The organism is Arthrobacter sp. NPDC058127, from assembly GCF_042884555.1.
In the GTDB taxonomy this organism is placed as follows: Bacteria; Actinomycetota; Actinomycetes; order Actinomycetales; family Micrococcaceae; genus Arthrobacter.
Window position 1 is genome coordinate 1 of the sequence record NZ_JBHVTT010000023.1, and the last position, 57671, is coordinate 57671.

The window sequence follows — 57671 nt, forward strand, 5'->3', positions numbered from 1 at the left end:
CTGCTCGACTCCCCGGCCACCCACACCAGGGTCGGCGAACAGCGCCGGGACCGCCGTGGATGCGACCATCCGGGCCTTCCTCGGCGTGGCTTCCAGGCCCAGATCGAACTCGTCCTGGCCTGCATCGAGAAGCATCCCGCGGGCCTGCTCCAGCAGGAGCCCAAGCTCGGCCTCCGTATGCGCTGACCCAAGATGAGCCACGATCCTCCGCCGCCCACCGACGTACTCCGCGATCTGCACAGCCGTCGCGCCAGAGGCAGTCCGCACCCGCCTCACCCACACCATGACCCGAGTCTAAGACACCAATTAGTGCCTCAAACGGGCCATTCCTCGAGGCATCGCCCCAGATCAGCGCCCCGAACCCCCTCAAACCGAGACAGGGTGACCAAAGTCAGGTTTGGCCATGCCGACTTCTCGGGTATGTGCGACGCCACGTCCGGACTGCCAGTCACTTTCGTTGGCTCCGGCGAATGAACGGTAAACGGTAGCGCCATCCACGTCACGGGGGGCGGCGGTTGTACCGTTGCTGCGATCTAGGCGGGGCCGACGGCGACGTCATCGTCGAGGTCAGGACGGCTCGCCCGCAATCCGCTTCTCGGCGCGGTGCACGATGCGAAGGAGCAGGTCCGCGAGCTGGATGACTTCGGCTGCTTCGACAGGGTCGTCGAACTCCACGGTCCGGTGGCTGGCAGGATTCTTGTAGAGGCCGATGGCTCCTGCGAAGAGGTCGGCGGTGGCCTGTCGTTCGCTCGGTTCAGCTTCGGGTTCGCGCAACACCCCGGTCTCCGGGTGCAACGCATTGCGCATGAGGTCCTTGCCGATGAGCCTGTTGGGGAGGCCCGCTGCCCGGCGTACCTCGACTTCGACTGCCTTCATGGCTGCGAAGGCGGCCGTTTCGTAGTCGCCGAGGGCGAAGTTGGTTTTGGCGGCGCCTAGGGCGGCGTCCAAGTTTCCGGCGAGCCGGTCGGCGGCCCACATCTTGCTGATCGCGTTCGGATCTTTAATGAGTTCCTCGCCCAGTTCGCTGATCCGCTGCCATCGTCCCGAGGTGTCCCTGTGGTCTGCGGCGAGGAGTGCGTGGGATTCGAGCCATGCCCACGCGTCGGCGACCCGCATCAGGAGCCGGTCGCTGTCGGGTTCGTCGCGGAAGCCGCCCTGCTCCATCCATCGCAGGAGGTTGTTTAGGTTGCGGTAGCCGCCCCATTCGGTCAAGACTTTCATCGCAAGGTCGGGCAGGGGAAGGTTACTGAGTTCGTCGGCGGTGGGTTGGGCCATGCGCTGATCCTACGGCCCCGTATGGCAAAAATTGCCCGCGCTGGGGCTGTTATTGGTGCCGCAGAGGAGAGGTGCTCACGATTCCAGGCTCACTCCGTCACCTCGTCGCGGCCGTTCAAGGTGTCCGTCTACGACGTCGCGCACTCCGTCGGCCGCCGACGGGCAGCGATCCTGCCGTCCGTCTGAAAGCCGTGCGGAAGGTCGAGTCGCCGTGCTGATTCCCGATGTTGACGCCCTGAACTTCTCCCTGGGCACCAGCAGTCGTGATGTGGTTCTGCCTGGAACTGGTCGGAGGCGATTCGCCAACCAAAGAACGACAGAGTTGGGCTCCACTGAGCTGTATTGGACGACGCCAATCGTAAGCCTGTCGTTCTGCCAGGACCACTACGTCTCCACTGCCCTTGCTACCCTGTTGTGACTCGCACGCGCGCTGGTCGAGCCGAACGGAACAACCTCTTCTTTTCACCGTGGTCCAGAACCTCGTACGTGATCGACGATGGCGGTACACCCAACTGTCGGCACGCGTCGGCAACGGCAGCGTCCACGGTGTCGCCCTCCACCACCACAGAGCGGGGTTGAGGCTTCGGCTGGGCTCGCGCGGGGGCAGGCTTACTCCCAAGCGACCCATTCTGCGCCGGCGCGCTGGGCGATTGGCGGAGCGAGAGTTGCACCTTTTTGCGTTGGTCGTCGAACCCGATGACGGCTGCCGTTAGCTGCTGGCCCTGGCTGAGCACGTCGGCCGGCTTGCCGACGCGGACTGACGAAAGCTGGGAGACGTGGATGCTGCCACCAACTCCACCAGGGAGCGCGACGTACGCAAAGTAGTCGTTGAAGGCGGTCACCACAGCAGTAACAGAGGTGCCGACCGGTGTTGTTGATCTAAATGCGGGGTACGGTTCCGGAAGGACTGCCTTGGCCGACAACTCCACTTGCAGCCGCTCGTCGTTGAACCCGATGATCTGTGCCGTCAGTTTCTCGCCAATCGAGACCGTGGTCGAAGCATTGTCCACGCCGCCGTGAACAAGGTTCTTCGAGAAGACCGCTCCGGTTGCGCCATTCGAATGAGCGACGTAGACGTGCGTGCGCGTCGCGCCGACGATTCGTCCCTCGACCTTGTCGCCCACACTGTGGCGGGCTTTGTACTCCCGATACAGCAGTGCGCCGACTGAAAGCTCGACCTGTTTTTTCGCATCGTTAAAGCTGATGATCTCCGCGACAATCTCCTCGCCGACGGAGGCCGCCCTCGAAGCGTCTGTGACATCGGAGTCACCCAGATTTCTGACGAAGATGACACCGGTGACACCGTTAGAGTGCGTGAGGTAGACGTGTGATTTGGTAGCCCCGTTGACGGTGCCTCGCACCTTGTCGCCAATCTTGTGACGGGCTTTGTACCCGTCGTATGGATGGGGGAGCGTCTCCTTGCGCGAGAGGTCTACCTTGCGGGCCTTGTCGTCGAAACCGACCACCTCTGCCTCAACTGCGGCGCCGAGCTCGGAGAAGTCTTCCGCGGTCGCCACGTGAAGGTGATCGAGTTGGGAGATGTGGATCGAGCCGTCCACGTCGTTCCCCAGATCGACAAAGACTGCATGGTGGATGCGTCCGCTGATTGTGCCAGAGACACGTGCTCCCGGCCGGAAACGATTCTTGAATGCCTCGAAAGGGTCAGGCTTGAGCAGCTTGACTGACAGGGTCGGCTTGGCTGGGAGCTCCGGTACTTCCAGGAGTACGGCCTGGAGGTAGTCTCCAACGGATACCATCTGGTCGGGATGTCTGAGGCGGTTTGCCCAGGATAGCTCTTGAGTCGAAATGAACCCCTCGATCTCCCCATCGAGCTCGACGAACACGCCTCGGTTGGACAGTGACTTCACGGTACATTCGACGACGCTGTGAACAGGGTGCTGGGCCGTGAATGCTGTGATTCGCGCTTGCTGTTGGGCGAGGGGCGTTGTCTCCTCGATGTGGACCGTTGCGCGGACCTCGGACGGCTCGGTGAGCGTGCCGGGGATAAACGGGGTGCGGTCATCGACCCGCAGGTGGTGAGTGCGTGCCCAGAACGACCAGACCTCGTTCGGCCAATCTGGCTCGTCACTCAGCGCAACGAGGGCCGCCGCCGCGGACCGCGAGAGCGGCTTCTCTGTCTTGGCGAACACAAAGGTTCCTGGCGGGGCGAGAGCGTCCTCATCGTCGTCATCCCGTGCTTGATTGCCGTTTGTGGCTGTCTGGGTACCCGGGCGGGATTGCTTTCTGCGAGGCCGCCCCGCAATAGCGGGGTTAAGCAGTGCCGAATCCTCATCGTTGGGAAGTCCGTCGATGGTGATCTGCCCAGCCTGATGAGACTCTATGCTGCGTAGATTCTCGACGCCGAGTCCGCTGACGTCCAGGCTCGTTCGATCACTTCGGAGTTTGACCATGATCGGGTCGCCGGCAGTGAGTTGCCATGCCTCGCTTGGGGTGCCTGTCTCGCTGAAAGGCTCAGGTTGGTCGGTGCTCTGCTCCTGCTTCGGCTTCACGTTGAAGGCGAATCGGTGCATGATCCCTAGCGCACTGTCTTGGTGAAGCAGACGGGCCGTTACGTAGCCGTTAGGATTCGGAGGCGATTCCACCAGAGCCGTGTGGACTCTCTCGTGGTACTGGTTTCGGCGCGACTTGTCGATGATTTCGTCACTCGCACCACGACCGACTTGTGCCTTGGACCAGTGTTGATGAAGCAGCTCAAGTAGCGTGATGGTTAAAGTACCCTCTGCGCGTGCGGGCACTGCGGTGGCTTTGACCACCGCGTCAGTAACCAGGTTCTCAAGCAGGAGGGTGCTGCCGCGGTCCAAGCTGACGGCGATTTCGCGTCGTCGGACCTGCTCGTCGTCGTAGCGGCCGCGGGCTTCTGCGAGTATGAACCGGCCCAGGCCGTCAAGGCGATCGAACGCGCGGAGCGAGCCACCGTGGTGCCTCAACGGTTGGCCGACGCGGACTTCGATTGGGTCGCCTGCCTTGAGGTCGGGGTGCTGACCGGCATTGCTCATCTGGCCGCGACGCCAGTCCGGGCGGACCTTGACGACGCAACCGTCTTCGCCGTGCCGGTAACCGGTGACCACGTACCACCCGTCGGAGTCGATCGGGTACTCGCGATCCACCTCGACTAGCGGGGTCGAGACGTCCGTCCCGGCCCTGGCTGTCTCGCGCCAGGCTGCAACCAAGTCTTCCCGCCGCCCGGGTTCGGACGGGGCGACTTGTCGATCGCAGTCTTCGGGCCGGTCGTCACGGCAGGGGAAGCACTGCCCGCATGCCTGTAGTGTGCCAGTCTCGCGATCGGCTTCCAGCAGTTCGGCCCGCCAGACGGCCTCATCGTCGTAACCACGGCGGGGGTCGAGCCGGATCTCAGTCTTTACGTCGTCCGAGGTGCCTGCCAGATCGACTTCTTCCGGCGCTAGTTTCCTTCGGGTGCGGGAGCGTGCCGTTCGGCGACGGCGGGGGTCCTCGCCACGCTCCTCGCGCGTCTTGGGCCGGGGGAACGGAGGCACTGGAGACGCCATGGTCCTGGCCCTTGCAATCGCGTCCATGCCCTCCAGTTCGAGCTTTACGCGTTGACCCACTGGCCAACTCTCGATGTACTGCAAGGCCGTGTTCTTGGCCGCTTCAGCAGGTGCGTATTTTGACGCGGCGATCAGCATGCGCATGGCGTCAACTGCGCTGGATGGCTGCTGCTCGTCCGGCTGGTTCATAGCCCATTGCTGAGCGATGACCATGGAGGAGATGCGGTTGTCGAGTTTGGATTCCCGGCGCCGTAGCGCCACAAGGTGCTCCGTGTGAGGCTTGAACAGCGAGTCTTCTTCCAACCTGAACACCCGAGGGGCTGTCGGGGCGGCTACTGGAGTTGTCGCGCTTGCAGGCTCGTTTGCGTCCGATTCGGTTGGAGTGGCCTCCCGTGATGACTGTTCGGCGGACGATGGGATCTTCGGTGTACCTGATGGCTGGTAGTAGCCGTCTGCGCTCGCGGTGAAGATGCTTGCGGCCATCGCGCGCGTCAAGACGCCGCGGGTGCGGTTGACGAGGGCTGGCTCGACGAACCGCTTGACTTCCTCCTTCATCGCTGGGGCCAGTGCAGCAAGCACTTCCTGTCGCTTCTTGGCGGCTTCAAGGAGTACAGAATGACTAACCCACCACATTCGTGCCCAGGCCTCGCGTGCAGCTGAGTCCTCCCACGGAGGCCGGCCTGGATCTGCCCTCTCCCAAGCTGCCGCGATGAGGAGAACCAGTTCTGCTTCGTCCTCACACAGTGACGCGAAACCTCGGTGTCGCTCGGCGGCCTCCAGCCTCCAGTCGTCTGGCCAGTCGAAGTCGTCGAGAAGCAGGCCGCGCTGACCAATGAGGCGAGTGTCTTCCAATAGGGCGATGACTGTGACGACTTCGGGGACGCAGGCGAGGCGGTCTGCGTACATGATCGCCAAGGCGCTCGCGGTCGATCCGAGCCCTTGAAAGCGCATCAGCTCCTTGCCGAACGAAGTTGGGTGGCCCTCGTTGTCCACGGCACCACCGGCGCGTAGCGCTCCGTCGGCTCGTTGAAGTTCCTTGACGAAGACCTCGCGCGCCTGGGTTGCCTTCTCATCAAGGGCGACCGTGGTGGGCTGGAACGCCGCGGGCCAGTTGAAACTGAGCACGTCGTCGATGCCGCCCATCTTGGTAGTCATGACGAGCGCTTCGAGGTTGTCTCGGGTTGAACCAGCAGGGGTGTCTTCGGCCAGTTCGAGGAATTGTGCCTTTGTGTAGAGCGGAAAGACCCAGCCCGGTGCTTTTCGCCCAACCCGTCCCCAGCGCTGCTTGATGCCGGCCTGACTGTGCGGCTTGGTCGGGATGGTGCCCTTGGCCAGTTCTGGATCCCACTCGGATTGGGCGATGATGCCGCTGTCGACGACAAATCGAACGCCTTCTACTGTCAGGGACGTTTCGGCCAGGTTCGTCGAGATGACGATCTTACGGGGGTCGCCCTTCCTCCGTTTGGCGAGTGCTTTCTTCTGCCCGTCCTTCGGCAGGCTGGAGATCAGAGGGAAGACCTGGCCCTTGTAGGCGCGGCCGAGCACCCTCTCGATCTCCTCGCAGACTGGTTCGATCGTTCGCCTTGTTGGCAAGAATCCGAGGATGTCGCCGAAGATCCCGGCCTCGTCCAAACCCCGGGCGAGCTTGATGACGAACTTCGCCATCTCGCCGGGCATACGCTCCTGCCACTCGTCGACTGGGATCTTGCCGCCGAAACGCAGGCCGGAGATGAGCCGAGTCGTCTTCCACACGTCCTCGATGTACCCATCGTCCGCCTTGTCGCTCACGTCGTCGGGGAAGCGAAGTGGTTCGGCGAACTGCGACTTCCAGTGCGTGCGGACGAAGTTCTGCTCATCACGCGGGATCTGCGAGGTGAGCGGCAGCGCCGTGTCGGCCCACCGTTCGAGAACGTCCTCCTCGCCGTCCTCGGGGGTGTCGAGATTGGGGAAGAACGGCATTCCGTATCCGAACGTCTTCTCCGGTGGGACGTCCATGACGTTCGCATTCGCTGGCCCACCAAAGTATTCGAGGTAGAAGTCCGTATTGAACGTCGCCGAAGTGATGATGACCCGCAGATGCGGATATCGGGGTAGTTCGCGCTTGAGGTATCCCATGATGAAATCGATGTTCGTGCTGCGCTCGTGCGCCTCGTCAACGATTACCGTTCCGATTCGGCTGAGGCGACCCTCACGAAGCCAGTTGATCATCGTACCGTCAGTGACGTAGATAAGTTCGCACGCTTCGTCATGGTTGCGGTCTCCCGACACCTGATAGCCGACCGGATAGCCCGGCCCAACGCCGCCGGCGGCGGACATCACGCCCCCGACGAACGAGGCCACTCCGACCGCGGCTTGAACGCGTGGCTCGGTGACAATGATTGGGCCAAGGTCCGTCAGTTTCGCGAAGGGCGCCCCGCTAGGCACGCTCGTCAAAGTAGACGGGGGCGGGTCCATCAGCCGGTAGGGGGCAAACGTAGACTTGCCCGTTCCCGTGCCCGCCTTGAGGATCAGGACCTGCTTCTCGCGGAGCTTCTCAATCATCTCTGCGACATGCTCGTCGGTCATGCCGACACGGACCTCTTGGAGGTCATATGAAGTACCTTCGACTTCCTCGTGGGAGGTTGGCAGTGGGCCGAGACCGCCAAGCGGACCAGTCGGGTTGTTGCGGTCGGCGACCTCGCCGACGGTCTTGAGGTCGACGTAGGCGACCGCCAGGCCTTGGATGTTGATTCGGTGCTTCTGCCGGTGTTCCTTGCACCGGTCAGAACGAGAACCGCCACGCTCGACCAGGCTTTTTGCCCAGTTCTCGTTGTATGTGGCCTTTTCCAACCGGGTGCGGAGCGTGGCATGCAGCCTTTTGAGCTGATTCTTGCCGGCGCCACTCGCCTCTTGAGTGGAGATCTCCTCTTGCAAACCTTCGATCTCGCGCTGGCAGTCCTTGCAGGTGAACGCTCGCATATGGGATGCGGACATTCCGCGCTTCGGGCCTTCATTGCTTATCAGGTCGACCACACCGACCCCTTTCGGAACATGCTGCTTTCAGTGATTACTTCTTTCGGCTCTGGAAGCGAAGAACGATGAGAGCTGTAATCGTTGCGGCCGTCGTAGCGCTGTCTTGTATGGGGCGGGTTGGACAGGCCGGACCTACCGACGCGTGACCTATTGTTGCCGTTCTGCTGTTGCCCAGTGTCCTTCCTCGGTCTGCGGGGCGCCACGAAGTACATGGGTTGCACCGAAACTGTTCCCGGGAACCTCAGCAGGTGAGTCGTCAGCGCACGGTAGAAGCCCATGACCGCTGTCTCCAGGCCGGTCTGGTACATGCTCAGGTGTACGTGCCGCTCGGTTCGGCAAAGTTCCTCGAGTTGTCGGAGGCTGACGTCATATACCAGATCGTCTGTCTGCGCGGCAGGACGGGGTCGCGAGATTTCAGCATTACGAAGCCACGCACCGTGCACCACGGCGTCCATCTCGGTGTGCCTGATGGACAACAACGCGAGCTTCAACTCCAACGACGCGGGAGGAAGTTCCGCGACTAGCGGCAGCGCGCGAAGCGGGAACGCGTGAGCGGACCTGGAACCGTCGCGGTACTCCACGGGGACGTCGACACGAACGGCGCCCGGCGCGGCGACGACGAACTCACGCAAAATTTCGGTGACGACGGTGTTGTTGACGCCGCTCGGCGATATGGGCACACGCCGAGCGGCCTCAGGGTTGAGTGCCTCGGCTATTTGGGCCCGGAACCGATGCTCGACGGCCCGGCTGCCGAACACACCGTCCTCAGCCGTCCATGTCTCCGCTGGGCTTTCCGCCGGCCCGATCACCTGAGCGGTCGTGATGCCATACACGTGCGGGTCGACGACCAAGACGGGGAGGAAGTTCATGGCAACGAACGATTTCGCGGCCTGCCGAGTATCGTCCGGTAGGCTTGCTGGCCACGCTTTTGGATCTGTTCCCAGAAGTATCGTCTCTCCATTTTGAGGGAGCGATATAGCCGTGCGCTGGGCGCCGGGGTGGCTCAAGGCAGCTTGTTCGAGCCGGGTTGCCAAGGCTTCGAATCGTGCGATGTCGTGCCTATCGCCCGGATCGGCCTTGCTCGCGCGGCTTGCAGCGGAGCGAACGTCATTGACCAGGTCAAGGTATGAAGCATGAAGGGGCAGTCCGATAACCCACGCAATCTCTGTGCTCATCAGCGGGAGATCCTCGACTTTAGGAGGCGGTCCTCGATGGACTTATCGATGTCGGCAAGCCGGTCCGGACAGCGCAACACGATGCCCGACAGCCGTTGAGGTGGCGTCGGGGCGTCTGCGGGGACCAGCAATACCTTGTGGCCGGGGAGGTCGGAGCTGTCGATCTCGGCTAGGGCTTCCGGGCTGATCGCAGTGCGCGGGAAGACGGTCAATGTTTCAACGCCCCTCACTCCAAAGGTCCAGGGAACGCTGTCGGTGGGATCTATCCCGACGAAAGACACCGCCGCCTCGTCGGGATGGATCGCCCATTCGATACCCTTTGTGCGGTCTTCAACCACGCGAACCACTGATTTGTCATCGGCAGCGTCGTCCGTTGAATTCAAGCGGCGGAACAGCATACCGATGGTGACGGCACTTCGGCAGATCTCTGACTCGGCCTGGCGCGCCAACCGACTGGTCCATTCAGCGCCACCGCTCAGGATTGATGGAGTACGGCTACTGGTGGCGAGCAAATAGTCCATTTCGATTTCGCGCCACACCTGGGAGAGGAGGAGGAAGCACATGCGTTCCGGCGGTATACCCTGATGCAGAACCGCATCGTCAACTCTTGACCGCAATGCAGCCGGCATTGGCGTGATGGCCAGAAACAGTTCACGGGCTTCGCTGGGGGAAATTGCAGCGCGGTCCTCGGTACCCAGCTCGACGCCAACGGTACGGCCGAACCGACGAAGACTGGCGGGAACGGCTTTTTCTGGGTGTCCCTCGTAGTCGAGGGGATGGTTTTTGTGGAGGATCCGCGCCTTGCGGTCGAAACGAATTTCCATCGTCCCGCCGCTTTGGAATGCGTCGCAAAGTGTCAGGGCTGCCAAAGCTCGGTTGGCCTCGTGGGTTGCGATGTGTGGTACTTCGCACGTCTGCCAGGCAGTTACCGAAAGACCGTCGAAACTGGAATCATGAGCGAACGCACCCAATGCGACAATCACATTCTGGCAGGCTATTCGGACGGGGCGGACGACGAAGTCACGGGGTCGTTTCTCCTTCTCAATGTGGCTGCGTTCGTACGCGGGCCCGATTTGATCCAGGACTCTTCGGAGGCCGGAGTGTCGGGCGCTGAGCTCTTCTTCGAGTGAGCTGACGTAAAGAAGGGGGTCTACGTCGACTTTCGCCCCTTGCACTTCAGAGGGCACGTTTGTTCTGAAATAACGTACGACGTCTCCGCGCCGGAGCCGATCACGGTCATTGAGCAAGACACATGCTACTGACGCTTCATCGATGACTGCCAGGGGTAATAAGTCAGCTGGCAGTTCATTTCCTGCGAGGACATTCAGGGCATCGACGTAGCTCTGTCGAGAGTCGGTTCCGGGAGGCCGGAGTAAGCTCGCCTCAACGTCAGCGCTCCAACGGCGCGCGTAGACTTCAGAGAGAGATGTGAACAACTCTTCAGTACTCGACAAGATGGCAACACCTGCCTTGACGACCTCGTGACCTATGCTGGACGGCTCTAATTGGACCGGTACTGACAGAGCCCACACCCAGGCACCTCGTCAACCTCGGTCCTCGAGTTCACTCACGTCCCAGACCTCTGCCGGATGGCCCCCCTCGCGCTGGCCGTCCGGGGTGATGTCCCAGAAGGACAGCGTTCCGCTAACGGCGTCGAACTGAACGAGCTGACGGGACACCTGATCGGTGCCCGGCCCCACGGCTTCAGGGCCGACGGATACGTGCCCGGTCTGGTTGAGATTCTTTGACGTCCACTGGGGATCGAGCTGATGGTCAATGACGTTCTGAGTCGTGTGCGGGGCGCGATGCTCTTTGGCACCTGTGGCTTTTACCTCCGTGACGACCACGCGACCGTCTGGGGCAAGAGTAATCACGTCCACTCCTTGTGGTCGTTCGCCGGGGGTGTGCTGATATACGAGGGCATGCTGCTGAACTTCGACAAGGAACTGGGCAACGAGCGCTTCCCCGCGATCTCCCAACTCCTGTCTGGAGGCCTTGGGAGCGCCCTTAGCCGCCTGCAGGAACGCGACCGCACTCGAAGCTGGCGCGACGGGCGAGGATGACAGGTAGCCCCTCGAGATGTGGTTATTGCCGCAGGCCATGATCCGCCTTTCTCCGCGGTCCCGCACTGGTTCGCTTACGACAGAGTTTGCCATACTGGCCTGCAACTGGTTCGGGGGCTCGCAGAAAGGTCTATCAACAAGGGCGGCCGCGTCATCAAGGTCCTGGAGCCCACTCGTTTATGCTCGAGGTAGTCGCCGACCGGCTAGCCGCTAGTGAGGTACTCGTCGCGACTGCCCAGACGTATTCCGAGGACCACGCAGGCAAGCTCGCGATTTTCCTCCCCGACCTGAAGGAGTACACCGGCCGTGAAGGCACACAGCTTCGATGAATGGTCTCCGCTGCGGGAGGTGATCGTCGGCACCTCAGCCGGTTATGAAGCGCATGATATGGAGCTCTCGTTCCGCTTGTTTTTCAATGACGTCGCGAACTCGTCCTTCTACTACCCGTCGCTCGAGGCGCGGCATCCGCTCGACGCCGCCGACTCCCGTCGGCCACTGAACGACCGCTATGTCAAGGAGCTCGGCGAAGATCTCGAGGATTTCGCGGAGACACTCGCTGCCCTGGGTGTCGTCGTCCACCGCCCCGACCCGCTCGAATCGCGTGGGACTTTCGCCACGCCGGACTGGGAAGCGACCATGATCCCGGCACTCAACGTCCGGGACCAAACGATTGTGTTCGGCGACGAAATCGTTGAGACCTCGTGTCAAGTCCGCGCGCGCTCCCATGAGAGCGACCTGCTCAAACCAATCTTCGCCCGATATTTCCGCGAAGGATCCAGGTGGACCTCCATGCCGCGGCCGCGTCTGCTCGACCATTCGTTTGATACGTCGTATGTCTCGGGACGAGCGACGCCGGCAATCGAGGATGTTGGCGAAGCCAGCGGGTCTGCCGCCGATTATGAAATTATGATTGACGGCGCACAGTGCATCCGACTCGGGCGCGACATCATCGTCAACGTCGCTACTGCAAACCACGCTCTCGGAGCTCGATGGTTAGCCAGGCATCTCGAGGGACGTTTCCGGGTACACGTGATGGACCGTTTCGCAGACAATCACATCGACAGTCTTGTGCTGCCACTCCGTCCCGGGCTCCTCTTACTGAGAAACCCCGGTGTCGCAGACCGCCTCCCTTCACCCCTGCAGCGCTGGGACAAGATCTATGCACCGGAGCCTCAGTCTCATAACTTTCCTTCGTACGACAATGATGACCTCATTGTCAGCAGCCCGTACATCGATATGAACGTCCTCTCGATCGACGAGAACACAGTCGTCGCAAACTCTCTCTTCCCCGAGCTCATCGCCACACTGGAAAGCCGCGGCGTAACAGTCATTCCGGTGCGTCACCGCCATCGTCGACTGTTCGGCGGTGGGTTTCATTGCTTCACCGTCGACGTCGTGCGCGAAGGCGGAGACGAGTATTACTTCGAAGAACGAGAGTGGGCAGACGCGTGACCTCCAAAAACGCCGAAGATCCTTCGACCCCAGAGTCCCGACGACTCGAACGCCCAGCGTTCGACGTCCTGGGACGGCTGGTCTTCGCCGCTGCGGCATTCCAGACCCTCCGCGCGGCTTGCGAAACCGGACTGCTCGAACAGCTCCTCGACGCAACCGACGGATTCGACCGTGATGAAATCGGCACGCGAGTCGGGCTGCGCGGCCGCTGGCTCGACACCCTCCTCACAGCCGCCGCAGCCACCGAATTGATCCGCCGCGATCACCGCGGCCGATATAGCGTGGCGGACGAGATCGCCCCTGCAGTCCGAAGTGCCGAATGGGGCCTGTTTACCGCAACTGTGGCATTCGAACACCACTTCAGTTACCGCGGGATCTCCAAGTTCACTGAGGCCCTTGTCCGGGAGACCAATGCCGGGATCGAGAACTTTCCCGGACGTCCTGGCGATTCGCTCTACGTGCGATACGGCGCCGACCCCGAGCTCAGACAAGTGTTTTACACTTACATGCGGGCATGGTCGCGCATCGGCGGACCGGTACTGTGGGACGCGCTCGTTGAGATTGCGCCAAGGCGAATGCTCGATATCGGGGGCGGTGACGGCGTGCATGCGATCGCTGCCACCAGTCGGCTGCCGGGGCTTGAGGTTACCGTCCTTGAACTGCCCGAGAACGCCGACGTAGCGCGGGCGCGCATCGCGGAGGAGGGGCTGGCCGATCGCGTCAGCGTTGTCGGCGGCGACATGTTCGCCACGCCATTTCCAGTAGGCCATGACCTCGTACTTTTCGCGCATCAGCTGGTGATTTGGACCGAGGAGGAGAATCTGGCTCTCCTGCGTCGCTCCAACGCCGCGTTGCCACTTGGGGGAACGGTTGTGATCTTCAGTTCGATGACCGACGACAGCGAGGACGGGCCGTTCATCGCGGCCATGGCAAGCCTCTACCACACGGCCATTCCAGTCGAGGGTGGGCGTATCTATCCTTGGGGCGCGTACGAGGGATGGCTCAGAGCGACAGGGTTCGGCGAGGTACAACGCATCCGGTCCGACACATGGACGCCGCATGGCGTGATCGTCGCGAAGAAGGTCGCTGAGGTTTAGCCCGTCTCGAGCGGGCTGATCGAAAACGTTGGGGCGGGCCGCGTGATGAGACTGAAAGCCGGGACGAGCCGGGTCGCGGGGCCAACCGGCTCGATGCGGTGTGATCGGACGAAGTTGCCGAGCACACGCGCCATCGCGCCCACCGAATAGCTGCGGGCGATGCACGAGCGGGCGCCGCGCCCGAACGGCATCCACGCACGCTTCCAGTCCTTGTTCTCGCCGAAACGCTCCGGACGGAAGACATCCGGGGCGGTCCAATACTCGGGGTGCCGGTGTACCCGCGGCACATGTACGATCACGCGTGTGCCAGCCGGGATACTCACGCCGGAGAGCTCGTCGTCACGAATCGCTCGACGCTGCACCCAATAGGTCGACGGGCACATCCGCAGGATCTCGCGGATTGTCCAGGTCACATAGCCTATGTCGTGCGACCCCGGTGCGAGAGCCGCACGCAGGCGGTCCTGTGCCTCGGGATGCCGGGCGAGGGTGTCGAGCCCCCACAGCATTGGGACGGCGAGCGTCCCGGCGCTGAGCAGCTGCGACAGCACCTCATCGCGTACCTGTACTTCGGTGAGTCCACCGAGATGGCGTGCTAAAGGCGAATCTGGAGTGTTGATTGCAGTTGACGCCCAGCCCTGCACGATCGATTCAAGGGCGGCCACCTCCCTTCGGGTTCGCCCAATGAGTACAGGATGCGGTCCTGGAATTTTGCCAATCCAGAACGTTCCGGTCAGACGGTGTAGACCGCGGGCGACGTCCTCGGCCTCGACTCGCTTCGGCCTGTGTGCGAGCAGTATGGTGGCGAGGTCGATTACGATCTCGCTCTCAAGAATCCCGCGCAACCGATCCACCGTCGTGCCCGTGAGCCCTTGCGACACATCGGGAAGCGAGGTGTCGGACCTGAACACGCGCGCCATACCATTGCGTCGTCGGCGCCACTCGGCATCCATCCCGTTCCAGGTTGACAGCCCACTTCCGAGGAACGGGATGGAACTTCGCCGGAAGCCGGTCGGGCCACCCTTGTCTGGGTAGATATCCGGTCGTTCCTCGAGCACCCGGACGGCATCGTCGGGATTCCCGGTGACGAGAACGTGTTCTGGGCCAAGGTCGAGCCCGAAGACGTCGCCCAGCTTGCTTGCGGCGTCGAGCAGGACATCGGTGCGCGCACGACGAAGATGGATGAGTGAGCCGATGAACGGCAGCCGTGGTGCGTAGGGCACGCCATGCAGTCGGGCTTTCATGACGCATCCTTCATGAGAGGAGCCTAACGGAGTGCCCGCCATCCACGCGCACGATCTGGCCAGTCATCGCCCGGGATTCCGGTCCTAGCAGGAACGCAACCACATCAGACAGTGCGATCGGATCGACGAGATTCCCGAGAGGAATCCGTGCTGCGAAATCTGAGCTTGAGAAGACCGGGTCTTCGGCCGTTCGGTGGCTTCGCACGACCCCAGGAGCTACTGCGTTGACGCGCATGGGCGCGAGCTCGGACGCTAGGGCACGGGTGAGGGCGTCAACAGCGCCTTTAGAGGTGGTGTAGGCAACTGAGCCGAGGTCTCCGAACTCGGAGCCGATCGATGAAAGCAGCACGACCGACGCGAGCGTTCCGCGAGCCGCCAGTGCACGTGCAATAGCGTACGCAGCCGTAACGTTTACCATGAGCACTTCCCCGAAACGAAATGGGTCTAAGTTCACGGTCGCGGTGTGATCGACTAGGGCGGCCGCATGAACGAACCCAGCGACCTGGAACTCCCGCACATCGAGTTCGGCGAGGAGTTGCTCGATCCCGCAGAGATCAGTCAAGTCCGCCGCGACGGTCTCCAGGCATCCGGGCGGAGCGCCGCTCCGGAGCGCCTGTGCTGTCGAGACAGAATGAGCGTAGGTTGCGACCACCCGTTGACCTCGGCGCAGGAGCTCGCGGGTTACTGCAGCACCGACAACACCCGTAGCGCCGCTCACCAATATGTAGCTTTCATCCGACATGATGTAATCGTTCCTCGATCTCACACAGGATGGAAATGGACACTCCCACTACTGATCATGACCTCCTCGACGAGGTAGAAGTCACCGACCACGCCGGCATGTCTGGTGCGCAGATCTCTCGTGCACGCCTACGCGACGGTACTCCAGTCATCGTGAAGCGGTCCTCCTCGGAGTCCGATCTGTTCCAACACCGGCTCGGCCACACTATAAGCCTGGATCATATCCTTTGGCAGGATGGAACACTTTGTCGGCTTCCCGCAGGCGTGAGTTCCGCGATACTCGGCACGTGGTTATCACGATCAGGCACAACGATCGTCATGGCGGACCTTAGCGACAATATGCTCGGAAGCGAGCACATCTTCTCAGCCGATGAGGCCCTGGCCATGCTCGAACGCGTCGAACGGTTGCATCGCGCCGGATTGAGACCTTCGGCCTCCACACCGCTCAAGCTGCTGATCTCCCTCTTTGATCACCAAGGACTCATTGACCGTGGCGCGAACGGACTCGCAGCGGATGTAAAACGTGGTTGGAAGACATTCCGGGATATCATGCCGTCGACAAGTGCGGACTCAGTCATTGAAATCGTGGATCGGCCTCATGCACTCGTCGATGCTTTGAAGTCACGACCGTCGACGTTCTGTCACGGCGACATCGCATCGGTCAACATGGCATGGGCTAAGGGTGATCTCGTGCTGGTCGACTGGGGACAGGCATTTGTAGGCCCCCCTGCCCTCGAGATTGCGCGCTTTCTACCGTCGGGCTTAGTGCGGTCGGAGCTCGATCCAGACTGGTTCTTAGCTGAATATCGGGCCCTCTCCGGAGATCGCTTTGATGCAAAGGCACTTTCGTTATCTCTTCTCGCCACGTTGGCTTGGTACGGATGGCGTAAGGCCCTCGATGCGGTCGAGTCGGCCGACCCGGCACACGGGGCCCAGGAGGTCGCATCTCTGTCCTGGTGGTGTGACGCGGCGGATCGAGGACTACGAACCTTGGCGGCGGCTCGGTAGCTTGGCGGGGCATCGAGGGGTAGCGCACTAAACCACAATTACTTCCGGCGCCGCCATGCCTGCGGGCCTGGAGCTAGCCCTGCCCACAATCCATCTTCGGACGCGCCACGCCACCTCGCCGCACTGTCAATAGTTCTCAAACCGGGTCCAGCGATGATTAGGTGCCCGTGGTGTGTCGTGACCAATTCCTCGCCCCGAGGTTCCTCCGCCATCCTTATGGCGCGGAAGATCTGCTCGCAGCGGTCGATCAGGCTCGGGCATCTGACGGGAAGTAGCCTCTGTGCTCCTCCGTTGCACTGCCCCAACTGCCACCAACGAGCGCCTACCTAACGAAGTAGTTCTAGTTGAATGTAATTGGAACAGTCACTACGTAGCACTAGCCAAACGTGAAGGGGAACTCCGCAACGTCTACGCACATACCAACCTTCCGAGGCGCTCAGCGGTCGGCGATCTTGAGTGGTTCGTCCGTCGGAATCCCGCTCAACGGCAGTCGCATCTCGGTCGTCCGGTTAGGTGACGGAGGACGGGACAGGCTGGTGCGCATGGCTACGCAGTCACCGCGCACCGACATCCGGCAGGCAAGTCCCTCGACGTCTGCACAGCTGCTTGAGCGTGCATGCCAGTAGTTCCGCGTTCGAGCCTCGCTATAGTTCAAAGCATGAGCAATGCAACCGGAGCCAAGGCCAGCCGTGAGGAAGAAATCGCCTTCCTCATCATGGAGAACGTCCTCGGGGTCGACATCCACCTTGCGGACGCAGGCGCGGGCAACAAGAAACCGGATGGCGCTTGGGCCAGTGCGGGCGCGAAGGGATGCCGCAGCATCGTCGAGATCACTTCACCTCCAGACAAAGAGCTTTTGAAGAAGTGGGCAGAAGCCAAGAGAGAAGGCGAACCACAGTCAGAAAGCGGTTCGATTCCACTGCGTTTGAACGAGCTCGATCAGGTCTGCACAGAATTGCTGGCGGAAGACTGGGCGCTGGAAAACATCGAGAAGCTCCGAGCTGAACCCGCCGAAGAGCGACATCTCTTCCTCTTTGGCCGGAGTCATCGGATTGAGTCCTACTTCTACCGGCTCTCGGACGAGTTCGACAACGGTCGGGCCGAGCCCGTTGGTGACCTAGCTCTCCCCGAAGGACTAGATTCTGTATGGTTCCGCGGCAAGGCAGTGCGCTGTCCCGAGTGGAGCATGCGAGTCTGGGTGGCGAGGTTCGAAACGGGGTCAGGATGGCACCGCCACGCAGTCGATATAGACGAACGACAATTGCCGTCGCCTAACCCAGGCATGGTCGATGACAAGGTGCCCTCAAAGCTTCGAACGCCGAAGGATCGATCTTCATGAGGAGAACCACGGATCAAACTAATTGGGATCGCCACCCTGGATTCCCCGGAGGGATGAATCGAGCTTGAGGAATCCAGCTGGGATGCGCTTGTCTCAGCGACAGCCGGCAGCGCCAACATGCGTAAGGCGTCACTCCCCAGTCCTGTACTCACCCCGGAAGACCAAGCAGTTGTCGATGACTGTCCTTCGTGGATATAGCTCTTGAGTTGTATAGCCTGTGGGTTGTATCATGGCTCTGATGTGGATTGTTGACTTGGAGCTGGTGGAGCCGTGGCTGCTCGCACTCGATCAGGGCTCGTACGAGCAGGTGATCGCCGCGTTGGAGCTTCTTGCCGAGCGTGGGCCGCAGCTTGGCCGTCCGCTGGTAGACACGGTGGTTCGTTCGCGACATATGAACATGAAGGAACTGCGACCCGGATCAAGCGGCCGGTCGGAGTTGCGGATCCTGTTCGCCTTCGATCCGGAGCGGCATGCGATCTTGCTCGTTGCAGGCGACAAAGCAGGCAACTGGAGCAAGTGGTACAAGACGAACATTCCGATTGCGGATGAGCTGTTCGATGATCATCTGAGGATTCTGAAAGGAGGATCGTGATGGCGAAGACTATTGAAGAGATGCTGGCGAAGCGCCCTGTCGACCGCGAAGCGGTGGAAGCCCACAAGAAGCAGCTGCTCGATGAGGTCCGGGCCTACCGGCTTCGGGAGCTCCGCGAGGCGTCGGACCTAACGCAGGTCGAGCTGGCTGCGCGTCTGCACGTCAGCCAGAACAGGGTGTCCCGGATTGAGCACGGCGATATTGACCGCGCCCAGGTTGATACATTGCGGAAATACGTCGAAGCTGTCGGTGGGCGGCTTCGTGTCGAGGTTGAACTCGGCGACGAACGGATCCAGATCGCTTGACCCGGCACCCCGTTCCATTACTCTCGCACCCCTTGGTCGTGGCCGGGCAACGGGTCTCAAGCTGACGGCTGTGGCTCTTGGTGTGAGGTCGTTCAGGGATTCTCAGGGTCAAAAATCGGGTGTGCACAATGTGCACACTCTTGCCGTCGGACTGGGCCGTACCGGGGCCGGATTGGGCCGTACTCGGCATGTTTTCGGGACTTCCCTGTGTTTCCGGGGCCTGGAAGCCGGTTCGAGTCCCACCTCGGGCACAGCATTCCCCCTCGTCAGAGGGGTTTTTGCTTTAACGTGTGTACAAAGCTTGTAGTGGCGTCCCTCTGACGCTAGGTTGGCGGGCTTTGGCCTGGCCGCCGCGGTGGCCTATTCAGGTGTGTGGGTGGCGGGTTCAACGCCCTGGCTGGCGGGCCCTCCGCTTGCTCTGGCGTGGGGTTATGCAGTTCCTCGTTCCGGTTTGGTCTGGTTGGTCGTGGATGGCCAACACCAGTTCATGGTTCGGGGTTCCGCTTACGACATGATGAAACCGAGTTTGGCGCTGAAGCCTATTTCGAGGGCTACTCACGGTGGCAAGGGGGCGGCGCCTGTCCGCTTTGTCCTGCCAAAGGGGGTGTGGACAGTGTCCACGCTTAAGTCTGATTTATGGAAGTGCCAATGAAGGTCCGCCGCTGGTCTACCACGTAAGTCCCTCCAATGCAGGTGCGGGCTCGGAGCTACGTAGCGACATAAGAGACTGCCTCGGGTTTTGTTGACTTCTTGGACTGGCGAGCGGAGGCTCCCGGAAGGATTCTGAGAGGCCCGTGGCTTGCCCGAGCATTACTCCGACGACGACGACTGGCTGCGCGACGACGCCTCCGACAGGCTGCCGGGCGTGGCCGGGATCGGCGAAAAGACGGCGTCGTCGTTGATGTGGTGGCTTGGCGGAGCTGCTTTTGGATGCGAAGTGGGCTTGTGTCGCGGAGTTGATACCCGTTGCTTCGCGGGGGGATTGTGTGGCAGCCTCGAAGTGATCCTGTCGCCGGGGCGACGACGGGCGGCAGAGAAAGAGCACGGCATGGGACTCATCCATATCGACCTGTTCACCACGCTCGATGGCGTCGCCCAGGCGCCCGGCGGGCCGGACGAGGACGCCGGTGACGGTTTCGCGTTTGGCGGCTGGCAGGCGCCTCTCTGGGATGAGGTCGTCGACGAACAGGTCAACTCCGGGATGGCAGGGATGGATGCGCTGCTGCTGGGGCGCCGGACCTACGACATTTTCGCCGCATACTGGCCGCACGCGGACGGGGACATCGCGCGGCTGTTCAACCGCCTCCCGAAATACGTGGCCTCGCGCCAGATGCCGACGCTCGAGTGGGCCGACTCCAGACTGCTGGGTCCTGATATCGTCGCCGACGTGCGCGAATTACCTGAGCGGCACGCGAACATCCACGTCATCGGCAGCCTCGACTTCGTGCAGACCCTCTTCGCCGAGCGGCTCTTCGACCGGCTCACGCTCTGGGTGTATCCGATCCTCCTCGGCGGCGGAAAGAAGGTCTTCGCCGACGGAGTGGTCCCGACGAACCTCACACTCTTTGAGCCGGTCGTCGCCTCACCGAAAGGAGCGGTGCTCCAACGCTATGCTCTCGCCGAAGGCACGCCTGGCGTCGGCGATATGTCGGCCGGCGCCCATGAGGGCTAGCGGCGTACCAGGCGACCTGTGACCGCCGATGCATGAGGGTGTTGAAGCTGCGATCAACGACATTGCGCCGCTTGCAGGATTCCGTGTCCCTGTAGGCTTTCAGCTCGACGAGTTCGCGTTCAGTCTTCCCGCAAACGGTTGGCTGGTTGGTAGGGTGAGATTCACAGGATTCATAAGATTCATCGACATTCACAGGAGCAGGTGTGGAGAACCCTTTTCGGCCGACGGCTGGGGCGACACCGCCGGATCTTATCGGGCGCGGGGGAGTGCTGGACGAGTTCGCTTATGGTCTGCGGATCGGGTCGGGGGCGCCGGGGCTTCTGACCATCTTTACCGGGGCGAGGGGGATCGGCAAGACCGTCATGCTCGGTGCCGCCGAGGACCTGGCCGTGGCCGGTGGCTGGGCGGTGGTGTCCGAGACCGCGACCGGCGGATTCCTGGGCCGTATCGGGGAGGCGATGCGCAGGCTGACGAACGAACTCGGGGACGGGCCGACAGGACGGCGGGTGACGGGGGTGTCGGTGGCCGGGTTCTCGGTCACGACCCAGCTTGCCCCGGAGGAGCAGGTCGACTGGCGGGCGCGCGGAGCGGCGCTTTTGCGTTTGCTGGCGGCTCGGGGGACGGGGTTGGTTATCACGGTTGATGAGATCCATGCGGCGGACCGGGCCGAGTTGTCCCAGCTTGCCGCGGATGTCCAGCATTTCATCCGGGATGGCCTGCCGATCGGGCTGATTTTCGCGGGTTTGCCGGCCGCTGTTTCAGATTTGCTGAACGAGGGAGTGGCCACGTTCCTGCGGCGCGCTGACCGGATCGATCTGCACGCGGCATCGATCGCGGAGGTGGAGCGCTCGTTCACCGAAACCTTCTCCACTGCGGGCGTCCCTCTGGACAGCGACCTCGCCAGGGTCGCGGCGGACGGCACGGGAGGTTATCCGTTCCTGATCCAGCTGATCGGCTATTACCTCTGGCAGGAAGCCGAAAAGGCCCCGGGCGGTCTGGATGCCGCCGCCGTCGGCCGGGCGGTGACGGCGGGCCGGCGTCGGAACGAGAGGGTGGTCATTGAAGCGGCGCTGTCTACGACGTCTGGGCGGGATCGTGATTTCCTGCAGGCCATGGCCGAAGATCCCGGGCCGTCGTCGACCGCCGATATTGGCAGGCGTACGGGGATGCGGCCGAATGCTGTTGGTAACTACCGGACGCGGTTGATGGATGCGGGTCTGATCGAAGCGGCAGGTTACGGGCTCGTGGACTTCGCCATCCCTGGATTGCGTGAATACATGACCGCCGGTCCGGCCAGGAAATGAGCCCGCGGCCGGCAGAAGTTCAGATCTCCCTAGGCCATAAGTTGGCATTCACGGGGTGTTTCATGGTTCGGGGTTCCGTGTACGACATGACGTCGTCGACTTTGGTTCGGAACTTTCTTGGAATGCTCGTCCTGGTCGCAAAGAGAGTGAGGGCGCGCTGTTTGTCCTGTCCAAGGAGGTGTTGACGGTGTCGACACCTAATGTCTGGTTTATTCGTGTTTCCGGCATCCAGGACGGCATATGGCGCAGTGCGTGGGAAGCGGAGTCCAGAATCACAAACAGCAAAGTGGCACCCGGTCGTTTGACCCTGCCGGGAAACGGCGGTCTGGCGGAGGAAGCCTGGCCGCAGTCGATCTGCTCAGGATAGTGGTGCGCTGCCTTGCCTTGGGTCGTGCGAGAAGTCATTCCAGGCATGTTGGTTCGAGTGGTTTGGTCTCTTCGAGAGGCAGCTTGGCTGCGCGTGATAATTTCCCGCTAACGGCAGTGCTCCATGCCGGATGGGCATGGAGCACTGCCGTTGATGACAGGGAGAATGGCCCGCGTGTGAAACTCGCCGAGTGTGTCCCTGAGTGCTTTCCTGTCCGCCTTGTCCCGGGACGGAAACAAGGCCGAGCAGTCCGATACTGACAAGTTAAGGTTTTCAAGAGCCAATTTTGTATAGGGACTCCTTGCCGCCCCTGCAGTCTAGGCGGCCACCAGGGCCAACACGCGCGCCGGGCTGCCGGTTCCACCCACAATCGGCAAAGGGGCAACGATGAGCGCTGCGCCGACTGGCGGCAGCTTCGCCAGATTCCGCAGCGAAGTGAGGCCATACTTGTCATTCCCCAGCAGGTAGTGATGCGCCGGGAAAGGAGGCTGCTGCCCGGCGGCGCTACCGGCATCAATGCCCACGGTCTCCACGCCGATGCCAGACAATGGGGATTTTTCGCCAATCCACTGCGCGCATTCAACAGTAAGTCCGGGGGAGTGGGCGCGGCCCTCGTCATCCGTGTTAAGGAAGAGTCCGCGGTCCTGGGAACGCTCGTCCCACCCGGTCCTCACCAGAAGCCAGCCGCCCTCCGGCAGGGGTCCGTGCTCCGATTCCCATGCGCGGATGTGGTGGATATCCACTAAGAAATCGGGGTCCGCCGCAGCCTCCGCAGTCATGTCGAGGACAACCGCCGGACCAATCAGGCGGGCTGGATCGATCTGCGCGACGTCCTTGCCGTCCTGTCCGGTGGCCCAGTGTATTGGGGCGTCCACATGGGTGCCGATGTGCTCACCGGTGTGGATGTTGTGGTGCTTCCAGTAGGGTCCCGGGGCGTTGTATGCGGAAACTTCCTCGAGCGAGAAATCGATGAGGTTTGCAAACGGCTCCGGCAATTCCAGGGTGGGGGTGGCGGCGGAAAGCGGGGTGGTGAGGTCCACCACTTCAGTCCGTCCAGTGGCAAGGTCAGCCAGCAGGCTTGCCAGCCCTGCCTGGCTTACATCATTCACAGCGCTTACTTCCATGTGAGCTCCTCGAATATCAATCGTGGGGAAGGCCGGCGGGGATAGGTGGTGCCTGTGGCATACGCACTGGGCCAATTGGCTGCGACGTTAGCATCACTTTGCAGAGTCCGGAACACTTACTGCCGCCTCTTTGTCAGGGTTACCCAAACACGCATAGACCCTGGCGATATAGGCATTCGACGGCCCCCGTTCCGCGGGGGAGACTGAGACCAATAGCCGTAACGCACATCACACTCACCTACCTTCGGCAGGGCCGAGCCGAAGTGAGCGGCACGGCCGGACCCGCGGAATCGGGCCGACCAGTCCCGAGATTCAGTACCTAGGAGCAACAATGTCCCACCCCCAAACCACATTACCGGGACAACGTCCCGGGGTTCTCCGGTACGTTGTTGCCTCGCTGGTGGGCAATGCCCTTGAGTGGTACGACTTCTTCCTGTACGCCACGGCATCGGCAGTTGTCTTTGGCCGGATCTTCTTCCCTGCCGATACGGACCCACTAGTGGGCACCATGGCCGCTTTTGCCGGTTTCGCCGTCGGGTTTGCCGCCCGCCCCCTGGGCGGGATCATCTTCGGGCACATCGGCGACAGGCTGGGACGCAAGCGTTCGCTGGTGCTGACCCTTTCCATCATGGGAATCAGTACAGCGCTCATGGGCTTGCTCCCGAGCTACGCGCAGGTGGGACTGCTGGCCCCGGCGCTGCTGATCGTCCTTCGAATCCTTCAGGGCATCGCCGCCGGCGGCGAATGGGGCGGCGGCGTTCTGCTGATCAGCGAAAATGCCAACACCTCACGGTGGGGCATGCTCTCGGCATTTAGCCAAGGCGGAATCTCGCTCGGGTTTGTACTGTCCTCGCTGGCCTTCTTCCTGGCCCAGCTGATGCCCGAACCCCAGTTCCTGGCATGGGGTTGGCGCCTGCCGTTTATCGTGAGCGTGGTGCTGCTCGGTGTGGGAGCGTACATCCGTTTCAAGCTGCCCGAGTCCAAAGAATTCAGTGGAGCCCGCGAAAGCCGTCCCCGCCGGCTGGCCGCGCTGGATGCACTGCGCACACATCCCCGCGAAATCCTCGTTGCGATGGGCCTGCGCGTCGCTGAAAACGGCGGCTCGTACATCTTCCTTTCGTTCTCCATCGTGTACGGGGTTCACGTGGGAGTGGATAAGGGCCTTCTGCTGTTGGCCGTGGCAGTATCGATGCTCGCATCTTTCGGCACCTACATTTTCTTCGGATACCTCTCCGACCGGATCGGCCGGCGCCCCGTGTACGCCCTTGGTGCCGTCGGCATGGGTGCGATGGCCTTCCCGTTCTTTGCAATGATCGATGCCAACACCCCTGCTGTGGTGATCCTAGCCTTCCTTATCGCCAACGGCGTCTGCCACGGTGCCATGATCGGAACGCAGCCGGCATTCTTCCATGAACTCTTCTCGGCCGAAGTCCGGTACTCCGGCATGGCGATCGCGCACGAAGTCGCAGCCGTATTCGCCGGAGGGTTCGCACCCCTGATCGCCACGGCTTTGTTGCTGAACACCAACTCCTCCGTAGCTGTGTCGCTCTACGTGCTTGGCATGGTTCTGGTGACCCTGATTGCAGTGGCCGCCGCGGGCCCCAAAAAGCACGACCGTCAACGCCTGGAAACGGACCGGCCCGCGCAAGTCCTGTCCTAGGGGAAGCGAATATCCGCTCCCATTCACCGCCACCAAAGAGAGGAACCGATGTGACGGTCTCCATTATCGGAACCGGGCAGTCGCCGTACACCCGGCATCCCGCCCCAGGAACAACCACTTCCCAGGTTATGGCCCATGCAGTCCGCAGCGCGTTGCAGGAAGCAGGTCTCAAGCCCGGGGACGTAGACGGCTTCGCTGTCTCCAGCTTCACGCTCAACCCTGACCACGCCATTGATCTTGCCTGGCGCATGGGCCTTCGCCTGACCTGGTTGATGCAGGATACGAACGGCGGAGCCAGCGCCGGCGGCATGCTCCAGCATGCAGTGCGGGCGATCGAGGCCGGTGATGCCAAGGTCATCGTTCTCGCAGCAGGGGACCTGATGGACGGGCCGGCGTTCTCACAATTGGTGGCCAGCTACAACCGGGCCACCCAGGACCACCTTGCGCCACTGCCGATGAAGGGCCCGAATGGCCTGTTCGCGATGCTCACCACCCGGCAAATGGAGACGCTCGGGCTTACCCGCGAAGATTACGGAAATATTGCCATCGCCCAGCGCGAGTGGGCCGCAGGAAACCCGGACGCTGTCTATCGGAAGGTCCTCACCATGGATGAATACCTGGGCGCGCCGATGGTCGCCTCACCATTGGGCCGCTACGACTGCGTACCCCCGGTAACCGGTGCCGACGCGGTTGTCCTCGTGGCTGACCCGAACAGCGGCTCGCCGCGGGCAAAGGTGCTCACGGTTCGCGCTTCCTACAACGCCGACCAACAGGCCGGCGACGGTTTGTCCACGGGCCTGCGCACCTTTGCCTCCGCCGGGTGGGAAGAGTCAGGGATAGGCCCGGACGAGGTGGGGCTCGCCTGCGTATACGACGATTACCCTGCCATGGTGGTTGCCCAACTGGCAGACCTTGGTGTGCTGCCGGCAGAGGATGATCCGGCCAATTTCATCAAGCGCCGCATTGCCACCCGCGAGCTGCCCGTAAACACCTCCGGCGGCCAGCTTTCGGCCGGACAGGCGGGAGCGGCGGGCGGCATGCACGGGCTTGTTGAGGCAGCGCGCCAGATAATGGGCACTGCGGGGGCGCGGCAGGTTTCAGCCCGCCATGCTGTGATCAGCGGATACGGCATGGTCCTGTACAGGTACGGCGCCTGTGCCACCATGACCGTCCTGGAGGCGGCAAAATGACCGCCTTGGTGCAGGAATGCCGGAATTGCCGGAGCCTCCTTTTCCCCGACCGCCTCTTTTGTCCGGTGTGCGGTGAGGACAGTTTCACGAAAATTGCGGCAGTGCAGGGAACTGTTGAACAAACCACGACGCTTTCTGACGGCACCGTCCTGGCAACCCTGAGCCTCGACCGCGGGCTCAGGGTTGTCGCCCGTCTGACCGGAACTGCCGCAAAACCGGGCCAGGAACTGCCGCTTACAAACGACCCCCACGCCATATCCGGCGTGACCGCGTATATACCCCTCCACCCGAACCTGAATGAGGATCAGCCATGAACGCGACACTTGCCGAACGGCGGCAGCGTCCCTTGACCATCCCGCAGATGCTGCTTGAGCGCGCCAGGAAGGCTCCCTCGACGCCGCTGTTCCGGTGTGGCAACGTCAGCCGTGACAGCCAGGCAATGGTGGCGGCCGCCGCCCGGGCGGGGGGCACGCTGCGCCGCGCCGGCATCCAGCGCGGCCAGAAGGTGGCGCTTATGTCGTCGAACCGGCCTGAGCTGCTCGACTTTATCCTTGGCTGCACCTGGATTGGCGCAGTCGCTGTTCCCGTGAACACGGCCAGCCGCGGTGACCAGTTGAAGCACGTGTTGGCGAACTCCGAGGCCGTACTGGTGGTGGCCGAAGCCGAGCAGTTGCCGCATCTGGCTGCTGTGGCTCCGGAGAACCTTCGGGAAGTATGGGTCATCGACGCACCCGCCCCGAACCTGCAGGCCCCCTTCGCGGTGCTCCCGATGCCGGAGCCTGGCGCTGCTGTTGAACCAGTGGATGCTGCTCCGGCCGAAACTGCGGCCATCCTTTACACGTCCGGAACCACGGGAGTCTCGAAAGGTGTTCTCTGCCCCCAGGGCCAGTTCTACTGGTGGGCCGTGAATATGTCGGACCAGCTTGGACTCGGCCCCAAAGACGTGCTCTACACGTGTTTGCCGCTGTTTCACACGAACGCCCTTAATGCATTTATGCAGGCCGTCGAATGCGGGGGTGAATACGTCCTTGGCCCGCGGTTCTCCGCAACTCGCTTCTGGTCGGATGCCTCCTCGGCGAGGGCGACTGTCACATATCTTCTCGGCGCGATGGTGGGCATACTTGCCGGCAAGGAACCGGGGCCCGGTGACCGGGACCACAGCATCCGTTTGGCGCTCTCGCCTGCCACGCCGGCCAGGCTTGTGGAATCATTCCGTGAACGGTTTGGAGTGCTGCTGCTGGACGGCTACGGCTCCACCGAAACGAATTCCGTGATCGGATCAACCCCCGAGCAGTGGCGTCCGGGCTACATGGGCAAGGTGCGCCCGGGATTCTCCATCCGTGTGGTGGACGCCGATGGAGTACCCATTTCGCACGGCGTCCCGGGTGAGTTGCTGATACGCAGTGAACAGCCGCACGCCATGGCCACTGGTTATCATGCAATGCCCGAAGCCACCACCAAGGCCTGGCAGGACCTGTGGTTCCACAGCGGAGACCGGGTTGTCCTTGATGAGGACGGATGGGTGCGCTTCGTTGACCGGATCAAGGATGTCATCCGCCGGCGCGGGGAAAATATTTCATCAGTTGAAGTGGAGCACGTGCTGCGGCAGCATCCGGCCGTACAGGATGTTGCAGTGTATGCGGTCGATTCGGAGCTGGGTGAGGATGAGGTCATGGCTGCACTTGTTCTTCGAGAGCCTGTCGATTTCGCCGAGGTGTGCGAGTTCTGCATACCGCGGCTGGCATCGTTCGCCATCCCGCGCTTCCTCCGCGTGGTTGACCAGTTGCCCCAGACCGAGAATGGCAAGGTACGCAAGCAGGTTCTTAAGGCGGCAGGCCGCGAGGCCTCCCAGTGGGACCGTGAGCTTGCGTTTCCCAGCCACGCACCTGCGGCCGGTGCCCGCTGAACACTGGAGGATCGAAGCGCGGTTTTGTCCCTCGCCGGGCCTCCGCTCCCGGCCGGGGCCAGGGGAAGCGCGCCAGTAGGATGAAGAGATGGACCTACGGGCGCTGCTGACCACCCACCTCAAGCTGCGCCACCTTGTGATTGTGCTTGCCATTGCAGAACAGGGCAGCTTGGTCCGTGCTGCCGAAGAACTGTATCTGACACAGCCCGCGTTGAGCAGGGCTTTGCGGGAAGCTGAGCATGCCGTTGGAACGTCGCTGTTCGAGCGAACGGGCCGCCGCATGGTACCCACGCCGGCAGGGCAGGTGTGCCTCGAGCACGCCAAGGCGATTGTGGGTCATGTGGGTACCTTGCGCCGCCGGGTGGATGAGCTGACAGACCCGGAAGCAGGCGTAGTGCGGGTGGGCGCGCACGTTACCGGTGCAAACCTGCTGCTGCCGCGCGCTGTGGCTCGGTTCACCGCCGACAGGCCCCGGGTGGAGGTCCTGCTGCGCGAGGCGCCACCCGAAGCCCTGATTCAGGAGCTGGGCAGCGGCGACCTCGACCTGCTAGTAGGCCGGGTTACGGATCATCCCAGCACCTCCCGGCTGCGTCTTGTCCCGTTATACCGGGAGGAATTCCGGGTTGTTGCCGCACTCGGCCACCCCGTGCATGCCCTTGCGGGGGCCTCCCTGAAGGACCTCGTCGGGTACCCCTGGGTAGTGCCGCTGGCGAACACGCCGCTGCGTGACGAACTCGAGGAAAACTTCCGCAATGCCGGACTGGTTCCTCCCGTTCGGCGGGTGGAATCCGGAACTCCTGACACCCTGCGCACGCTCGTTGCAGAAGCAGGATTCCTTGCCCTGATGCCCGAGTCCATGGCGGTGGCAGAGCCCGGCCTGCGGATGCTCGATCTGCACCTTGCCGGACTCGCCCAGCAGGTTGGCATCCTGCTCCATGCGGACCGGCCACTAGCCCCCAATGCAACCATGTTTGCCGGGAAACTCCGCGAAGTGGGCGAGGAGATTGGCCGCGAACTCCTCATGTCCGGCCCTCCTGCCGCACCGCCTTCTGGCCCTCTGAGGACCAACACCCCGCCTATTGCAAGTACTTGACGGTCGTAAAATTATAGCTATATGATCGATTGATGGGCGGAATCCCCGCAGCATCATTGACGTCGCCGGCTGCCCCTTTCCGTGCACTGTCCCCAAAGGAGAAGAGACAATGACTGTTATCGCCAGCAGGTTCGGTGGCAGCGCCGTGGCTACAAAGGACGATGCGGCCGCCCTTGTGGCCCGCAACATCAGCGAACTCGTCGGATACACGCTGGCCCAACTCGGCGTCGGCCACGTTTTTGGCGTGGTGGGCAGTGGGAACTTCGTGGTGACGAATGCGATGCGGCGGGCAGGCGTGCCCTATACGGCAGCCCGCCATGAAGGCGGCGCTGCAACCATGGCTGATGCTTACGGGCGGATGTCCGGAAAGATGGGCGTCGTCTCCACCCATCAGGGCTGCGGGCTGACGAACGCGGTGACCGGAATCGGCGAAGCTGCGAAGAGCCGGACGCCCATGATCGTGGTCACTGCCGATACGGCCGCGTCCGCAGTGGGTTCCAACTTTAGGATCGACCAGGATGCGCTGGCCCGCAGCGTCGGCGCCGTGGCCGAGCGGATCCATTCGCCCCAGAGCGCCGTTGCTGACACGGTTCGGGCGTACCGGACGGCAGTCAACGAGCGCCGGACGGTTGTGCTGTCCCTGCCCACGGATGTCCAGGCGGCGCCGGTGCCGGGCGGCAGTTCCGTGCCGGGGCCACTGGTTCCGCCGCAGCCGTTCGCGCCCTCGGATGCGGCCGTTGACGAGTTGGCAGAGCTCCTCAGGAACGCCCGGCGACCGGTCTTCGTGGCCGGCCGGGGCGGACGCGGAGCCGGTCCGGAAATTGCCGCGCTGGCCGAGGCTGCAGGCGCACTCGTGGCGACGTCCGCCGTCGCGCACGGCCTTTTCCAGGGCGACCCGTTCAACCTGGGCATTTCCGGCGGTTTTTCCTCGCCGTTCACTGCGGCAACCATTTCGGAGGCCGACCTGATCGTGGGATGGGGGTGCGCCCTGAACATGTGGACAATGCGCCACGGTTCACTGATCGGGGCTACAACGAAAGTAGTGCAGGTGGACCTTGAGGACCGCGCCCTTGGGGCAAACCGTCCCATCGATCTGGGCGTGCTGGGCGACAGCGCCCAAACAGCGGCGGCTGTGCTGGGCAGGCTGCGGTCACTCGAGCACAGCCGGGCAGGCCTGCGAACTCCCGAGATGGCGGAACGCATCGCTGAGCATGCCCGATGGAACACGGAACAAACGGAAGATTTGTCGACGCCCGAGGCTATCGATCCGCGCGTTCTGAGCCGGGAGCTTGACCGCATCCTGCCGTCCGAGCGGATTGTGTCCGTCGACTCCGGCAATTTCATGGGTTATCCCAGCGCCTACCTGTCCGTTCCGGACGAGTTCGGCTTCTGCTTCACCCAGGCCTTCCAGTCAATCGGGCTCGGTCTGTACACGGCCATTGGGGCCGCCAAGGCGCGGCCCGACCGGCTGCCCGTCCTAGGCGCGGGTGACGGAGGTTTCCTGATGGCCATCTCGGAACTGGAAACACTGGTCCGCGAGCGCATCCCGCTCGTGGCCATCGTCTACAACGATTCCGCCTACGGGGCCGAGGTCCACCACTTTGATGCCAGCGACGCGGATCTGGACGTCGTGCGGTTCCCGCAGGTGGATATCGCCTTGATCGCCCGTGGTTATGGAGCAGCCGCCGTCACCGTCCGCCAAATGGCCGATCTGGAAGCTGTCGAAAAATGGCTGGCAGGAAGTCGGGATGTGCCGCTGGTCATTGACGCGCGTATTGCATCTGACGGCGGTTCCTGGTGGCTGGCCGAAGCCTTCAAAGGCCACTGACCAGGAATTGGCTGCCCCTAAAATATGCTTGGAGGGTTGCAATCCCCGACAGAATAGAAGCCAATCGATGATTGAAGTCCCTGCTCCTGCACTGCCTCAGCAGCAGCTCATCCTCACCATCTATGGTCTCTATGGGCGACGCGCGGGCGGGCAGCTTCCCATTTCTGTGCTGATCCGGATGCTTGGAGATCTGGGCCACGATGCGCCGGGAGTCCGCTCCGCCGTCTCCCGGCTTAAGGGCAAGGGAGTGCTGGCGGGCGTCAAGAACGGGGGAGTGGCCCGATATGGACTCTCTGAGCGTTCGCTGAAGCTGATCAGTGAGGGCGATGAGCGTATTTTCGCCCCTTACCGCGCAACAACCAGCGCACCTTGGGTGCTGGCGATTTTCTCCGTCCCGGAATCGATTCGGGACCGCCGGCACCAGTTGCGCGCCGAGCTGACCAAGCTGGGCTTCGGATCCATGGGGGCCGGAGTCTGGATTGCTCCCTCCGGGGTGCGGGAGGGGGCGCAGCGACGACTTGAAGCCCGGGAACTGGACGAATATGTTGAGTTCTTCACCGGTGACTACTCCTCGGAATCCGACATGCGCGCCAAGGTTGCCCAGTGGTGGGACCTGGAGGCGCTCGAGGCCCAACTCGTCGAATTCATGGGCATTTACGGGGGCTCCCTGAAGGACTGGACCGCGCTGGTGGGGGATGACCCCGAAAAGGCCTTGGCCGCCTCCTCCGGCGATCTTCGCCGGGATGCGTTCCGCTACTACGTCCCCATGCTGACCCTGTGGCGGCGCTTGCCCTATCGCGATCCCGGCCTGCCGCTCGAGTACCTCCCCCAGGGCTGGCAGGGACCTGAGGCGCGGCGGATCTTCTTTAGCGTGCACCGCCTGATCGCTCCCATGGCTGAAATGTACGCCATGTCCCTGGTGGAGGAAGCGGAAGCAGCCTAACCAAAAGAGGATCCGGCTGGCCAGTTGGCCGGCCGGATCCTCTTTTTTGCTCCCGGGTCAGCGTTCGCTGATGACGGCAATGGCCTGGATCTCGATCAAGGCCTCTTTCTGCCACAGGCGCGTGACCCCGATGCCTGCCATGGCCGGATACTGCGAACCTGCCATCTCCCGCCAGATGCGTCCGATCTCGCGGCCGTTGGCCATGTAGTCCTCCACGTCGGTGAGGTAGATGGTCACATTGACCAGGTCCTCCGGCTGGCCGCCGGCTTCGCGCAGCGTGGTGAGAACGTTCTTAAACGCCTGCGTGAACTGCTCCACGATGCCTCCCGGGACGATGTTCATGTCCCTGTCCAAGGCAGTCTGGCCGCCCAGGAACACTGTGTTTCCGGCCAGCATTCCGTGTGCGAATCCGGACGGTTTGGGAAGCGACTCCGGGTTGATTGTCTTGTGGCCCATGCTGTTCCTCCTGGTGGGATGGCTTCTGGAAAAAGTTCACGAAAAGCTCTGTGCAGATCATTTCCGCCGTGCTACGTTGAGCATATGTGACGATCGTAAAAAAGTCGACACATCATTCTCGAAGGGACGGAAACCATGAAACTCGCCACCTTGCGCACGGCCGGACAGGGAACGACGGCGGCACTCGCCATGGATGCCGGCGCTTACGTTGTGCTCCCAGCCCGGGACGTCGGGGAACTGCTGGCACGGCCGGATTGGCGGGACCAGGTCCTTGAAGCCGGCGCGGCCAACGGCCGGGTCATTCATGAAGCCGGTGAGGTTGAATACGCCCCTCTTTTGCCCCGTGCCGGCAAGGTCATCTGCTGCGGCCTTAACTACGGGGACCACATCCAGGAGATGGGCAGGGAACTCCCTGAATACCCCACCCTGTTCGCCAAGTACGCGGACACCCTGGTGGGGGCGAATGACATTATCGAAGTCAGCGGCAGCGAGCGCGTCGACTGGGAAGCCGAGCTGGCCGTTGTGGTCGGTGCGGAACTTTTCCGCGCGGACGAGGAACAGGCCGCAGCGGCCATAGCCGGCTACACCGTGGCCAACGACGTGTCGATGCGTGACTGGCAAAACCGGACGCTGCAGTGGTTTCAGGGCAAGGCGTTTGATGCCACAACCCCCGTGGGGCCTGTCCTGGTCACACCGGACGAGGTGGGCGGCACGTTCGACGTCGTCGGCTATGTCAACGGCGACGTTGTCCAGAAGGGCAACACGGGCACCTTGGTGTTCGGCCCCGCACAGCTGCTTTCCTACATTTCCCAGTTCACCGTCCTGCGCCCCGGCGACCTCGTCCTGACCGGAACGCCCGGGGGGGGTGGGCATGGGGATGACACCGCCCCGTTTCCTGAACGACGGCGATGTTCTCACCACCGAAATCACCGGAATCGGACGCCTCGAAAACATAGTCCGCATCCGTCCAGCATCCATCAAGGAGTGAACCGTATGAACCAGACCGTTACCGATTACCGCCTCGAAGGCGACAACTCCATCTACGCACAGGCCGACGGCAAGGTAATCCCCGTTGTCACGCGTGCCGGAAACGAAGACACCAACACCGCCCAGTCAGGGGACTGCATCCGCGTGTCGGGCGTCAGCATCCAGCACACACCTGCCACCAAGATCTGGTTCGGCCAGGTGTCCAACACCCCCGGCTACCGCTCGCTACCGCACCACCACGGCGAGGCTGAAACCGGCGGCTACGTGCTGCGGGGCCATGGACGCATCTACTTCGGTGAGAACTACCAGGAGTTCCTCGACATGAAGGCCGGCGACTGGGTCTTCGTTCCCCCCTTCATGCCCCACGTGGAGGCAAACATGTCTGTTACCGAAAACCTGGTCTGGCTCACCGCCCGCACCCCGGAGAACCTCGTGGTCAACCTCGCAGACGTCCCCGACGAAACTCTTGCAGACTACCGCAGGGCCTAACCGCCATGATCACCGGTACCCTCACATCCGAGACTTTCCTGCGGGCAGTCGAGCTCACCCCCGCCCCGGCAGAGGTCTACGACGAGGCTTATGAGGCAGTGACCCAGTACGTTCCCTGGCCCAAGGCCTACGGCGGGGACATGGTGGCCCAGGCGGCCGCGGCGATGATGCGCTCAGTCGACGGCGACAGGGCACTGCACTCAATGCACAGCTACTTCATGCGGCCCGTCGACGTCGGGGCAACCGTCCGCTACGAAGTGGAGCGGCTGCGTGACGGCCGTGGGTACTCAACCCGGGCCGTCCGCGGCTTCCAGAACGGCAAGGCGGTCTACGCAGCGATGGGCTCGTTCCAGGTTCCCGAGGACGGCCGCAACTTCCAGCCCCCGGCTCCCGCCGCCGTCGAACCTGTCTCGCTGCGCAGTGCAGCGGAAGTGCTGGAGGAAGCAGACGGTCCTGCTGCCGACTACTGGTCCACAGGGCGGAGCTTCGACATGAGGCATATACAAGGCCCGGTCTACCTGGAACTGGAGGGCGGTCCCGTCCCCAGCCAGGCAATCTGGGTCAAGGCCTTCGACACCCTGCCGGACGACGCCGACCTGCACCGCTCCGCGCTGGCCTATGTCTGTGACTACACCATCCTGGAGCCGCTCCTGAGGGTCAACGGCCTTCACTGGTCCAGCCCCGGACTTGCCACCGCCAGCCTGGACCATTCCATGTGGTTCCACCGCGACGGCCGCGCTGACCAATGGATCCTGTATGCCCAGGAAGCCGTATCCGGCCAGAGCAACAGGGGCCTGGCGATGGGCCGCTTTTTCGACCGGCAGGGAAGGCTCCTTGCCACGGTCGCCCAGGAAGGCATGATCCGCCCCGGCGCCTGATCGTCCTCCACCTAACCATCAGCTTCACCGACGCATCATTGAAAGGAACGGCCATGAGCATGACGCCATCGGCCCACGTGGACACGTTCACCCGCGACCACCTGCCGCCCGCCAATACCTGGCCGGTACTGGAGTTCACGCTCCCCGAACTCCAGTATCCCGAACGGCTCAATGCCGCCGGCGCGCTCATCGACAGTGCAGTCGCTGAGCACGGCGCGGACAGGCCGGCGCTTCTGGCCGCTGACGGTAGCTTCTGGACCTACGGCGAACTTCAGCAGCGCGCCAATCAGGTAGCCCAGGTCCTCACGGAAGACCTGGGCGTCGTGCCCGGAAACCGCGTACTGCTCCGGGGCCCCAATAACCCCTGGATCGTCGCCGCCTGGCTGGGCGTCCTGAAAGCCGGCGCGGTGGTGGTGACTACCATGCCGATGCTGCGCTCAGGTGAAATTGCCACCCTGATCGAGCTCACGAAGCCCGTGGTGGCAATTTCCGATCACCGGTTTGTTGACGATCTGAGGACAGCAGCAGTTGGTAACGTTTCTGTTCTGGCCTACGGACAGGACGACGGCGACGACCTTACCGTCCGTTGCGCATCCAAGAGCGGAAAGTTCACCGCCGTCGACACCGCTGCTGACGACGTTGCACTGCTGGGTCCCACCTCGGGCACCACCGGCGTGCCGAAGGTGACCATGCACTTCCACCGGGACATCCTGGCCAATGCGGACACCTTCGCCCGGCACATCCTGCAGCCAACCGCCGACGACGTTTTTGCAGGCTCGCCTCCGCTCGCTTTCACCTTTGGCCTGGGCGGGCTCGTGGTGTTCCCGCTGCGTTTCGGCGCATCCGCTCTGCTCACTGAGAAAGCCGGGCCGGTGGAGCTCGCCGAACACTCGGCGGCTGCCGGGGCGACTGTCCTTTTTACCGCGCCCACCGCTTACCGGGCCATCCTGAAGGAGAACCGTGCCGACCTCCTTCGTGGCCTCCGCGTTGGTGTTTCTGCCGGCGAGCACCTTTCCAGGGAAACCTGGGAAGCTGTCCGGAACGCCACGGGGCTCCGGCTGGTCAACGGGATCGGTGCCACCGAAATGCTTCACGTATTCATCTCCGCCGCTGGAGATGATATCCGCCCCGGCACCACCGGCAGGGCGGTGCCGGGATATCGGGCCACCGTTGTGGACGAGAACGGCAACGAACTGGGGCCGGGACATCTTGGACGCCTGGCAGTCATCGGCCCCACCGGGTGCCGCTACCTTGATGATCCGCGTCAGGCCAAGTACGTCGTTCGCGGCTGGAACGTCACTGGCGATACCTTCTTCATGGACGAGGACGGCTACTTCACCTACCAAGCCCGGTCCGACGACATGATCGTGTCCTCCGGCTACAACATCGGAGCGCCCGAAGTTGAAGCGGCCATTGATCAGCACCCTGACGTTGTGGAGAACGCTGTCATCGGCCGTTCCGATCCCGAGCGGGGCACTATTGTCTGCGCGTTCGTGGTGCTACGCGACGGCGTCATCGGGGACGCCATCAAGCGCAAGGAAATCCAGGATTTCGTGAAGGACACCATCGCGCCCTACAAATACCCGCGGGAGATCCGTTTCGTCTCCGAGCTGCCGCGCAATCCCAGCGGAAAACTGCAGCACTTCAAGCTCCGCGACAGCGTCGAGGGCGAAACCCAACAACTTACGGCCGCCGGCCAGACCCAGGCATAAAGGAGCAAGACCATGAAAATCGCAATTGTCGGAGGCGGCCCCGGTGGCCTGTACTTTGCAGCGCTGATGAAGCAGCTCGACCCGTCCCACGAGATCACCCTCTGGGAGCGCAACGCAGCAAACGACACGTTCGGCTTTGGCGTCGTCTTTTCGGATGAAACACTCGGCGGAATCGGCAACGCGGACCCCGTCGTGGCCGAGTACATGAGCCGCCGCTTCGCCCGCTGGTCCGACGTCGACGTCCACTTCCGTGGCGAAATGATCAGCGTCGGCGGACAGGGCTTCGCCGCGATGAGCCGCAGGGAACTGCTGGAACTGCTCCAGCGCCGCTGCGCCGAACTAAACGTTGACCTGCGCTTCCAGACGCTGGCCCCTGCCATCGAGGAACTCGAAGCAACGCACGATCTGGTGCTCGCAGCTGACGGCGTAAACTCGCAGATCCGTGCAAAATACGCCGATGCTTTTGGCCCCGACTTGGATCCGCGCCGTAACAAGTACATGTGGCTCGGTACGGACCAGGTGTTCGAGGCCTTCAAGTTCTTCGTCAAGGAAACCGAGTGGGGCACCATGCAGATCCACGGCTACCCGTACTCCGACGAAGGCTCTACGTTCATTGTCGAGATGCACGAGGATGTGTGGCATGCCGCCGGCTTCGACGAGACCGCCAATGAGGTCTTTCCCCCGGGCGTCTCGGACGAGAAAGCCATTGCCAAAGTCCGCTCCATCTTTGCTGAGGAACTGGACGGCTACGACGTCCTGTCCAACAATTCGAAGTGGCTTAACTTCAACACCGTCCGCAACCGCAGCTGGCGCAAGGACAACGTGGTGTTGATTGGCGACGCAGCCCACACCGCCCACTTCTCCATCGGCTCCGGCACCAAGCTGGCGATGGAAGACTCGCTCGCCCTGGCCGCCTGCCTGCATGAACACCCGCACCTGGACTCGGCCCTCTCCGCTTATGAGGCGGAACGCCGCCCCGTTGTCGAATCCACCCAGCGCGCGGCGCAGGCGTCCCTTGAATGGTTCGAACGCATCGGCCAGTACAAGGACCAGGATGCTACCCAGTTCGCCTTCAACCTGCTGACCCGCAGCCGCCGGATCACCCAGGAGAACCTGCGCCTGCGTGATCCGGAATTCGCCGCCGAGGTGGAGCGGAATTTCGCGGAGGCCCAGGGGCTTGCCGGGAGAGCGCCGGCCATGTTCCAGCCGTTCCGCATTGGCGGACTGGAAATCAAGAACAGGGTCGTGGTGTCTCCCATGGACATGTACTCCGCCGTGGACGGCATGCCCGGTGACTTTCATAAAGTCCATCTCGGCTCCAAAGCCCTGGGCGGTGCCGGCTTGGTCATGACCGAAATGGTGTGCGTCTCCGAGGCCGGTCGCATCACCCCAGGCTGCACGGGACTGTACACGGACAGGCAACGTGAGAGCTGGAAGGAAATTGTGGATTTCGTGCACGGCACATCCACTGCCAAGATCGGCGCGCAGATTGGCCATTCCGGACGCAAAGGCTCCACCAAGCTCATGTGGGAAGGGATCGACGAGCCCTTGGAGACCGGCAACTGGCAGGCGGTAGGCCCGTCCGCCGTCGCTTACGGGCCGATGAACCAGATTCCCCTGGAGTTGGATCGGCCCGGTATGGAGGCCATCAAGGAGGAGTTCGTCGCCGCGACGCTCCGGGCTGAAGAGGCAGGATTCGACCTCCTCGAGGTCCACGCCGCCCACGGGTACCTGCTGTCCTCGTTCCTCTCGCCTGTTTCCAACCGACGGAATGACGAGTACGGCGGCAGCCTGGAAAACCGGCTGCGGTTCCCGCTGGAGGTGTTCGACGCCGTACGCGCGGCTTGGCCTTCCAGCAAGCCGGTGACCGTGCGCATCTCCGCTACGGACTGGATCGACGGAGGCAACACTTCCGACGATTCAGTGCAAATCGCCCGGGCTTTCGTGGCGCACGGAGCCGCAGGCCTGGACGTCTCTACCGGCCAGGTGGCGAAGGAGGAAAAGCCGGCCTACGGCCGCAGCTACCAGACACCGTTCGCCGACCGCATCCGCCAGGAAGTGGCCGCGCCTGCAGGCGTGGCAGTTATCGCCGTCGGCGCCATCTCCAGCTACGACGACGTGAACTCGATCCTCCTTGCCGGCCGGGCCGACCTCATCGCGCTGGGCCGCACGCACCTTTACGACCCTCAGTGGACCTTGCACGCCGCCGCTGAACAGGAATACCAGGGCCCGGGCGCACAATGGATTCCACAGTTCAAGGCCGGCAGGCGCAAGCCGCCGGGCTCCCGGACGGACGCCGTACGTCCCCGCCTGTCCCTGCTGAAGGAACCGGACGCTGAAACCGCCACACCGCATCTCCGTTGGACCCCTGCGTCCGCCGCTGCATCGGTCCTAGTGAGGTAGCCGTGGCCGCCGCACCGGCCACCAGCTGGAACGTGCCCAAGCGCAGCACCACCATTGTCTGTTCTGCTGAATAGTGCCCGTTTACGGTCGCAATATCTGGCTGGCTAGCATCATGAAGAAGGCTGGCTACGATCGCGGCTCATCCCTCACCATCCTGCTAGGAGAATCATGGATCACATTGAGAAGCTGGGGAGTGCAACCCCGGAGGGCGCGGGAAGCTCCGACGCGCATTTTCCGGAGGCAAGTGTTGAGCGGACCGTGGAGTGGGTGGATACGGACGCTTCGGGTCACCAGCACAACTCCGCCATTCTGCGGTGGGTGGAGGCGGCAGAGGCGGACCTCTTCCGAAAGCTGGAACTGCCGGACTATTTTCCCAGCGCCCCCCGCGTCCAGCACGTGATCAATTACAAGGCCAAACTGTGGTTCGGCCAGCGCGTGAGGGCAACGGTGAGAATCAGCGCGCTTGGCCGGACCTCGCTGACCATGGCCTTCGAGGTCCACGGAGACTCTCTAATTGCTCCTGACGACGCAAGGTCGAACGACGGCACGCTGGCCGCGTTCGGCACAGTCACCACGGCGCACGTACCGCCGGGAGCAGCCACAGCACAGCCCTGGCCTGAGAACTTCGTCAAAGCTCTTCGGGGTAAGGTAAACACGGCCCTGCCACTCGATAGGTCTACTTCCAATTGCTAAGCAGTACGCAGTGAGATGGCCGTCGGAGACTCCGTTCCTGACAGCGTCACCAACGATGTGGTCCGTGCCCGCCTCACGGAGTTCGAGGCCGACAACGGCTTCATGCTGGACGGTTACTCCTGTTGGCCGCGAGGATCACGCCAGCTGCTTTTGCAAATAGTGGACCGCCCTCATGAAACCCGCCCGGACGCACAATTTTGCGCCCACGATTTCCGGCCGTAGGCGATTGGTCCGTCCGGCATAAAGGACATCACCGCCGGGGTTCCAGGACGCGGGCCCCGCCCACCCCGCGAATCAACGGGACAGCCGCGAGTCTTCGCCAAAACTGTCCTTGATCCTGTGAACCAGGTTCGGCGAAAGGAACAGTTGCACCGCTGTTAGCGCCATGAGAAGGGCACCGTCCAGGACTGCGCTGTCGCCCTCCGGCCCTCCGGCCAAGGCGGCTGCCTCGCGGCTGTGCATGCCGACGCCGGGGGCGAGTTCCAGGTTCGACTGGACCGCGGGCAGGATTTGGCTGACGTTGCCCATGTCGGTTGAGCCGGGGAATGCCTCCGCCCTTGTCGGCTCGGTACGCCTGCCGATACGCGGAAAATTGTCCTCGAGCAGCCCCGCCAGGATCATATTAGGGTTCAGGGAAGCGTAGGCCGGAGCAGGCATGACAATTTCGACTTCGGTTCCTGTGGCTAGGGCGGCGCCGCGGGCGCAGTTCTGGATGCGGGGCAGGAAATCGTCCAGGAGCTCCCTGGTGTCAGGGGCGCGGACGTAAGCCCGGATCGATGCCGTTTCCGGGATGATATTGGGCACGTCGCCACCGTCTGTGATGACCGCATGGACCTTCACTTCGGGGGGCAGTTGCTGCCTGAGCAGGCCAATGGCGTTGAGCGTCAACACCGCTGCATCTAGGGCGTTCAGTCCTCGTTCGGGACTGACAGCCGCATGGGCTGCCCGCCCCATGAAACGGAATTCAAGGGGGACGCGTGCGAGAGTCGACATTTGGGCTAGGTTCTCACCCGATGGATGGATGATCAGCGCCACGTCGATTCCTTGCAGGCACCCGCCGTCGATCAGGTAGGCCTTGCCGGCTCCGCCCTCTTCGCCAGGGCTCCCGACGACGACGATCCGCCCTGGAACCTGTGGATTTCGCTGCAACCAGTCCTTTGCCAGGAGGGCCGCTCCGAGGCCGGCGGCTGCTATGACGTTGTGGCCGCAGCCGTGGCCGATTTCCTCGAGTGCGTCGTACTCGCAAAAGAACGCGAGCGTCGGGCCGCTTTCACCGCGCGCCTGCCCGGCTTGGGTGTATTCGGCGAGGAACGCCGTCGTTAAGCCCCCGACGCCGGTCTCCACCTCGAACCCCTCGCGCTTGAGCGTGTCGCTGAGCAGCCCTGAAGCGAAGTGCTCCTCGAAACGAATTTCCGGTCGGGCATGGATGACGTGGCTGACGTCCAGGAGCGTCCCGGAAACCCGGACAAGAGCGTCCCGCAAAACACGCTCTGCCTCTTCTCCCAGTTGATGATCCCGATCAATGTCGTTCATATGCATGGCGCTATTCATAGTGTCCTCGATTCAATCTGTGGTGGCCGTTCGCAGTCTCAGGCCCGCTGCAGGGCGGAGAGTTCCGCGAGCCAGGACGCCGACATGTTGATGCTTTCCTGTGGCGTGGGAGTGGTACCCCGGTCCACTTCGATGACGATCCAGCCGTCGAATTCCTCCGGAAGGGCGTCCATTATGGCGCCGATGTCCAAGTCGCCCCTGCCCAGCTCAGTCCAGATTCCGGCCCGCGAGGATTTTCGGTAGTCCCATCCCTCTTGGCGGCTGCGACGGGCAATGTCCGCCCGGAAGTCCTTGATGTGTACACCTGCCACCCGGTCTGCGTACTCCGCGACCAGGGCGGCGGGGTCCACGCCCGTCCAGGCGAGGTGTCCGGCGTCGGGCCCGAAGCGCAAGATCCCAGGGTCCACGGAATCCAACACGAAACGGGCCTCTTCGGCCGTCTCCACCCAAGTTCCAACGTGCGGGTGCAGGGCGGCCACGCCGCCCTCAGTGGCGATCAGTTCGGCGGCCTCGGCCAAGAAGTCCCGCGCCCGCTCCAAGCGTTGCTGTGAGGCTCCATACCCGATGGCGGGGTGCTCCACCCGGTGATCGTCGGGCCCCATTCCCATGGCCAGAAACAGGAGCGGATTCCCGAGAGCCATGTTGTCCCGGGCCCTGGACACCGCCCGTTCGAGGCTCGCTTTCCGTTTCCAGGGATCGTCGGACCCCGTGAGGCCCGCGTACCCCGGCCCCGGTTTTAGGCCATGTTTGGCCAGCAGGTCCCCGTAGACCGCGGCGCTCATCGAGGCCGGGACCTCCGACTGAACCGCCGTAAAACCCGCGGCAGCAATCTGCGCGAGCCTGGCTTCCAAAGGTGGCGCCAGTGTCGGATCAAGCCAGCCGTCCGCCGTCGCGAAATATTGTAGGGGGTTCAGGGCGAACTTCGCCCAGGTGAGCGCCATTCCTAATTTCCCTTCGGGGATAGCCCGCTGTGGGCGGCCGGCGTCGGGGGATCAGGCGCGAAGCTTTCCTTTACCTCGCGCATCAATTCGGGGGACCGGAATAATTGCACCGCGGTCATGGCCAAGAGGAGGGAACCGTCCAGGACAGCCCGGTCGCCTTCCGCTCCTCCAGCCAGGGCGGCTGCCTCGCGCGTGTGCATACCAACACCTGGCTCTAACTCAATAGTCGGGTGGATCGACGGAATGATCTGGCTGACGTTGCCCATGTCCGTTGATCCGGGGAATGCCTCCGCCCGCGGCGGATCCGTACGCCTACCGATGCGTTGGAAGTTCCTTTCGATCAGCTCGGCCAGGACCCTGTTCGGATTCATGGCCGCATACGCGGGAGCCGGCGCGAGGATTTCCACCTCGGTTCCTGTGGCCAGGGCGGCACCGTGGGCGCAGTTCTGGATGCGGGGCAGGAAATCGTCCAGGAGTTCCTTGGTGCCAGGGGCACGGACAAACGTCCGGATCGATGCCGTTTCCGGGATGATGTTGGGCACCTCGCCGCCATCGGTGATGACCGCGTGGACTCGCACGTCAGGGGGCAATTGCTGCCTGAGCAGGCCGATGGCGTTGAGCGTCAACACCGCTGCATCGAGGGCATTCAATCCGCGCTCTGGACTGACTGCCGCATGAGCCGCCCGTCCCGTGAAACGGAAATCAAGACTAACCCGCGCCAACGTCGCCATCGAAGACAAGCTAAATCCTTCGGGGTGCACCATCATGGCCGCATCGATTCCTTCAAGGCATCCGCCGTCGATCAGGTAGGCCTTGCCGGCGCCGCCCTCTTCGCCAGGGCTCCCGACGACGACGATCCGCCCTGGAACCTGTGGATTTCGCTGCAACCAGTCCTTTGCCAGGAGGGCCGCTCCGAGGCCGGCGGCTGCTATGACGTTGTGGCCGCAGCCGTGGCCGATTTCCTCGAGTGCGTCGTACTCGCAAAAGAACGCGAGCGTCGGGCCGCTTTCACCGCGCGCCTGCCCGGCTTGGGTGTATTCGGCGAGGAACGCCGTCGTTAAGCCCCCGACGCCGGTCTCCACCTCGAACCCCTCGCGCTTGAGCGTGTCGCTGAGCAGCCCTGAAGCGAAGTGCTCCTCGAAACGAATTTCCGGTCGGGCATGGATGACGTGGCTGACGTCCAGGAGCGTCCCGGAAACCCGGGTCAGGGCGCTCCGCAAAACGTGTTCGTCCTCGTCCACTTTCAGCATGTTCGGACCGCCATTTCGACACCGGTTTGCCGGGGCTGCGGGTCGATGGAGAAGCCAGGGACCCCTGGGATCGAGCTCAGTAGCTTCCGGGTGTAGGGATGCTGCGGGTTGTTGAAGAGCTTGGCCGTTGCCGAGTGTTCGACTATTTCCCCGTGGTACATGACAACTACTTCGTCGCTGACTTGCCGGACTACCGAGAGGTTGTGGGATATGAAAACCATCGTCAATCCAAGTTCAACGCGCAACCGGGCAATCAGGGCGAGAATTTCGGCTTGGACCGATACATCCAGGGCGGACGTAATTTCGTCCGCAATAACCACCGTTGGGTCAAGAATCAGCCCCCGGGCGATTGCTACACGCTGACGCTGGCCCCCCGAAAACTCGTGGGGATACCTGTGGATCGTGTCCGCCGGCATCTTGACGGTTTCCAGCCAATGCACGATTTCGTCGCGATGTTTCCGGACGCTCGCCCGGCGGGGATCGAGGGCCTCGGCCAAGGCCTCGCCGATGGTGCACCTGGGGTCCAGCGAGGAATACGGGTCCTGCGGAATCATCTGGACGGAACGCCTCAGTTGTGATCGCTGTGCCCTCCGTATCGAGGAAACGTTGAGGCCGCCGATAGTGACACTTCCGGCGGACGGGCGGAGCACGCCCACGAGGGTCTTGGCCAAGGTGGATTTTCCCGACCCGGACTCGCCAACGATCCCTACCGTGCGGCCTGCACGGACGTCCAGCGAGATCCCGTGCAAGATGCGGGGCGCGGATCTTCCCGAGCCGTATCTCACCTCAAGGTCGCGAACTTCGATTGCATGTGAAACCTCAGGCATTGTGTCCTCCAATACTGGCTCCGGAGACCGCCGCTAAGCGCGTTGTCAAAGGTGCATTGATGTCCGGCGTTGCTGCGAGCAAGGAACGCGTGTAGCTGTGCTGCGCACGTTCCACGCTGAGGTCGGATGCTTTGATCTCCTCGACTATCTCGCCGCGATACATCACGATCACGCGGTCACAGATGGCGCGAACCACTCCGATGTCGTGGGATATGAACATCATGGACGTTCCGTAGTCCCTGTTAATCCGTTTGAGCTCACGAAGGATGTCCGCCTGGACCGTGACGTCCAGCGCCGTGGTGGGTTCATCCGCAATGATCAGGCGCGGTTCCGAGGCCAACGCTGACGCAATCATTGCCCGCTGGCGCATTCCGCCGGACAATTCGTGGGGATGCTGCCTAAGCCGGAGTTCCGGCGTCGTCATATGAACAAGGCGGAGCGATTCCAAGATGCGTGTCCGCGCCTTAGCCCGCGTGAAGCCTTTGTGAGTGGTGAGCACTTCGCTGAGCTGGGTTCCCATGCGAAGGGCCGGGTTGAACGTGGATCCAGGATCTTGGTAAACGAGGGCCACGGTCTCAGCCATCCGACGGGCCGGAAGGGGCCGGAGGAGGTCAAGTCCATCGACGGACAGACGCGCGGCTGTTGACGAAAGCCCGTCCGGAAGCAGCCGCGCGAGAGCCATTGCTGTGAGCGTTTTGCCGGACCCACTTTCTCCCACGATTCCGACGATCTCGCCGTCTTTGATGCCGAAAGAGATGCCCTTGACGAGGAGTGTGTCACCAGCGGAAATCCGCAGTTCGCTGACGGAGGCGAGATATGAATCTTCCGGAGCGGGCGCTCCGGAGTGTTTCATTGTTGACCGAACCTGTTTGCTGGACGAGCGGGGATTTGCTGCGGCGGCCAGGCCGTCGCCAATCAAAATGGCAGAGAGCCCCGTCAGGATGATCAATGCCGCAGGACCGACCATTTCATAGGGCCTTCCCGCCAGAAGCGAGGGAAGGGATTCGTTGAGGAGCTTGCCCCAGTCGTAAGCGGGAGACTGGACGCCGAGTCCCACGAAAGACAGCGCCGAAATTGCAGTAAGGGTCTGGGCAAGGGTTGAAGCGGAGAGTACAAGCAGGGGCTCTGCCATGTTCGGCAGCAGGTGCTTGATGACCATTCTTCCGTTCCTGACGCCGAGGAGCCTCGCGGTGGTGATGAACTCTTGTTGCGACACCTTGGCAGCGAGGTTTGCTGTCAGACGGGCGAAATAGGGGATGCCCGACACGCCGATCGCAACGACAGCCGAGATGCCGCCCGCGCCGAGGATGGCAGCAACGACGAGAGCCAGCAAGAGTCCCGGGAAGGCAACCATTCCGTCGATAACCCGGAGGCAAATCTCCCGGGGCCGGCCCGGCATGAGCCAAACCCCCGTCCCGGCGAGCACGCCTGCGATGACGGCTATCGCGGTTGCGCCCGCGGTCATCAGCAGCGTTAGCCTGGTCGCCACAAGGCTCCGCAGCAGGAGGTCATGACCGGCGGTATCTGTTCCCAGCAGGTGCCCGGCCGATGGCGTGTGGCGTGCACCCATCGTGTCGGCGGCGTCGCTGAAGGCAATCGGCGCGAGGATGGCTATGACGAGAACCACAAGAAACAACGCGACGCCGACGGCGAGTCCGAGGTTCCAGCGTGAGCGGCGGCTACGAGAGTGCATGGGAGCCTCCAAGGTTGCGTCGGTCGATCAGGCCGAGGATGAGGTCCACCAGCAAATTGATGACAGCGGCGATGAGGCCGATGACGATGACCATTCCTTGGATGACGGGATAGTCACGATCGAGGATCGCCTTGATGATGCCGGTCCCCAATCCAGGGATGGCGAAAACGGATTCGATGATGATGGCGCCGCCGATCATCCCGGTAAGGATGAGCCCGCTCAACGTCAGCGTCGTCGTCAGGAGGTTGGGGAGCGCCCATTTGATGTATTGCTTTGCGGCCGGGAGCCGCCAGCCTCGTGCAGTGCGCATGTAATCGTTCTCAAGGACGACGGCGGTTTCCCTCCGTACGACCCGTGAGATGGTGCAGATCGGGCCAAGAGCGAGTGCTGCGACGGGCAGCACGAACGATGCCGCGCCCAGCCTTGGCGCATATGCCGGAGGAAGGACAGGGAAAACTCCGACGCCAAGCGCCAACATGACCACGAGGAACGAGGCCGTAATGTATCCCGGCACGGAGTCAACGAAGCCTGTGATCACGCCGAAGGCCGCATCGAGCCAACTGCGGCGGCTGCCTCGGGTGAGGATTCCCATCACGATGCCCAGGGGGACGCCGATGATGAGTACTGTGATGATGCCCGCCGTTGCGATGGTAGCTGTGAACGGCAGCCGGCTCATGATGATGGTGCCGACAGGTTGGCCATACTGGAAGGATGTGCCGAGATCCCCCGTGAGGACATGGCCAACGAAACTCACGAATCGCTCTCCCAGGGGGAGATCGAGCCCAAGCTGGTGGCGGATCCGCTCAATATCCGCGAGATCCGCGTTCGCTCCAGCGATGGCGTACACCGGGTCGCCGGGGATGAGTTGAACGATGAGGAATGAGGCCACCACGAGGGCCAGGAACGTTGCGGCAAGGCTTCCGACCCGCCGGATGGCGAAACTCAGCCAGGGCGATTTTGTGCGTGCCAGGCGCTCGGTCAGCCGGGGTGCGGCCCCCGGAGGGCGTGTTGCCTGTGTCGATGGCAGCTGCGCCGATGTGTATTCGGTCATCAGGGACTACTTTCGGGGATTCACGTGCTATTTAGTGATGCGGAGAGTTGCGGCGTCCATGTAGTCGCCGAAGGCGCGGATGCTGAATCCTTTAGCGACGACGGTGGTGGTGGGCAGCGTGGAAAGCGGGACGGCGTCCACACGCTTGAGCAGTGAGGCCTGGGCCGCTTGGAAGGCGGCGCAACGCTGGCCAGTGTCCACAGCGTTCATGCCTGCCGTGAGTGCTGCGTATCCTTCGTCGTTGACGACGCCCGTCTTGTTGCGGCCGCCGCTTTCGGCGGCTGGACCCATGATTCGCAGCAGCGAAGACGGCAGGGTCCCCATCAGGTTGTTGTCGCCTTGGATGTTGATATCCCAGTCGGTGCCGCCCTTGGAGGTCAGGCTCGACCAATTGGCATTGTCGAGTGACTGGAGCGCGACGTCGGCACCCGCCTTGCGGAGGCTCTCCGCTATGTACTCATTGCCTTTGGTGATGAGGGTGGTGCCCACAATCCGGATCTTGACGCCCTTGAGGGCTTGAGCGGCAGCGCTCGCGTCCATCCCGGTCACCAACGAGGAATCGGTGTTGACGCAAGGTATTTGCGATGATCCGACCGATAGTGTCGTCTTTCCCCGTGAATTGCTCACTATATCGCTGAATGCCTTCGGATCGATGGCCTGTGCAACGGCCTTACGAAGATCCTGGCGGCCCGCGAAGGCGGCCCCGGACCGTTCATTGAAGATCAGGTAGGTGGTGTTGTTGGACGTGCTGGTCATGGCGAAGTTGTTGTTGCCATCGAACCGCGCGACGTTCTCGTCTGCCATCACGCCGACGTCGAGGCTCCCCGCCTGGAGTTGCGTCGCGATCGTGGAGTAGTCGTTGATCGGCCTCAGGACGATGCTCTTGGCGGGAACGCCCTCGAGCGGTTTTGAAAACTTCGGCCACGCGTTGTAGCCGTCCCGGAGTGAGAGGGCGTACGACGATGCGGGCTGAGACGATACCAGGGTGTAAGGTCCCGAAAAAGCCGCCTTGACTGAGCCGGTTGCGAGTCCCTTAAGGTCCGCGAGACCCGCCGGGCAAACAATTCCGGCCTGTGGGATGGACAGGCCGGTCAGAAAGTCGGACCATCCCTTGGAGAGCTTGACCGCAACAGTCCCGGCCTTGTCGTCAGGACTGAAGGTCGCTGTTGAAGAGCCGAACGCCAAGGAGCGGCCGGACGAGCCTGTTGCCGCTGCCGCGAAGCGAGTGAGCGACTTTGCGACGATCGACGGCGTGATGGGCGTCCCGTCAGCACACTTCGCATCGCCGCGGATGGTCAACGAATAGTTCGACGCGTCCCGCGCATCCCATGTGGAGGCAAGCCCACCCACAAGGACACCGTTGTCATCCTTACGCAGTAGCGTGTCGAAGAGCAGGGGTGCCACCGTGTAGTCGTCCGCTGATCGGGCAAGGGTAGGGTCGAAAGAGGAGGGGTCCGTGCTGAGCGACATATTCACCGTGTCGGTCGAACCGGCAGAGGTGGCGGCGCTGCCACCGCAACCAGTGAGTACGAAGGCCGCAGCGGTAGCGAAAACAGAGGCCGTGATGAGTGATCGTTGGAACATTCGTTCTCCAGTGATGACGGGTGTTGCGGAATGAAGACGGTCGTCCCAGAGTAGGGAAGTGTTCAGAGTTTCGGGTTTTTTCGCCCGATATGCGCAAGGATCTGGCAGATTGGTCCAGCTTGGTGCATGATTCTGTGCATGCCTGATGCCTTGGATTTCCAAATTATTAACGCGCTGCAGATCCATCCCCGGGTCTCCTGGACCCAATTGGGCAAGATTCTCGCCGTGGATTCGTCCACCATTTCCAGACGGTGGAACACCCTGCTTTCAGAGAGGCTGGCTTGGGCGAGCTGCTATGACAGTGGGACGTTGGGCACGGCGGGAGCGGTGTTCGCGCTGGTCGAGGTGCGTTGCGTCTCGGGCCGACGCGGGGAGGTCATTGAGGAACTGGTCCGGCAGCCTGCGGTCTTCAGTGTGAACTGTACGTCCGGTTCGCGGGATCTCTATCTGATGCTCGTTGCTTCCACCCTGGTCGAGACGGATCGCTACGTGGACGCGCATATCTCCTCGATTCCGGGGATCATCGGCACGCGCACGCACTACCTGCGGACCATCTACCGTGAGTCCTCAAGTTGGCGGTTGAATGTCCTCAAACCGGGCCAGGTGGATGCCCTCGAAAAGCTGCGGCCGTCAGCCAAGAATGTCGAGCACAAGCCGGCATACGACGCCATCATTGCCGCGTTGCGCGGCGATCCCCGCCGGACGGCGGCACAGGTGCAGGCCGAGGTCGGCCGGTCCATCTCCGTGATTTCCCGGGACATCGACGCGATCCTCGCCGCCAAATGGGTGCGGTGGCACGTTGACTTCGCGCAACAGATCATGGGCTGGCCTGCTGCCGCTGTGCTGTGGCTGGACGTCAACCGCGCGGACCACGAACGCGTGGTTGCCTCACTGAAAATGCTCAACCAAGTCCGGGTATGTGCATCGGTCACGGGCCAGGCCAATCTTTACGTGCTTCTCTGGCTACGCGACCTGGAGGAACTCGACGATCTTGAACACAGGTTTACGTCCGCCTTTCCCCGCGTCCAGATCAAGGACCGGTGGATCATTCCCCGCATCGCCAAGCGCCAGGGCCACATTCTCGACGACGACAGCCGCCATCAACAGTTCGTTCGGCTGACGAGCCAAACGGGCGGCCTCGAAGATTAGGGATCGGCATACCATTGCGGGTCGAGTCGCCTTAGCGCCCCGCCCCGAAGGAGGTTAGGAGTTCGAATCTCCTCAACTCTACAGTGAAGGCCCTTTGACCTGCGGAAACGTTTGGTGGGAGGGCTTTTTCACGTTTAGTTTTGATCCCACTCCACGGAAACCACACCTTTCGGAGCGAAAACCGTCCGCGCCGGCGACCGTTGAGGGCTGCCCGCGCGCCGTCCTTGATCCGCTGGACGCGGTTGGCGATGACGACATGCGGTGATCGACACGATCACGGCTTCCGAGAAGCCCTGCTAGCGAGGCACGCCCGACTTTGGTATAGCGCTCGACCGAGACGCTGGCCAACATCGCAACCTCTTCGCGCCGCAAGCCGGGGACGCGGCGCTTGCTGCCCCCGATCGACGGCAGGCCGGACTGCTCCGCCACCGCACTAAACCGCACCTCCTGAAGTTAGCGGAAGCGGCCAGCAGAGCAGGCGACGATCCCAGGGTGCCCGCCGTACTCCCTGAAAAGTGCAGAAAACCGGCCTAAGCCCGCCACGCGTTTACCCCACGGAAACGATGAAAACCGCTGACATGTCACGGGTCCGGCATCGCACCAATAACGCTTAGATTCCGCGGATTTTCTAGCCACCACAAGCCCTTAGGCAGAGAACGAAAAGTGTCCTCCCGTGAGGAAGAGGTCAGGAGTTCGAATCTCCGTTTCTCAAGCCTCGTTGGTACTGGTTTGGTACCATGAGGTACCATGAGGAATGGCCATGAATTTGCGTGTTCCCGAGGACCTCGACCGCCGTCTCGATGAGCTTGCCGCTGAGGAGCACACGTCCAAGTCCGCGCTGCTGCTCCAGGGGGCTGAGCTGGTCCTGCAACGGCACGGCCGGCGTCGGGAGATCAATGAGGGTCTGGATTTCGTGATGATCCATGACGCAGATCTGCTCAAACGACTTGAGGACGCGTGAGTTCGTACCTCGAAATCGAGGACGCTCTGCAGGTGATCGACCGTTACGGGTTTCACGTCCGTGACGTCGGGTTGCTCGCCGCCGCCCTGGCGCGTCCCGCGACGACGGTCATGGGCGCGGAAGCCTACCCTCAACTGGCCATGAAGGCTTCGGCGCTGCTTGAGTCCGTGGCGAGGTTTCATCCGCTCATCGATGGCAATAAGCGCACCGCGTGGACGCTGATGGTCCTTTTGCTGTGGATCAACGGCTACCGACACGACTTCAACACCGACGAGGGGTTCGACTTGGTGGTGGGCGTGGCCGCCGGCGACATCGATTTGCAGGGGAGCGCGATCCTGATCGAGAAACACCTGATCTAACGGTAGGCCTAGCGGACGGGACCCTAATCTGATTTCCGGCATTCTTTGACGTGCGCTCGGTGGGGGAGCCTGCAGGGGGCAGATTTAAGGGTGTGTACAACATACACACTTTTCGCTTCGGATCGGGGCGTACATCGGCCGGACTGGCCCGGATTGGCCATGTTTTCGGGAGTTCCTTGTGTTTCCGGGGCCTGGAATGCGGTTCGAGTCCCGCCTCGGGCACAGCATTCACCCTCGTCAGAGGGGTTTTTGCTTTAACGTGTGTATAAAGCTTGTGGTGGCGTGCCTCTGACGCTAAGTTCGCGGGCTTTGGCCTGGCCGCCGCGGTGGCCTATTCGGGTGTGTGAGTGGCGAGTTCAGGGTTCTGGCTGGTGGGCCCTTCGCTTGCTCTGGGGTGGGGTCATACGCGTCTCCTTGCTGGTTGTTCTGGTGGCCGCGGTTGGTCTTTTACTTATTCATTTCCCAGGGTTGTGGTGATGACATGACTGGGTTGAATATCTTCAAAATTCTTCTCCTTCGGTTCGTGCCTTCTGTACCGTTTGGGTCGGGGCCGGACGCCATTAGTCCGGCCCAAGGCAGTGTGGACATTGTCCACACTTAAGTCTGCTTTTTGTTGTCGCTCATGCGTGCTTCGCTTCTGGGTTCCCGGTCTACATGAGTACATTCAGCCAAGGGGCCTGGGCGACATGACTTCCAGGTAGTTACAACGTCCTGTTGGAGCTGTAGGTGCCGGCCGTTGACAGTGGGGCTGCACGTCGCGCCGAAAGCCCTGAAACGGTCCAAAGAGCGGATCAAACAGCTAACGTCCCGGAAGTGGAGCATCACAATGGGTGAGCGCATCGCGCGCCTGAACCGGTTTGTCCGGGCTGGGTGGGCTATTTCCGACATGGCCGACACTCCGAATACATTCACGGATTTGGCTAAGTGGTGCCGGTGCAGATCTCATGCCCGCCGATGGGCAGTTCTGCTGGCCGTCAGTGGGCATTTCTGTGGCCGCTTACGGGCAGTTCTTCATGGCCGCTAACACCTCCTACTAAAACTGGGGAGAATCGGTTTCACACCTTTCGAGGTACGTTCGTATCTACGGGGCCGGTGAGGGTGACTCCTGCCGTCAGCAGCCGCAGTTCCCGGATGTCTTCGGCAAGGCTAGCGCTCGGCACCGGCTTGCGGCATCGGTCAGGATGGATTCTTCTCCAAAGGGTCTCCTGGTCGTCTTAGCGATGTACTCCTTTCGTTGTGGACGTGGATGCTGCGCTGGGTTGCTCCGCCCATGGGAGCGTTCCGGCGGAGCGGGGGGCCGCCCCGGCGCACCCAACGGGAACGGGGTTCTGCCGAACCCTGATGTGGGGTCGCTGTCGAGATGGCGGGGTTCCCTGCAGCGATGGGAAACCCCGTCAATGCGTGTTGTTCCTTTGTTCAGCCCGCCAACCTGTCGAGTGGCCATGCGTTGGCTATGTACCGGTATTCAAGACGGCTTGAGGGCCCGTCGGAATCGCCGCGCCAGAATGTCATCCGGCGCGGGGCAATTTTGTATCCGTACCAACTGGGCGGCGCGAGAAGTGAGCCGGGTGGGTGCGCTTCAGCGAACCGCTCCCAACCGTCACGGCGTTCCGCGAGCGGCATCCGGGCCGTCTGGTCATCGTTTACCCAGGCGAGCAAGCGAGGTAGCGGCTACGTTGCTGGAACACGGAGGCCGCCTCCTCGTCCGAAACCCGGTGGACATCACCCTGCACAACCAGCTGCCTGTGCCCGTCTTCGTGCTCGGGTAGCCATTCCTTGGCTAATGCCAGCGGGTCCGTTGGATCCGGATCGGGATGCGCCGTATCAATGCCGAACGTCGTGGAGGAGGTGATCATAAGCCTTCTCTTGCCGGACGGAAGCGCGAGATTTCCACCAACGCCGCGGTGGCCTGCGAGACTGCGGCCTCGAAGATTTCGGCGCCGTCAGCGGTGTTGGCACGCGTCGGATCACCGATCACGCCGCTCGGGCCGAAGTCGTCGGAGAGCCAGCCAAAGCTGACTGGTTTGGAATGGAATCCGATGTACTCAGCGTCGGCAATATGGGAGGGCACGTTTCGCTCCGCGAGCGACATGTCCACCAAATCGGGCCGGATGTGCATGATAAGCGAGGTTTCGCCATGGCCGCCATGGATGCCGAGACCGCATTCCTCCTCTGGCGGCTCGACGCCGTCAGCCGATACATGGACCCCTACGAGGAATGTATTGAGGCCGAAGCGGCGGCGGATCTCCCTCAACGCGACCTGCAAGAGCGCCACATTTCCGCCATGCCCGTTCAGGAACACGAGGGTCCTTGCCGGAGTGGAGGCCACCGACCGGCCGATGTCAATCACGGTCTTCATCATGGCGTCCCAGCTGAGCCATACAGTCCCTGGAGCCCAGGCGTGTTCATCCGATTTGGTGTAGGCCAGCGTTGGCAGCATCCAGACGTCGGTGCCGGCCGCGGCGGCGCGTTCTACGGCGCTGCTTCCCACCGCGTCGGCAAGGAGGTAGTCAGTGATCAGGGGCAGGTGTGGACCATGGTGTTCGACCGCACCGGTAGGCACCACCACCACCGATGATGGAGTGAGCATGGAAGCGGCAGCGGGGCCGGACAGCTCTGCCAGATTGCGGGTCATCTCTGGGCCTCCACCGTCATGAGGCCGTGTGGCTGCTTTTCGTCGCGGACGAGTTTCCCGGGGTTCAGGAGCCGGAAGGGGTCGGTCACGGCCGCGAGGTCCTTGGTCCGTCGGACTTCGAAGTCAACGAACCACTGGTGTGGGTTGTGAACACGCACTCCAAGGTCTTTAAGCCGCTCCAGGCCGGCTTCCATCTGGGCTTTGCTCTCATAGCGCCCGGCGAGCATGCCGATCGGATAGTCGCGCTGCGCCTCGATGTGGAGCATTCCGCCGGAGTAAACCGCGTGGACTTCGTCGATCCGTTCGATCAGCGCACCACCTGCCACTTCGACGTGGAAGTAGGTGTCAGGTTGTGCTTTCTGTAGCCACTCGACTGGATGGTTGTACGAGATCATGCTGAGTTTAATGACTGCCTGCGGGCCGACCCGGACGTCTTCCACCCGTCCGCCCGTTTGTTCGACGAGGGCGGTGGCTGCGGGCAAGGCCGCGACATCCAAAATGGCGCGCAGGCTGGCTCGGCCGGCGGGGATGGCCGCATCGGTTGGTAGTGCCGCGGCGAGCATCGGCGGGTCGGCCGAGACGAGGCGCGGGGTCGGTGTGGCTTGCCCGAGCTCGCGGATGATGGACAGCGCCCCCTCGAAGGCCGGGAAGCTTGCGTAGAAGGCGCGCCACTCACGCAGTGGTTCGAGTTTGACGGTGGCGCGGACAATGATCCCGGCGGTGCCGTAGTTGTGAAGGTAGCTTTGCGCCTCTGCGCCCTCTACCCGGATCATTACCGGATCGGCAACGGCATGGACTACGTCCAGTGCTACGACGAAGCCCGACTCGGAGATGACACCGTGTTCAATGGAGCCGGTTCCGCCTGAACCGCCGGAGAGGAACCCGCCGATGCTGCTTTGGGCCGTGGACGGGTACATGAGCAGTTCCTGGCCGGCGGCGCGGGCTGCTGTCTCCAGCTGGATCATGGTGGCCCCTGCCTCTGCGGTCACGAAACCATCCCCGACGCCGAGGATCGCCTTTGCCCTGGAGAGGTCCAGGACTAAGCCGCCGGGCATGGGGATTGCCTGGCCGTAGTTGCCGGTGCCTTTGCCTCGCGGGGTGATGGAGACGCCGTGGCGCACCGCAGCCCCCACGGCCTGGACGATCTCATCGGCCGTGGCAGGGAAGGCGACCAAGTCCGCGAGACCGAGCGGAAGCTGTTCCATGATGACGGGTGAAAGCTTTGCTCCATCGATCGAGGCCTTCTCGCGCATCGCCAGTTCGGTACTGACGCCGCGTTCGCCCAGAATGCTGCGCAGTTCCGCAGCCAGCGCATCGATTGTTGATGTGGGGTAGGTGTCATTCATGGTTATCGTTCTCTCTTCAAGAAAAGGGTTGACGCCGGGGCCGGCCGTGCCGTTGTTAGGGCGCGGCCGGCGGCGGTGCTCTTCTGGTGCTGCTGTTTGCGCTGTTACTTCAGGCCGATTGAGGTGTCGATGTACTTGTTGGTGTAGATGTCTTCGGCCTTCAGCCCGGGCTTGGGGTTGCTGTCCAGCTTGGTGAAGAGCGGGATGGATTCGTCGACGACCTTCTTCACGCGATCGGCGTCGAAATCGCCCAGTGTGGTGTTGCTGCCGTTGCCCACAATCTTCTGGTCGATCATGGTCTTCACCGAGAAGTCGGCGACGCCCTGGGAGTAGACCCAGCCCGTGTTGTACTCCTTGACCAGGTCAAGGATGAGGCCCTCAACGGGCTTGGGGTCCTTGAAGAAGTCCACCTCGGCCTGCTGGAGCACAGGCACGAGCTTGGCGAGGCAGCCACCCAGCTTGGATTCATCGCTAGACCGGACGGAAACGGCGGCCTGGTAGATCTGCCATCCCGTGTCGTGAATGAGCTGGTAGGCAACTGGCTTCTTCCATGCCGATACTTCATTTTGGTAGATGTACGGTTCGGCGCTGGCGAAGCCCTGCTGGGCGTCCTTGCCGCCGCCGGCGACGAAGTTGGCTGGGGTTCCGTCGTAGCTTCCGTCCACTACCTTGTCGGAAAGGATGCCCTTCGCCTTCAGGTACTCCATCCAGGCGGAGCCGCCGAAGTAGCGCACCACGCCGCCGCTCGCGGCCAATTCGGTTCCGAGCTCGGCGATCGTTTTCGCCTTGTGCGTGTCCGGGTCCCACATGATCATTTGCGGGTTGATGTCCAGGGGAGCGAATACCGCCTTTGTGGGCATTTTTGCGGACAGCTGGACGGCTTCATCGGTGTTGATATAGCCCAGAGTGATGGCCGGGTCCTGGTACATCTGGGACGCTACGCTTTGGAACCCGATGGCGGGGCCGCCGGAACGGATCTCCACGTTGACGCCGGTGGACTTGCCGCTGGCGTAGAGGGGGCCGGAGACGGACTTGTTGCCGGCGTCGATCTTGGGGTTGGGGCCGAGCAGCTGGTAGAGGTGCCCGTGCTCGCTTTCAGGGTTCCAGTCGGTCTGGATGACGACGTTCGCCGGGCAGCCGGCCGCCTTAAGGTCAACCGATCCGATGCTCTGGTCTGCCGCGCCTGCGGCAGGTGCCGTGGCGTTGGACGTGCCGCAGGCGCTGAGCGTGAGCGCGGTGAGGGCCGCGACGCCGGAAAGGACAATCGCGCGGGCCGGGGTGTGGGGTTGTGTTGGGCGGTGCATGTGTCTCCTCGTGTGGGGAAGGGCAGAACGTGCGGTGGAACGGTTGGGGGAACAGCTAGCGGGCGTCGACGTCGTACCAGGACCCGATGACGAGCTTGGTGATCCAGCCGAAGAGCCAGAAGATGAGGACGCCGAACAGTGAGGCGGTGATGATCGCGGCGAAGAGTTCGGCGGATTCCACACGCGATTGGTAGTTGCTGATCAGGGAGCCGATTCCCGGCGTGCCGCGGCGGAAGAAGAAGTCTCCGACGATGGCGCCGACGACGGCCAGACCTGCGGAAATGCGCATACCTGCGAAGACAGCAGGCAGCGCTGCGGGCAGCTGGAGCTTGGTCAGAACTGTCCAGCGGCTGGCGTTCTGCAGCCGGAAGAGTTCCAGCTGGGAGCGGTCGGCCGATTGGAGCCCGAACAGTGTGTTCGAGACGACGGGGAAGAGCGCGATCATGACACAGACCACGGTCCGGGAGAAGAATTCGAAGCCGAACCAGAACCCGATCAGGGGCACCAAGGCGAGGATGGGGATGCATTGCAGGATCACGGCGTACGGAAACAGCGATTGTTCGATCCATTTGGCCTGTGACATTGCGATGCCCCACGCCATACCGATGACGATCGCCGCAGCGAGACCGGCGAGGGCGACGGCGGCGGTCTGGCCCAGGCTTGCCAGGATCTCGCTCAGGACATCCGGCACCAGGAACGCTCTTGTGACCACTTGGTCCGGCGGCGGCATGAGGAACCGTCGTGTCTGGTCCAGCACCAAATAGCTGACGGCATACCAGAGCCCCAGGATCAGCAGGAAGACGAGTGCCGGCGGAACCCATGTGGCTCTCCAAGGTCTGGGTGGCTGAAGGGCGCGTGTTGATTGCTTGGTGGAGGCCCCGGAAGCACTGGCTGCGGGAGCCTTCTCCGGGTTGATCGTGGCTGACATCAGTGGTGCCCCTCTCGGAGTGCGTGGGAGACGTCGCCGACCAGGGCGGCGAACTCGGGGGTGAAACGGATGTCAGGGTCTCGGGGCACAGGGAACGGCACGTCAAAGGTGCGCAGGATCGCTCCGGGCCTGCCCGACATGACCACCACCTTCGTGGAAAGGTAGACGGCCTCGGAAACGGAGTGAGTGATGAACAGGCCCGCAAAGCGGCGTTCGGCGAAGAGCCGAAGGAGCTCGTCGTTGAGACGCTCACGCGTGATCTCATCGAGTGCCCCGAAGGGTTCGTCGAAGAGGAACAGTTCCGGGTCCAGGGTAAGTGAACGGGCCAGGGAAGCACGCATCTTCATACCGCCGGAGAGCTGCCGTGGAAGGTGTTGTTCGAAGCCTTTGAGCCCGACCAGTTCGATGGCTTCCTGGGCCTTCTGCATGCGGACGGTCCGGGGCTCCTTCCTCAGCTCGGCCAGCAGTTCGACGTTGGATTGGACGTCGCGCCAGGGAAGCAGGGTGGCGTCCTGGAAGACGTATCCGATCCGGGACGTGCCGACGTTGACGGTCCCGTC

General features: G+C 62.5%; 49 protein-coding genes and 3 pseudogenes (1 of these 52 running past the window's edge). 28 read left to right on the top strand and 24 right to left on the bottom strand.

Annotated elements, in window-relative coordinates; genetic code table 11:
- The 5 genes and pseudogenes from ACFVTG_RS21665 to ACFVTG_RS21685 all read right to left on the bottom strand — a co-directional run.
- Positions 1 to 285, bottom strand: a pseudogene (locus ACFVTG_RS21665) (hypothetical protein); the annotation flags it as partial.
- Positions 286 to 567: 282 nt separating this feature from the next.
- Entirely contained in the window at positions 568 to 1275 is a 708-nt protein-coding gene (locus ACFVTG_RS21670; protein ID WP_390282849.1) for a TIGR02391 family protein, read from the bottom strand.
- 404 nt (positions 1276 to 1679) lie between these two features.
- On the bottom strand, positions 1680 to 7775 hold the full coding sequence (locus ACFVTG_RS21675; protein WP_390282850.1) for a S1 RNA-binding domain-containing protein: 6096 nt from the start codon (positions 7773 to 7775) through the stop codon (positions 1680 to 1682).
- A 26-nt stretch (positions 7776 to 7801) separates the two neighbouring features.
- On the bottom strand, positions 7802 to 8989 hold the full coding sequence (locus ACFVTG_RS21680; RefSeq protein WP_390282851.1) for a hypothetical protein: 1188 nt from the start codon (positions 8987 to 8989) through the stop codon (positions 7802 to 7804).
- Complete coding sequence (locus ACFVTG_RS21685; RefSeq protein ID WP_390282852.1) at positions 8989 to 9813, bottom strand: hypothetical protein; 825 nt, start codon at positions 9811 to 9813, stop codon at positions 8989 to 8991. Before ACFVTG_RS21685 ends, ACFVTG_RS21680 begins: the two co-directional genes overlap by 1 nt.
- 129 nt (positions 9814 to 9942) lie before the next feature.
- Between ACFVTG_RS21685 and ACFVTG_RS21690 the strand changes: the two genes are divergently transcribed.
- On the top strand, positions 9943 to 10119 hold the full coding sequence (locus tag ACFVTG_RS21690; protein WP_390282853.1) for a hypothetical protein: 177 nt from the start codon (positions 9943 to 9945) through the stop codon (positions 10117 to 10119).
- 414 nt (positions 10120 to 10533) lie between these two features.
- On the opposite strand, the gene ACFVTG_RS21695 is transcribed toward ACFVTG_RS21690, so the two are convergent.
- The gene (locus tag ACFVTG_RS21695; RefSeq protein WP_390282854.1) at positions 10534 to 10863 is read right to left on the bottom strand and encodes a hypothetical protein; all 330 of its coding nucleotides are present in this window, start codon (positions 10861 to 10863) and stop codon (positions 10534 to 10536) included.
- Between the two features lie 48 nt (positions 10864 to 10911).
- On the opposite strand from ACFVTG_RS21695, the gene ACFVTG_RS21700 reads away from it, so the two are divergent.
- The 4 genes from ACFVTG_RS21700 to ACFVTG_RS21715 all read left to right on the top strand — a co-directional run bounded on the left by ACFVTG_RS21700 (position 10912) and on the right by ACFVTG_RS21715 (position 13601).
- The gene (locus tag ACFVTG_RS21700; RefSeq protein WP_390282855.1) at positions 10912 to 11052 is read left to right on the top strand and encodes a hypothetical protein; all 141 of its coding nucleotides are present in this window, start codon (positions 10912 to 10914) and stop codon (positions 11050 to 11052) included.
- Between the two features lie 179 nt (positions 11053 to 11231).
- Positions 11232 to 11381, top strand: coding sequence for a hypothetical protein (locus ACFVTG_RS21705; RefSeq protein ID WP_390282856.1), 150 nt, complete (start codon positions 11232 to 11234; stop codon positions 11379 to 11381).
- Complete coding sequence (locus tag ACFVTG_RS21710; RefSeq protein WP_390282857.1) at positions 11359 to 12504, top strand: hypothetical protein; 1146 nt, start codon at positions 11359 to 11361, stop codon at positions 12502 to 12504. The genes ACFVTG_RS21705 and ACFVTG_RS21710 overlap by 23 nt, the downstream gene beginning before the upstream one ends.
- Entirely contained in the window at positions 12501 to 13601 is a 1101-nt protein-coding gene (locus tag ACFVTG_RS21715) for a methyltransferase (protein ID WP_390282858.1), read from the top strand. Before ACFVTG_RS21710 ends, ACFVTG_RS21715 begins: the two co-directional genes overlap by 4 nt.
- Here ACFVTG_RS21715 and ACFVTG_RS21720 read toward each other — a convergent pair.
- Positions 13598 to 14842, bottom strand: coding sequence for a cytochrome P450 (locus ACFVTG_RS21720; RefSeq protein WP_390282859.1), 1245 nt, complete (start codon positions 14840 to 14842; stop codon positions 13598 to 13600). The two genes, ACFVTG_RS21715 and ACFVTG_RS21720, sit on opposite strands and share 4 nt — an antisense overlap.
- A 10-nt stretch (positions 14843 to 14852) precedes the next feature.
- Positions 14853 to 15584 (bottom strand): SDR family oxidoreductase, encoded by a 732-nt coding sequence (locus ACFVTG_RS21725; protein ID WP_390282860.1) that lies wholly within the window; start codon positions 15582 to 15584, stop codon positions 14853 to 14855.
- Between the two features lie 35 nt (positions 15585 to 15619).
- On the opposite strand from ACFVTG_RS21725, the gene ACFVTG_RS21730 reads away from it, so the two are divergent.
- The 6 genes from ACFVTG_RS21730 (at position 15620) to ACFVTG_RS21755 (ending at position 21803) form a co-directional block, all read left to right on the top strand.
- Positions 15620 to 16591, top strand: coding sequence for a phosphotransferase (locus ACFVTG_RS21730; RefSeq protein ID WP_390282861.1), 972 nt, complete (start codon positions 15620 to 15622; stop codon positions 16589 to 16591).
- Positions 16592 to 17249: 658 nt separating this feature from the next.
- Positions 17250 to 17930, top strand: coding sequence for a hypothetical protein (locus tag ACFVTG_RS21735; RefSeq protein ID WP_390282862.1), 681 nt, complete (start codon positions 17250 to 17252; stop codon positions 17928 to 17930).
- 238 nt (positions 17931 to 18168) lie between these two features.
- Positions 18169 to 18522 (top strand): type II toxin-antitoxin system RelE/ParE family toxin, encoded by a 354-nt coding sequence (locus ACFVTG_RS21740; RefSeq protein WP_390282863.1) that lies wholly within the window; start codon positions 18169 to 18171, stop codon positions 18520 to 18522.
- On the top strand, positions 18522 to 18827 hold the full coding sequence (locus tag ACFVTG_RS21745) for a helix-turn-helix domain-containing protein (protein WP_390282864.1): 306 nt from the start codon (positions 18522 to 18524) through the stop codon (positions 18825 to 18827). Before ACFVTG_RS21740 ends, ACFVTG_RS21745 begins: the two co-directional genes overlap by 1 nt.
- Positions 18828 to 19875: 1048 nt before the next feature.
- On the top strand, positions 19876 to 20499 hold the full coding sequence (locus tag ACFVTG_RS21750; RefSeq protein ID WP_390282911.1) for a dihydrofolate reductase family protein: 624 nt from the start codon (positions 19876 to 19878) through the stop codon (positions 20497 to 20499).
- Between the two features lie 203 nt (positions 20500 to 20702).
- Positions 20703 to 21803 carry an AAA family ATPase gene (locus tag ACFVTG_RS21755; RefSeq protein WP_390282865.1) on the top strand — a complete coding sequence of 367 codons (1101 nt, stop codon included), beginning with the start codon at positions 20703 to 20705 and terminating at the stop codon, positions 21801 to 21803.
- A gap of 684 nt (positions 21804 to 22487) precedes the next feature.
- Here the strand turns inward: ACFVTG_RS21755 and ACFVTG_RS21760 are convergent.
- Positions 22488 to 23294 carry a cyclase family protein gene (locus tag ACFVTG_RS21760; RefSeq protein WP_390282866.1) on the bottom strand — a complete coding sequence of 269 codons (807 nt, stop codon included), beginning with the start codon at positions 23292 to 23294 and terminating at the stop codon, positions 22488 to 22490.
- 331 nt (positions 23295 to 23625) lie between these two features.
- On the opposite strand from ACFVTG_RS21760, the gene ACFVTG_RS21765 reads away from it, so the two are divergent.
- The 8 genes and pseudogenes from ACFVTG_RS21765 (at position 23626) to ACFVTG_RS21800 (ending at position 31914) form a co-directional block, all read left to right on the top strand.
- The gene (locus tag ACFVTG_RS21765) at positions 23626 to 24954 is read left to right on the top strand and encodes an MFS transporter (protein ID WP_390282867.1); all 1329 of its coding nucleotides are present in this window, start codon (positions 23626 to 23628) and stop codon (positions 24952 to 24954) included.
- Between the two features lie 50 nt (positions 24955 to 25004).
- Positions 25005 to 26144 carry a thiolase family protein gene (locus ACFVTG_RS21770; protein WP_390282868.1) on the top strand — a complete coding sequence of 380 codons (1140 nt, stop codon included), beginning with the start codon at positions 25005 to 25007 and terminating at the stop codon, positions 26142 to 26144.
- Positions 26141 to 26218, top strand: a pseudogene (locus tag ACFVTG_RS21775) (zinc ribbon domain-containing protein); the annotation flags it as partial. The gene ACFVTG_RS21770 and the pseudogene ACFVTG_RS21775, both read left to right, overlap by 4 nt.
- Before the next feature lie 27 nt (positions 26219 to 26245).
- Entirely contained in the window at positions 26246 to 26458 is a 213-nt protein-coding gene (locus tag ACFVTG_RS21780; protein WP_390282912.1) for a hypothetical protein, read from the top strand.
- The gene (locus ACFVTG_RS21785; RefSeq protein ID WP_390282869.1) at positions 26455 to 28050 is read left to right on the top strand and encodes an ATP-dependent acyl-CoA ligase; all 1596 of its coding nucleotides are present in this window, start codon (positions 26455 to 26457) and stop codon (positions 28048 to 28050) included. Before ACFVTG_RS21780 ends, ACFVTG_RS21785 begins: the two co-directional genes overlap by 4 nt.
- Positions 28051 to 28138: 88 nt before the next feature.
- Complete coding sequence (locus tag ACFVTG_RS21790; protein ID WP_390282870.1) at positions 28139 to 29143, top strand: LysR substrate-binding domain-containing protein; 1005 nt, start codon at positions 28139 to 28141, stop codon at positions 29141 to 29143.
- A 109-nt stretch (positions 29144 to 29252) separates the two neighbouring features.
- Positions 29253 to 30971 carry a thiamine pyrophosphate-binding protein gene (locus ACFVTG_RS21795; RefSeq protein ID WP_390282871.1) on the top strand — a complete coding sequence of 573 codons (1719 nt, stop codon included), beginning with the start codon at positions 29253 to 29255 and terminating at the stop codon, positions 30969 to 30971.
- A gap of 67 nt (positions 30972 to 31038) precedes the next feature.
- A complete protein-coding gene (locus ACFVTG_RS21800; RefSeq protein WP_390282872.1) occupies positions 31039 to 31914 on the top strand; it encodes a PaaX family transcriptional regulator C-terminal domain-containing protein in 876 nt (291 codons plus the stop codon).
- 57 nt (positions 31915 to 31971) lie between these two features.
- Here the strand turns inward: ACFVTG_RS21800 and ACFVTG_RS21805 are convergent, their stop codons facing one another.
- Positions 31972 to 32370, bottom strand: coding sequence for a RidA family protein (locus ACFVTG_RS21805; RefSeq protein ID WP_390282873.1), 399 nt, complete (start codon positions 32368 to 32370; stop codon positions 31972 to 31974).
- A gap of 135 nt (positions 32371 to 32505) precedes the next feature.
- Here ACFVTG_RS21805 and ACFVTG_RS21810 point away from each other — a divergent pair.
- From ACFVTG_RS21810 to ACFVTG_RS21835, 6 genes and pseudogenes are all read left to right on the top strand, one after another.
- Positions 32506 to 33358: pseudogene (locus ACFVTG_RS21810) on the top strand (fumarylacetoacetate hydrolase family protein).
- A gap of 5 nt (positions 33359 to 33363) precedes the next feature.
- Positions 33364 to 33846, top strand: a complete 483-nt coding sequence (locus ACFVTG_RS21815; protein WP_390282874.1) for a cupin domain-containing protein — start codon at positions 33364 to 33366, stop codon at positions 33844 to 33846.
- A 5-nt stretch (positions 33847 to 33851) separates the two neighbouring features.
- Positions 33852 to 34724 (top strand): acyl-CoA thioesterase, encoded by an 873-nt coding sequence (locus tag ACFVTG_RS21820; protein WP_390282875.1) that lies wholly within the window; start codon positions 33852 to 33854, stop codon positions 34722 to 34724.
- Between the two features lie 53 nt (positions 34725 to 34777).
- The gene (locus ACFVTG_RS21825; protein ID WP_390282876.1) at positions 34778 to 36436 is read left to right on the top strand and encodes an AMP-binding protein; all 1659 of its coding nucleotides are present in this window, start codon (positions 34778 to 34780) and stop codon (positions 36434 to 36436) included.
- A gap of 12 nt (positions 36437 to 36448) precedes the next feature.
- A complete protein-coding gene (locus ACFVTG_RS21830) occupies positions 36449 to 38839 on the top strand; it encodes a bifunctional salicylyl-CoA 5-hydroxylase/oxidoreductase (RefSeq protein ID WP_390282877.1) in 2391 nt (796 codons plus the stop codon).
- Between the two features lie 168 nt (positions 38840 to 39007).
- Positions 39008 to 39532 (top strand): acyl-CoA thioesterase, encoded by a 525-nt coding sequence (locus ACFVTG_RS21835; protein ID WP_390282878.1) that lies wholly within the window; start codon positions 39008 to 39010, stop codon positions 39530 to 39532.
- A gap of 294 nt (positions 39533 to 39826) precedes the next feature.
- Here the strand turns inward: ACFVTG_RS21835 and ACFVTG_RS21840 are convergent, their stop codons facing one another.
- Genes ACFVTG_RS21840 through ACFVTG_RS21870 form a run of 7 tightly spaced genes read right to left on the bottom strand, consistent with a single transcriptional unit; the run spans position 39827 to position 48429 of the window.
- On the bottom strand, positions 39827 to 41065 hold the full coding sequence (locus tag ACFVTG_RS21840) for a M20 family metallopeptidase (protein ID WP_390282879.1): 1239 nt from the start codon (positions 41063 to 41065) through the stop codon (positions 39827 to 39829).
- A 56-nt stretch (positions 41066 to 41121) separates the two neighbouring features.
- The gene (locus ACFVTG_RS21845; protein WP_390282880.1) at positions 41122 to 42024 is read right to left on the bottom strand and encodes a sugar phosphate isomerase/epimerase family protein; all 903 of its coding nucleotides are present in this window, start codon (positions 42022 to 42024) and stop codon (positions 41122 to 41124) included.
- A 2-nt stretch (positions 42025 to 42026) separates the two neighbouring features.
- Entirely contained in the window at positions 42027 to 43274 is a 1248-nt protein-coding gene (locus tag ACFVTG_RS21850) for a M20 family metallopeptidase (RefSeq protein WP_390282881.1), read from the bottom strand.
- The gene (locus ACFVTG_RS21855; RefSeq protein WP_390282882.1) at positions 43268 to 44101 is read right to left on the bottom strand and encodes an ABC transporter ATP-binding protein; all 834 of its coding nucleotides are present in this window, start codon (positions 44099 to 44101) and stop codon (positions 43268 to 43270) included. The genes ACFVTG_RS21850 and ACFVTG_RS21855 overlap by 7 nt, the downstream gene beginning before the upstream one ends.
- Positions 44094 to 45794 carry a dipeptide/oligopeptide/nickel ABC transporter permease/ATP-binding protein gene (locus tag ACFVTG_RS21860; protein WP_390282883.1) on the bottom strand — a complete coding sequence of 567 codons (1701 nt, stop codon included), beginning with the start codon at positions 45792 to 45794 and terminating at the stop codon, positions 44094 to 44096. The genes ACFVTG_RS21855 and ACFVTG_RS21860 overlap by 8 nt, the downstream gene beginning before the upstream one ends.
- Positions 45781 to 46845: an ABC transporter permease gene (locus ACFVTG_RS21865; protein WP_390282884.1), complete on the bottom strand. Its 1065-nt coding sequence runs from the start codon at positions 46843 to 46845 to the stop codon at positions 45781 to 45783. Before ACFVTG_RS21865 ends, ACFVTG_RS21860 begins: the two co-directional genes overlap by 14 nt.
- 27 nt (positions 46846 to 46872) lie before the next feature.
- Positions 46873 to 48429, bottom strand: a complete 1557-nt coding sequence (locus ACFVTG_RS21870) for an ABC transporter substrate-binding protein (RefSeq protein WP_390282885.1) — start codon at positions 48427 to 48429, stop codon at positions 46873 to 46875.
- 138 nt (positions 48430 to 48567) lie between these two features.
- Here ACFVTG_RS21870 and ACFVTG_RS21875 point away from each other — a divergent pair, with 138 nt between their 5' ends.
- The 3 genes from ACFVTG_RS21875 (at position 48568) to ACFVTG_RS21885 (ending at position 50898) form a co-directional block, all read left to right on the top strand.
- A complete protein-coding gene (locus ACFVTG_RS21875) occupies positions 48568 to 49578 on the top strand; it encodes an Lrp/AsnC family transcriptional regulator (RefSeq protein WP_390282886.1) in 1011 nt (336 codons plus the stop codon).
- A 760-nt stretch (positions 49579 to 50338) separates the two neighbouring features.
- Positions 50339 to 50539 (top strand): ribbon-helix-helix protein, CopG family, encoded by a 201-nt coding sequence (locus ACFVTG_RS21880; RefSeq protein WP_390282887.1) that lies wholly within the window; start codon positions 50339 to 50341, stop codon positions 50537 to 50539.
- A complete protein-coding gene (locus tag ACFVTG_RS21885; RefSeq protein ID WP_390282888.1) occupies positions 50536 to 50898 on the top strand; it encodes a type II toxin-antitoxin system death-on-curing family toxin in 363 nt (120 codons plus the stop codon). Before ACFVTG_RS21880 ends, ACFVTG_RS21885 begins: the two co-directional genes overlap by 4 nt.
- A 1416-nt stretch (positions 50899 to 52314) precedes the next feature.
- On the opposite strand, the gene ACFVTG_RS21890 is transcribed toward ACFVTG_RS21885, so the two are convergent.
- The 7 genes from ACFVTG_RS21890 to ACFVTG_RS21920 all read right to left on the bottom strand — a co-directional run.
- Positions 52315 to 52521: a pyridoxine 5'-phosphate oxidase C-terminal domain-containing protein gene (locus ACFVTG_RS21890; protein ID WP_390282889.1), complete on the bottom strand. Its 207-nt coding sequence runs from the start codon at positions 52519 to 52521 to the stop codon at positions 52315 to 52317.
- A gap of 20 nt (positions 52522 to 52541) precedes the next feature.
- Positions 52542 to 52754, bottom strand: a complete 213-nt coding sequence (locus tag ACFVTG_RS21895) for a hypothetical protein (protein ID WP_390282890.1) — start codon at positions 52752 to 52754, stop codon at positions 52542 to 52544.
- Complete coding sequence (locus ACFVTG_RS21900) at positions 52751 to 53533, bottom strand: creatininase family protein (RefSeq protein WP_390282891.1); 783 nt, start codon at positions 53531 to 53533, stop codon at positions 52751 to 52753. The genes ACFVTG_RS21895 and ACFVTG_RS21900 overlap by 4 nt, the downstream gene beginning before the upstream one ends.
- A complete protein-coding gene (locus tag ACFVTG_RS21905) occupies positions 53530 to 54879 on the bottom strand; it encodes an FAD-binding oxidoreductase (RefSeq protein ID WP_390282892.1) in 1350 nt (449 codons plus the stop codon). Before ACFVTG_RS21905 ends, ACFVTG_RS21900 begins: the two co-directional genes overlap by 4 nt.
- Positions 54880 to 54983: 104 nt before the next feature.
- Entirely contained in the window at positions 54984 to 56183 is a 1200-nt protein-coding gene (locus ACFVTG_RS21910; protein ID WP_390282893.1) for an ABC transporter substrate-binding protein, read from the bottom strand.
- 55 nt (positions 56184 to 56238) lie between these two features.
- Positions 56239 to 57111, bottom strand: coding sequence for an ABC transporter permease (locus ACFVTG_RS21915; RefSeq protein ID WP_390282894.1), 873 nt, complete (start codon positions 57109 to 57111; stop codon positions 56239 to 56241).
- Positions 57111 to 57671, bottom strand: partial view of an ABC transporter ATP-binding protein gene (locus tag ACFVTG_RS21920; RefSeq protein WP_390282895.1) — the 3' portion only. The gene runs 219 nt beyond the window's last position; 561 of the gene's 780 nt are visible here — the last part of the coding sequence; its start codon lies off the right edge, out of view; the stop codon is at positions 57111 to 57113. The genes ACFVTG_RS21915 and ACFVTG_RS21920 overlap by 1 nt, the downstream gene beginning before the upstream one ends.

Coding starts and splice junctions, on each gene's coding strand:
- ACFVTG_RS21670 (WP_390282849.1), bottom strand. CDS start 1,275: ATGGCCCAACCCACCGCCGACGAACTCAGTAACCTTCCCCTGCCCGAC.
- ACFVTG_RS21675 (WP_390282850.1), bottom strand. CDS start 7,775: ATGTCCGCATCCCATATGCGAGCGTTCACCTGCAAGGACTGCCAGCGC.
- ACFVTG_RS21680 (WP_390282851.1), bottom strand. CDS start 8,989: ATGAGCACAGAGATTGCGTGGGTTATCGGACTGCCCCTTCATGCTTCA.
- ACFVTG_RS21685 (WP_390282852.1), bottom strand. CDS start 9,813: ATGGAAATTCGTTTCGACCGCAAGGCGCGGATCCTCCACAAAAACCAT.
- ACFVTG_RS21690 (WP_390282853.1), top strand. CDS start 9,943: ATGAGCGAACGCACCCAATGCGACAATCACATTCTGGCAGGCTATTCG.
- ACFVTG_RS21700 (WP_390282855.1), top strand. CDS start 10,912: ATGCTGCTGAACTTCGACAAGGAACTGGGCAACGAGCGCTTCCCCGCG.
- ACFVTG_RS21705 (WP_390282856.1), top strand. CDS start 11,232: ATGCTCGAGGTAGTCGCCGACCGGCTAGCCGCTAGTGAGGTACTCGTC.
- ACFVTG_RS21720 (WP_390282859.1), bottom strand. CDS start 14,842: ATGAAAGCCCGACTGCATGGCGTGCCCTACGCACCACGGCTGCCGTTC.
- ACFVTG_RS21725 (WP_390282860.1), bottom strand. CDS start 15,584: ATGTCGGATGAAAGCTACATATTGGTGAGCGGCGCTACGGGTGTTGTC.
- ACFVTG_RS21730 (WP_390282861.1), top strand. CDS start 15,620: ATGGACACTCCCACTACTGATCATGACCTCCTCGACGAGGTAGAAGTC.
- ACFVTG_RS21735 (WP_390282862.1), top strand. CDS start 17,250: ATGAGCAATGCAACCGGAGCCAAGGCCAGCCGTGAGGAAGAAATCGCC.
- ACFVTG_RS21740 (WP_390282863.1), top strand. CDS start 18,169: ATGTGGATTGTTGACTTGGAGCTGGTGGAGCCGTGGCTGCTCGCACTC.
- ACFVTG_RS21745 (WP_390282864.1), top strand. CDS start 18,522: ATGGCGAAGACTATTGAAGAGATGCTGGCGAAGCGCCCTGTCGACCGC.
- ACFVTG_RS21750 (WP_390282911.1), top strand. CDS start 19,876: ATGGGACTCATCCATATCGACCTGTTCACCACGCTCGATGGCGTCGCC.
- ACFVTG_RS21760 (WP_390282866.1), bottom strand. CDS start 23,294: ATGGAAGTAAGCGCTGTGAATGATGTAAGCCAGGCAGGGCTGGCAAGC.
- ACFVTG_RS21765 (WP_390282867.1), top strand. CDS start 23,626: ATGTCCCACCCCCAAACCACATTACCGGGACAACGTCCCGGGGTTCTC.
- ACFVTG_RS21785 (WP_390282869.1), top strand. CDS start 26,455: ATGAACGCGACACTTGCCGAACGGCGGCAGCGTCCCTTGACCATCCCG.
- ACFVTG_RS21790 (WP_390282870.1), top strand. CDS start 28,139: ATGGACCTACGGGCGCTGCTGACCACCCACCTCAAGCTGCGCCACCTT.
- ACFVTG_RS21795 (WP_390282871.1), top strand. CDS start 29,253: ATGACTGTTATCGCCAGCAGGTTCGGTGGCAGCGCCGTGGCTACAAAG.
- ACFVTG_RS21800 (WP_390282872.1), top strand. CDS start 31,039: ATGATTGAAGTCCCTGCTCCTGCACTGCCTCAGCAGCAGCTCATCCTC.
- ACFVTG_RS21805 (WP_390282873.1), bottom strand. CDS start 32,370: ATGGGCCACAAGACAATCAACCCGGAGTCGCTTCCCAAACCGTCCGGA.
- ACFVTG_RS21815 (WP_390282874.1), top strand. CDS start 33,364: ATGAACCAGACCGTTACCGATTACCGCCTCGAAGGCGACAACTCCATC.
- ACFVTG_RS21820 (WP_390282875.1), top strand. CDS start 33,852: ATGATCACCGGTACCCTCACATCCGAGACTTTCCTGCGGGCAGTCGAG.
- ACFVTG_RS21825 (WP_390282876.1), top strand. CDS start 34,778: ATGAGCATGACGCCATCGGCCCACGTGGACACGTTCACCCGCGACCAC.
- ACFVTG_RS21830 (WP_390282877.1), top strand. CDS start 36,449: ATGAAAATCGCAATTGTCGGAGGCGGCCCCGGTGGCCTGTACTTTGCA.
- ACFVTG_RS21835 (WP_390282878.1), top strand. CDS start 39,008: ATGGATCACATTGAGAAGCTGGGGAGTGCAACCCCGGAGGGCGCGGGA.
- ACFVTG_RS21840 (WP_390282879.1), bottom strand. CDS start 41,065: ATGAACGACATTGATCGGGATCATCAACTGGGAGAAGAGGCAGAGCGT.
- ACFVTG_RS21845 (WP_390282880.1), bottom strand. CDS start 42,024: ATGGCGCTCACCTGGGCGAAGTTCGCCCTGAACCCCCTACAATATTTC.
- ACFVTG_RS21850 (WP_390282881.1), bottom strand. CDS start 43,274: ATGCTGAAAGTGGACGAGGACGAACACGTTTTGCGGAGCGCCCTGACC.
- ACFVTG_RS21855 (WP_390282882.1), bottom strand. CDS start 44,101: ATGCCTGAGGTTTCACATGCAATCGAAGTTCGCGACCTTGAGGTGAGA.
- ACFVTG_RS21860 (WP_390282883.1), bottom strand. CDS start 45,794: ATGCACTCTCGTAGCCGCCGCTCACGCTGGAACCTCGGACTCGCCGTC.
- ACFVTG_RS21865 (WP_390282884.1), bottom strand. CDS start 46,845: ATGACCGAATACACATCGGCGCAGCTGCCATCGACACAGGCAACACGC.
- ACFVTG_RS21870 (WP_390282885.1), bottom strand. CDS start 48,429: ATGTTCCAACGATCACTCATCACGGCCTCTGTTTTCGCTACCGCTGCG.
- ACFVTG_RS21875 (WP_390282886.1), top strand. CDS start 48,568: ATGCCTGATGCCTTGGATTTCCAAATTATTAACGCGCTGCAGATCCAT.
- ACFVTG_RS21880 (WP_390282887.1), top strand. CDS start 50,339: ATGAATTTGCGTGTTCCCGAGGACCTCGACCGCCGTCTCGATGAGCTT.
- ACFVTG_RS21890 (WP_390282889.1), bottom strand. CDS start 52,521: ATGCCGCTCGCGGAACGCCGTGACGGTTGGGAGCGGTTCGCTGAAGCG.
- ACFVTG_RS21895 (WP_390282890.1), bottom strand. CDS start 52,754: ATGATCACCTCCTCCACGACGTTCGGCATTGATACGGCGCATCCCGAT.
- ACFVTG_RS21900 (WP_390282891.1), bottom strand. CDS start 53,533: ATGACCCGCAATCTGGCAGAGCTGTCCGGCCCCGCTGCCGCTTCCATG.
- ACFVTG_RS21905 (WP_390282892.1), bottom strand. CDS start 54,879: ATGAATGACACCTACCCCACATCAACAATCGATGCGCTGGCTGCGGAA.
- ACFVTG_RS21910 (WP_390282893.1), bottom strand. CDS start 56,183: ATGCACCGCCCAACACAACCCCACACCCCGGCCCGCGCGATTGTCCTT.
- ACFVTG_RS21915 (WP_390282894.1), bottom strand. CDS start 57,111: ATGTCAGCCACGATCAACCCGGAGAAGGCTCCCGCAGCCAGTGCTTCC.